We start from the raw sequence: 57,671 nt of genomic DNA, 5'->3' as shown, positions 1-57,671 counted from the left end.
CTCTAATTTATGGGAGTTAAGATATGCAAAGGGATATATCTTTATTCCCTTTAACTTTAAAACCTCCACCAATGCCCTTGTATTTGAACAATCCCCCTCAACTACGCCTACAACCTCATCTATTCCTTCCTTTATACAAACACCATAGAGCCCCTTAATCCAAGCACACATACTCTTTGGGAAACCGTCCTTTTCTGCTATATCAATATACTCAATATAATTATTTGATGTAACAAATATGTTGTTTAAGTCGATAACCTTATATCCTGCCGCAATTAATACCTCCTGTGGTACTGTTGTTGTTATACCAATTCTTTTCATAATTCACCTCCAAAAAATCAAAAAAGGGGCTACCAGCCCCTTAAAAGCTACAGATTTGTAGCTAAAGCCCGTAGTTTTGTTTAAGGACAGGATGGTTTCGAACTGTCCTATTTAGTTTTAAATTATAATAAAGTATTGAATAAAAAAACATATATATGCTATAATAGTAATAGGAGAGAGAAACGATTAGGAGAAAATAATGGGTTTTATTTCATTAGCTGCTTTTTATTAGCAGCTTTTTTCTTTATATTATACATATATATCGTTTTGTTGGTGTATTTTTTGTCTTTTTATTAACTCTATAGAAAATAACGTTAAAATTTTAAACTTTATATAATCATAATTAGCTAAACTACATATTGGTATAAACAACAAAACGAATGTAAAAACTATCAAAATAACATTATCCAATTTTGCTTCCCTCCCTTCATCTTTAGTATGGCATTTTTAACGTTTCTCTCTCCAGAGTAGAGAGGGAAGCAAAACCCATCATTTTCTTACCAAAGCCATACCTGCTATAAATTTTTGATTTAGTAACAAGTAATATTATAATACAAAAATATATTTTTTAAAATATAAAAAGCATATCTTCTAAATTTTACTATTCTGTAATCAATAAATATATATTTTTTAACCTCATTTATTGTATAATAAAAATATACAAAGATTGGAGGGATAATATGAAAAGGATTGAAAAAATTATTTGTATTGCTATATCGAGTGTTTTAATATTGTCTTCTTTTGCATCCTGCTCAAAATCTAATAAACCTACAGATACAACACCTAAAGATAACACCAAACTTACAGTTAAAGATTATTTCCCCTTTAAAGAAAACGTTTTTATGAAATATCAAGGTATTGGTAATGAATATGCCGAGCACGAAACCTATGTAGACTACATTGAAGGAGATAGGATACAAATAAGAGATGTCAACCCTGGAACTACGCTATCAAAGGTGTATGAAATAAAGAATGGAGAATTAAGATTAATATCTTCAAGAGAAGAATACTACTATAAGGAAAATCTGCTTTCATCTACGAATTCAAACTATGACATTCTATTGAAGGAGCCCATAGAAAAGGGAACAACTTGGACAACAAAGGATGGATTAAAAAGATATATCTCAAATACAGAGGCAAAAATAACTACACCAAGTGGAGAATATACAGCTATAGAAGTTACCACAGAAGGAAACGACTATAAAATATTCGACTACTATGTAAAAAATGTTGGTCTTGTAAAAACAGTTTATAAAAGCGGAGATGTATCAATAGAGAGCAATCTTGAAAAGATAACTTACAATGTACCATATGTCCAAACAATAAAATTCTATTATCCAGATTTCAATAATGAAAAACTTGCCTTTAAAGCTGAAAAGGTTTCACTCTATACAAATGAAAATGTTAATACCACAATAGAAAAATTTTTAAAAAATCCTCCAAAGGAAGATTTAAATAAGGTATTTGGGCCGAATACAAAAATAAACAAACTTTACTTTAACAACAGTCAAAACAAGGTATATGTAGATGTTAACAGTAAATTCATCGAGGAGATGAATGCAGGTTCCTCATTAGAATCAATGATACTGCAAAGCCTTGTAAATACACTTGGTGATTACTATAATGTTGATAAAGTTTATATTTCAGTTGATGGAAAGCCCTATGAATCAGGACATATAGCAATAACAGAAAATGAGGTTTTCTATGTAGATTATAAAAACATATACGAGATAAAGTAAGAGAGGCATCTATGATGCCTCTCTTTGAGATTGTTAACAAAACTACTTGTTAGCTAAATTATGAAAAAGCCCTATGAATGGATTTCAATGGGCTCTTTAGTGAGCTTTAGCAATTCTTAGCTTTTCGACTTTGAAAAAGTCCGTAATTCGGCACAGGACGTGCCGAGCCGAGCGGCCATCAGGACGATGGCATCGCGAGGGTAGGACTTTTCAAACAAAGAAAAGCTTAGAATTGATTAGCGAAATGAACGAATGCCCAAGAAATCATTCATAGGGCTAATTAAAAGATAACTTTTTCAATAACCTGAAGAGAGGCATCTATGATGCCTCTCTTTGGTTTATCATCAACTTATTTAGCTTTTCTGGATAATTTGTTATAATCCCATCTACCCCAATACTCATCAAATACTTCATATAATTTGTATCATTTACCGTAAAGGTATTTATCATTATGCCTTCCTTTTTAATTTGACCTACAACATCCTTTCCAAGAGAATAGAAATAGGGATGAAGTGCATCTGCACCTACATATTTTGCATACTTTTCTGGACAATATAGGTTTTCCATATATAATAACCCTGTTTTTATTTCACTTGAGAGCTTCTTTACCCTTACAACAGAATAATGATTAAAACTTGATATAATAACATTTTTCTGCATACCATAACGATAAATTAGGTCTAAAAGTTTCTCCTCTATCCCCTCATACTCAATTATAGTATTTTTAATTTCAAAATTTACAACCACCTTTTTCCCCTTAACAAGAAGCAACAATTCCTCAACAGATGGAACCTTTTCGTTTAGATACTCCTTAGAAAACCAAGAACCTGCATCTAACTTTTTTATTTCAGAAAAGGTATAATCCTTTACAAAACCTATTCCATCTGTAGTTCTATTTACCATCTCATCGTGCATTAAAACAAGTATTCCATCCTTAGTCATTTGAACATCAGTCTCTATTCCATTTGCTCCAAACTCAAGTGCCTTTTCAAAGGCAAGTATTGTATTCTCTGGATAACGACCACTTGCACCCCTATGAGCAAAATTAATCAAGAAACCCACCCCCTTATTTTGTAATTATTCTTCATAAAAATTAAAATTCCTCTATTTGCAGATTAAAAATTAGTAAATAAAAGCTCCATATATGAAATAATCATCTATGCTAATTGTTAACAAAACTGTTTGTTAGCTAAAGTATTAAAAAGCCCCGTGAAAGGATTTAAAAAGGCTCTTTCATAAGCTTTAGCAATTCTTAGCTTTTCGACTTTGGAAAAGTCCGTAATTCGGCACAGGACGTGCCGAGCCGAGCGGCCATCAGGACGATGGCATCGCGAGGGTAGGACTTTTCAAACAAAGAAAAGCTTAGAACTGATTAGCGAAATGAAGGAATGCCTTAAAATCCTTTATGGGGCTAATCGATATATAACTTTTTTCAACAGCTTGATAGATGAAATAATTATCTATAGAGCATATATCTTTATATATCATTTCTTAAAATGTCATCATAGTTCTCCCTTTTTACAATTAATCTGTCTTTTCCATTATTAACCATAACAACCGGAGATCTTGGAATTCTATTGTAATTGCTTGCCATAGAATAGTTGTAGGCACCTGTACTCAAAACTGCAAGTATATCCCCCTTTTCTAATTTAGGAAGACTTATATCCCTTATCAAAATATCCCCTGATTCACAGCACTTACCACATATGGTTACAACCTCTTTGTCATCAATATTTAATTTATTTGCAACAACTGCAGTATATTTTGCAGAATAAAGGGCTGTTCTTATATTATCAGTCATACCACCATCAACACTAACATATTTTCTAACTCCTTTAATATCTTTTATTGCACCTACCTTATACAAAGTAACTCCAGCTTCTCCTACTATCCATCTTCCTGGTTCTATAAAAACAGTTGGTTTTTTAAGATTATATTTATTAAAAAACTCATCTACTGCTTCGTGGATTACATCCGTAAAAAAGCTAATTGGTAATCGCTTATCCTCCTCATTGTAAAATATACCAAATCCGCCTCCACAATTTATTTCATCAATTTCATAGCCAAATAAATTCTTAATATCCCCTACAAACTTTGCAAGTATTTCAACTTCAAGCCTATATATATTATTTTGATGTAGCTGTGAACCTATATGGGCATGCACACCCCTTAAATTTAAACCTTCTGAATTTAATATCCTCTTTACAGCATATAATGCACTTTCATCGTGCATTGGGAAACCAAATTTTGAATCCACCTGACCTGTTCTAATAAATTCGTGGGTATGGCCATCTATACCAGGAGTTACCCTTATTTGAACATCTATTGTTTTTTTATTTTCTTTTAAAATATCCTCTAAAATGTCTATTTCATTAAAGTTATCTATCACAATTCTTCCTACACCATACTCAACTGCCATACTAAGCTCTTCATAGGTTTTATTATTTCCGTGGAAGATTACATTTTCCATAGGAAAATCTACAGATTTTGCAGTATAGAGTTCTCCGCCTGAAACAACATCAAGCCATAACCCCTCTCTTTTTATTATTCGACACATCTCTTTGTTTAAAAAGGCTTTGCTTGCATAGGCTGCAACTCCATTATATTTTAAAATGTGATTTTGTTTTATATCCCTTATTCTCTCTAATATCTCCTCCTCATTCATAACATAAAGAGGAGTACCATATTTTTTAACCAAATAATCACATCTTACATCAGATATTTTAAGCATACCATCCTCTGCCATCGTTAATCCTCTATACCCAAACATTTTCATCCCTCCAAATTTTTCAAAATCAAATTGATTTTATAAAGTCACTATATCCCATCAATTCAGCCATATGTAAAACACTTTTAAATTATAATTATTTCCCTCTTCTCTAAATTTCGAAATTAAATGATATTATTTACATTAGGTTTTCACATTTTTTTATATTTCCCGGGAAATCGTGTGATTATAACTTATAATATACAATATTCGATATTTTGTATGTAAAATCCTCCTTAAAACTTCTTATAAGAATTATACATAATTTTTAAGATTTTAGCCAATTATATTTTTAAATAAAAATATTAGAGGTGTTGAATATGGAGCATCTCAGCAAAAACATTTACCAAAACATAAATAAAATTATATCCTATATGCCTAATTCCTCAACATTGGTAAAACGAGAAATACTTATAAATAAAAAAACAAAATGTTTTATACTCTATGTAACTAACCTTTGTAATCGCAAATCCATTGAACTACATATTATAAGTCCCCTATTAAACAAAGTAAAGGAAGACATAGAAACAATAGATAGCCCTGCAGAATATATAATGCAAAACTATATATCTGTAAGTGAAGCTACAATAATAAAACACCTTAACAATATAACTGTAGAACTCCTGCGTGGAAAATGTCTGATATTGATAGATAAAACAAATCAAGCAATACTTTGCGATACCTCCGATATACCTCATAGAAACATACAGGAATCCAATATAGAAAAAACTTTAAGAGGCGGTCGTGAATGCTTTGTGGAAAACATAGAAATAAACTTAGCCCTCATTCAAAATAAAGTAAAATCAAATAAACTAAGGATAGAAAGGATGATTCTTGGAACTGAAAACAATACTGATGCCGCAATAATTTATTTAGATGGAGTAATCGATCCTGTTGTACTTGATACTATTAAATTTAAATTAAATAGAATAAAAAAGCTCCCATATATTCTCTGTACAGGTTATATAGAGCAGCTTATTGAGGATTTCCCCTATGGTTTTTTCCCTCAACTTAAAAATACTGAAAAACCCGATAAGGTCGTATCTGACCTATTTCAGGGAAAGGCTGCGATTTTAATATCTGGTGCACCCTATGCCTTAATTGCACCAGCAGTGTTTATCGAATTTTTTCAGGGATTTGAAGATTATTCTCAACGAATTTTAACTTCTGTATTTGTTAGACTTACAAGGATTTTATCTGCAATGCTTGTTCTTTTGGCAACACCTATATATCTTTGTGTTTTATCCTATACATCACAAATTGTCCCAATAAAGCTAATTAAGGTTATATATAACTCGAGGCTTGGAATACCTCTTCCGCCCTTCTTAGAAATTTTAACTATGGAGATTGCTGTCGAACTTCTCCGTGAAGGTGGACTAAGACTCCCAACTCCAATCGGTCAAACCCTTGGTATAGTTGGAGGTATTGTAATAGGAGAAGCTGCAACAAAGGCAGGATTAGTAAGTCCAACAACTTTAGTTGTTGTTTCTACAACCGTTATAGCCTCCTTCTTAATTCCTAATTACGAAATGGCACTATCTATTAGATTTCTTAGGTTTCCAATGCTAATATTAGCTCATATGTTTGGCCTTTTAGGTGTAATACTTGGATTTTACCTTATAGTAATAATAATTATTAATATGAACTCCTTTGGAATACCTTATTTTGCTCCCTTTGCACCACTTAATTACTCTGACCTTAAAGATACCGTAATTAGGTTCCCATTAGATAAAATACTTAGAAAACCTAAAAGTTTAAAAATAAAGAAGGGTAAAATATGAGTAAAGTAATTGAAAATACAATTACCAAAAGACAGTATATATTTATTTTAATCAGTGCTGTTGTTGGAATTGGTATTCTCTCTGCTCCAAACTCAATTTGCCAAAAGGCAGAACAGAGTGGATGGATTTCTATGTTTATAGGATGCATATATCCTTTGACAATAACCTACTGTGCCTATTTATCCTATAAAAATTTAGGTTTTATTGACTTTTATACCCTAAACGAAAGGATATATGGTAAATTTTTTACTAAAATTATATTTATATTTTTTATGTTAACTCTAACCATTTATGCATCTTCTGTTTTGTCAGGATTTTTTAATGTTTTAAGTAAGGAAATTTCTTTTTTCCTTCCACCTTCAATGATTGTTACAGTAGTTTCTTTAACAATTGTTTTTACAGCAAGTTTTGGGCTTCAATCATTAGGAAGGCTATCTGAAATTGTATTTTATTTTTCTTCCATACTTTTTCTTTTTCCTCTCTTTACAATTAAAAAAGGAGATATAACTAATATTCTCCCCCTTATATCATCTTTTGAAAAAATTTTATCATCTATACCTGCCTCCTTTTACTCCTATGCAGGTATAGAAATTTCATTCTTTATATTACCTTATGTTGTTAGCAAAAAAACTATAAAAAACGCAGGTTTTATATCTTCCATAATTATAGCACTGATATATACTTCTTTAACTTTTTTAACCATTTACTACCTTGGGTTTGAACTTACAACCAAAATATATTATCCTGTGCTTTTTATAATGGAGACTATAGAAATTAGCATAATATCTGATTTTAAAATAGTATTCATCTTCCTTTGGAGTGGTATTATTTTAAAGATTTTGGCCTGTGATTACTTTGTTATTGCCCATACCTTTTCAAGACTTACACACATACCCTATAAAAAAAGCTGCCTTATTACTTGGCCCTTTGTTATGATGTTTACAGTTTTTATGATACCTGAACACGGAAGAAACGTATTCCTTGAAAATACAATACCGTATATTGTATATACTATGCTTTTATATTCTATTATAACGGCTATACTATCTAAACTAAAGGTGATGAAGGGTGTATGAAAAGAAATGTATTTATAATTTTATTAATTCTATTAACGACCTTTACGGGATGTTACGAAATGGAACCCATTGAAAATTTATCTGTAATGATTGGAATTGGGTATGATATTGATAAAGATTCAGATAAAAAAATTGTTGATCCTATTGAGATGTTTGTATTTAAAGGTGATGGAGAAGTTGAAAGGCTTATTTCTCCTGGAGTTGCTGAAACTATCTACAATACAGTAAATGATAGGCAAACAATAATGAGCAAAAAGTTTTTGGTAGGAACAGAAAAGCTGTATCTTATTAGTAGAGAAAGGGCAGAATATGGAATAGAGGATTTACTTGAAACATTAGTTAGAGATGAGGGAAGAAATGAAATAGCCTATGTAACCATTACAGAAGGTGATACCAAACACTTTTTCAATATGGTTCCTATAGACAACACAAGTATGTCTGAGGCAATTTCAGGTATATTAAAATTTTCTAATCTCGCAAATTTTTTCCCAAAAGAAGTAACCATAAAAGAACTTTTGTTTATGTATCATCAAACAGGTAGAAGAATAATACTTCCATATATAGTTGATGATAAGAGGAAGCCTAAAATTGCTGGGATTTGTGTATTTGATGGTGCTAAACTAAAACATATTATTCCATTAGAGGAAGCCTTTTATATAAATATGATAAGAAGTAGAAAAAGCGATGGATATATAAGCATAATAAAGGATAACAATCCTAAAATATGTTATACCATTAAAGCAAAAAATTATGTAAACGTAGAAGTTGATTATGATGATAAGCTTATTTATACAATAAACATAACATTAAAGGGCAACTTAAAAACCGATACTATACATAACACTGCAATTACCGCAAAGGAAGCAAAGGAGATTGAAAGGACCTTTGAGGAATATATTACAGAGCAACTTAATAAAACAATCGAAAAGGTACAAAATAAGTATAAAATAGACTGTTTTGATATTACAAAATATGCTGCTGCAAAGTTAGGTAAGCACAGCCCCCTTTTAACAGATGAAGAATTTCAAAGGGCTCAAATAAATGTAAAGGTAAAGGTTATACTTGTTGACTTAGGAAGAAGTATGAAGTAGATATTCCCTTATTATTTCATTTTCCTGTATGTGTGCTTTGTCAATTTCCTCTACAATCCTCCCCATATTCATAAATATTATCCTATCACATAGTCTTATTGCTTGATAGATGTTATGTGTTACAACAACAATACATCTATCATCTTTTTTGCTGTTTAAAATAGCCTCTTCTATTATTCTTGTATTTTTAGGATCTATACTTGCTGTTGGTTCGTCAAACAGCATAAGCCCCTTACTTTGAGCAATTACCCTTGCAATTGCAACCCTCTGCATTTCTCCTCCAGATAAACTTGTGGCATTTCTTTTTAATAGATTTTCTAATTTTAACATCTTAACTATTTCACTTAATTTATCTAAACTTGTATTTGCCCACTTTATACTCATTTTTATATTATCTTCAACAGAACAGTTAAAAAGATAGGGTTTTTGTGATAAGACAGATATATTGTTATAAATTTTATTTTTATCTTCACAAAACTCCACTTTACCCTCATATCCCTTTAAATTACCGCTTAATATCCTCAAAAGTGTACTTTTACCTGAACCATTTGGACCTAATATTCCATATATATTACCATTTTTTAAGGATAAATTTTTTATATTTAAATAAAATCCATCCTTTTTATAAACTAAATCCTTTATTAAAACCTCCATTATTTTAACTCTCCCTATTTAAATTTGATATTAATAGGTTAACTAAAAATGATATGCATAAAAGTATTATACCTACTGCAATTGCCTCTTCAAAATTACCCATATTTGTTTGTAGAACTATATAAGTAGTCATAACTCGGGTTTTGTGCTCTATATTACCCCCAACCAACATAACTGCACCAACTTCTGATACAGCTCTTGAAAACCCTAAAAATACAGTTGCTATAATATTAAACTTAAGCTCTCTAAAAAGCAAGATATACCTACTTATTTTATCGGCATTTAAATTATTAAGTTCCTCCAATATTATACTTCCTTTGGTATTTATAATATTTATAGCGGTGCCTGCAATTAATGGAACTATAATTATTATTTGAGCTATAATCATAGCATTTGGCGTAAAGAGAAGTCCTAAACTTCCAAGAGGTCCCCTTTTTGAAAAGAGAATATATACTAAAAGCCCTGCAACAACAGGTGGAATAGCCATAAATGTATTTATTATTCCCTTTAAGCCTTTATTAAATTTAAAATCTTCAATTGTAATAAATAGTGATAAAAAAATCCCCATAACACTTGATATAATTGTTGACATAAAAGAAACATAAAGAGATAGTAGAACTATCTCAATTATGTTTCTATCAAAACCTAATATCAAATTAAAGGCACCTACAATTCCCTGCCAAATAGACCTCAATAAAAACAACTCCTTCTTTTACTTTTTGGCATTAGGTATAAATAAACTCTGTCCAAACTTTTCTTTTCCAAACTCACCAATTAGCCTCTGTGTCTTTTCTGATAAAATCCATTCTACAAAACACTGTGCCCCATCCTTGTTTATTCTGCTGTTTTTGTTTGGATTGACAGCTATAACTCCATATTGATTTTTCAAATCCTCTTTTCCTTCTACTAATACCTCTAAATCTAATTTTTCCTTTAATGTAAGATATGTTGCCCTATCCGATATCGTATAGGCTCCCTTCTCACTTGCCATTAAAAGAGTTTCTGCCATCCCTTTTCCTACCTTTACATACCAATCACCCTGAGGATTTATCCCTATTTTTTCCCAAAGCCTCTTTTCAAACTTATGAGTACCTGATTCGTCACCTCTTGAAACAAACTCTGCCTTTGCACTATAGATTTTTTTAAGTGCATCTTTTGCAGTAGAAATTCCTTTAATCTGTGCTCTATCATCCTTTGGTCCTAATATTACAAAATCATTATACATAACATCAAAACGTTCAATACCGTATCCTTCCCTCACAAACTTCTCTTCATCTTCCTTTGAATGAACTAGAAGCACATCGGCATTACCATCCATACCAAGTCTAATTGCTTGTCCTGTACCTACTGCAACCACATTAACTTTATAACCATATTCTTTTTCAAACTCTGGTAGTATGTAATCTAAAAGACCTGAATCACGAGTACTTGTTGTGGTTGCTAATATAATCTCCCTATTATTAACTTGTTTTCCGCAGGATATAGTAATCAATAAAATTAAAAATATAAAAAATAATGATAAACGTCTTTTCAATATATACAACTCCTTTCCTATATGGGAGGCATATTCGTTTCCAAATATACCCTATCGGCTGTCATCCATAGCAAAGCCTTAGGATGTTCAGCTCGAAGCTGTACCTATTATATCATTCTCCTATTATTTTAACAAGAACACGTTTTTTTCTCATACCATCAAATTCACCATAGAAAACCTGCTCCCAAGGCCCTAAGTCTAATTTACCATCAGTTATTGCAACAACTACCTCTCTACCCATTATAGTTCTTTTCAAATGTGCATCTGCATTATCCTCAAATCCATTGTGTTTATACTGGCTATAGGGTTTTTCTGGTGCAAGCTTTTCCAGCCAAACCTCAAAGTCGTGATGTAATCCTGATTCATCGTCATTTATAAAAACACTTGCTGTAATATGCATTGCATTACAGAGAAGAAGCCCCTCCTTTATACCGCTTTCTCTAACACAATCCTGAAGAGTATGTGTTATGTTGACAAAACCTCTTCTTCTTGGTATTTCAAACCAAAGTTCTTTTCTGTAACTCTTCACAATAACCCCTCCTTTTTAATTCTATATATTCTATTTTACTAAATTTACAAAGTTTAAAATACCCCATTAATGGATTTTATAATTGTTTATAGATACAAAAAATAAATACTTACCAAAAATCCATTAATAGGGCGTGAACTCAATATTAAAATTTATTACTGTTTTAATGAACCCGTCATACCTTGTACAAAATAGTTTTGCAATGTAAAGAAAATTATAATCATAGGTAATGTTGCAATTACTATTGCCAGCATTATTGCTCCATACTCAGGAAAATATGCCGACGACATAGATGAAATTAAAAGCGTCATCGTCTTTTGCTTGTCGCTTTGAAGTATTATAAGTGGCCAAAGGTAAGCATTCCAACTTGTCATAAATGAATAAATAGCAGCTGCTGCATAGGTTGATTTCATAGATGGCACCACAATAGAAGTAAATATTTTAAACTCACCTGCTCCATCTACTCTTGCAGCTTGTATTATTTCCTTTGGAAAGCTCTTAAAGCTTTGTCTAAAGAAGAATATTATAAATACCGATGCTAAAGATGTAAGAATTAATCCTCTGTGGGTATTTAAAAGATTAAGCTTAACTATTAACCTAAATAGAGGTATCATTAAGGCTGCAAAGGGAACCATCATTGATAAAAGTATAATGGCATAGGTTTTTTCCCTTGCTTTAGAGGGGTAAAATTCAAATCCATAGGCTGCCATTGAAGATATAGCTAAGGAACCAAGAACTGTTAATGTAGATATCTTTATTGAATTAAAGAAGATTCTTTTTACATCATAATTACTAAATAATACCTTTGCATTATGAAAAAATTGATTCCCAAAGGTCATTTTTCCCTTTATAACATCTACAGCTGAATTTGTCATACCTACAATCATCCAATAAAATGGAAAAACAGAAATAAGGAACATTAAAATTAAAAACAGATATATAATTATCCTTGATAATCTTATTTTTTTCATTCTTTATCACCTGCCACTTTAAACTGAATAAAACTTAATATTGCGACTATGAAAACTATGACATATGCAATTGTTGCCGCATAACCAAAGTTTGGCATATACTTAAAACACAAGTTGTAGATATAAACCGATAATGTAAGTAAAGAATTACCTGGTCCAGTAGTTGCACCTGTTACGCCACCCTGTGAAAGATTCATAGGTTCATCAAATAGTTGAAGCGTACCTATTGTAGACATTATAGTTGTAAAAACAATTATTGGTTTTAACATTGGAATTGTTATGTGGAAAAATTGTTGCATTTTACTTGCACCATCAATTTCGGCTGCTTCATATAACTCATCTGGAACACTCTGAAGTCCAGATAGATAGAAAACCATATTATAACCTGTCCAACGCCAAGTCATTGCAATTATAACAGTTACCTTTGCCCAAAATGGATCCATAAGCCAAGGAATTGGCTGTTTTATTATATGCAGCCTCATAAGGCTTAAGTTTATAAATCCATCTACACTAAACATCATTTTAAATAGGATAGTATAGGCTACAAGAGAGGTTACTGCTGGTAAAAATATACCTGTTCTAAATAAACCTCTAAATTTTATAGTCTTATCATTTAGAATTGCAGCCAAAATTAAAGCTAATAATAACATTATAGGCACCTGTATAATTAGAAATATAAATGTATTTTTTAGGGCTTTAATAAACATTTCATCTTTAATTAACTTTGTATAATTCCCTAATCCAACAAACTTTTGTACTATACCCTTTGACGACATAGTAGATAAAATCAAGGAATAGATAATAGGATAGAACATAAATACTGCTAATAAAATTACTGCTATAGATATAAATAACCATCCATATCTATCAAGGGATCTTTCGTAGGATTTTGTTGCTTTTCTAAGTTGCATTAATAACACCTCGCTTTTAACATAAACAGCAATAGAAGTCGCCCACTTCTGTAAGTGGGTGATGAATGTTGCTAAAATATATAAAAAATGCTACAATTATTACAACCAAAACCAAGCTAAAATTAGCCATGTAAATGGTATATCTGGGGAAGGAACAGCCCTTTGAGCGTGGGATAACTTGCTCCGCTTTGAGTATTGACCACGAAGCCACTACTTCTATAAGTGGGGGTAGTTCACAAAGAGGAATAATACATATAATTTGCATTATTCCTCTTTTCAATTTAATATTTACTTACCTATTTGATTTTTTAATTGTTCTTCTGCCTTCTTTAATGCCTCTTCTACTGTAATCTTTCCTGAATAAACATCTGGCATATTAGCCATAATTGCAGCATCTGCTTCATATGTGTAAAGACCAAAATCAACTGAAGGTATATTCTTCATCCAATTTGATAGGTCAGCAAATACCTTTTGTCCTCCGAAGAATTCGTCCGCCTTTGAATATGCATCTCCTGTTGCTGCAGGTAAATATGAACCCATTGCTCCTCTTTCTACTAATATCTTTTGATAGAAATCGTTATCTGAAGCATAAATCTTATTTAAGAAATCTATAGCTATATCTTTTCCCTTAGTTCCTTCTAATACATACCAGCTTGAACCTCCAAGATTTGAAGCATTAACTGAACCAGTAACATTTAGTCTTGGGGTTGGTGCAACCGCCCATTTTCCTGATTGACTTGCTTCTGCCTTTATTGAACCTATTATCCAAACTCCTGTTACAACTGCTGCTGATTCTCCTTTGTTAAATGCAGCAACCCACTCATTCCATCCACTTGTCTTTTTAATTATATCTGCATCAACAATTGCCTTATATGTCTTTACAGCTTCCTTTAGTGCCTCATTGTTGGCTATATTTACATTACCATTCTTGTCAAAATACCATTGTCCTGCAGATTGAAGCATTATTCTCATTAATCCACCATCGTCTAATCCAAAACCTAACATTGCCTTTCCTGTTTTCTTCTTTACGTCCTTTCCTATTTCAATAAACTTGTCCCAAGTAATATTATTTAAATCTTCTGGTTTATATCCTGCCTGCTCTAAAATATCCTTTCTGTAGAAGAAACCTGAAACACCTGAATCAAATGGTACTCCATAAACCTTACCATCTACTGTCATAAGACCTACTTTGTAGTTTGCAAATTTGCTATGATCTATTTTTCCTGTCAAATCTGCAAAGGCTCCTGGATATGATTTTAGATATTTTTGAGCATTATAATCCTCTATTAAAACTATATCTGGAAGTCCATCCTTAACACCTGATGCAAGCATTGTATGTAGTTTCTGTTCAAGGTCTGCCTTTGCCATATCAACTATTTCAATTTCTACCTTAGGATTATCCTTTGTGTATCTTGCTTTAGCTTCATTCATAATTGCAATGTTGAAGTTTGGATCCCAAGCCCAGATTGTTATTTTTCCTGATTTTTCTGCTGGCTTATTATCTTGTCCACTTGTTTGTTGTGTCTTTGAACATCCTGCAAAAATAGAAATAAAGAGACTTAGAATTAATAAGATTGACAAACTTTTCCTTTTCAATTTCTTCTCCCCCTCTTTTAATGAGTTTAGAAAACCTTTTCTGTTTTTATTTTATTATATGTATTTGAATTTTACAACAATATTTTGAAATTTCTTAATTTTTTTATTAAAAAAAGTATGTCTTTTTCGTATAAAAAGGGCTGTGAAACTTACTTCACAGCCCTTCAACTTTACTTTACAACAAAAATTGCAACTTCTCCGTGCTTTAACACTACATCCTTCTCTTCTTTATCTGCCTTCCTAAAATCTTTAAATATTGTCTTTAATGAAACTATACTAAATCCAAGTGCCTTTTCTATATCTTCCTTTGAAAGCTTTACTGAATCCTCAAAATCTAAGTTACCTATAACAAGCAGTACTTCATCATTTACTTTGTATGCAGTTGCAAGTATATTCTCTCTATCAAATCTACATTTTACATAATTATTAATATCTGTAATATGATCTAAATACTCTTTTCTTATATTTGCTACATCTTCTAATATATTTAGTATTTCATCATTTTCACTGTTTTCCCAATGTAATGCATACTTATCAAAGAAGGCAAGCTTTCCGTATAATGGGTCATTCTTATCAAGTAAAAATCTATTTTCTTCCTTAGCATCAAGTCCTAAATTCATAGGTTGTTTTTCTAATATTTCAAAACCTGAAGTTATGAAAGGAACTCCATTTGGTAAAAATGCATTCATTACTGCTACAAATTTAGAGAACTTCTTTCCACCAAGTCTTGAAGCTGCTCTTGGTGTATCTGGAGTTTCCGCTGCTGCAAATATTGGAGCCTTTAGGTTTTCCATATCCTCTACAAGCTTATTAAACTTACCCTTATAGAATCTTGGTTCTTCTGCCCAAGCTGTTCCTATTATCATATTATAATTTGCTTCTCTTGCTGCTTTGTCTCCCTTATTGTCTAATACCTCTGCAATAAAGCAGAAATCCTCATCAAACTCTCTTGGATTTTTTAGAATCATCTCTTCTAATTCCTTTGGTAGTGCGTGTCCCATATCAATACGAGCACCATCTATACCATACTTTCTTTGATAGCTTGGTATAATGTCTGCAATTCTTTCCCAAAGTTCTAAATTCTTTTGCTTTCCTTGGAATAAGTTAGACTTTATTATATCAAATAATATATATGGTGGCTGATTTTCATCTACATACTTTGCAGACTCCTCAGGGTTATCTAAATATAATCTTAGGAAGGTAACATCTGTCCAAGGTGGTTGTGGGTCGTTTATACAGTCTGAGAAAGCTGGAGCAGTAGTTATTCCAAACTCCTGTTGTATTAAATCAAAGAAATCTAAACTTTTGTCCTTTAAACATCTTTCCTTAATGCTATTCCACTTCTTTTCATCTATAACATTTGGAGCAGGGCAGAACTTTTTAATATGATTTTTTACACTTTCACTTGCATAAACCTTCGGTAGATTTTCTACAGATGGCTTATCCCCAGCCTTTATTCCTTCTACATAAGGTGGTGCATATGTGTCAAGCTCATCTATCTTTACCCAGTAGAACCATTCTGGATGTTCAAATATAAGGTCACTATCCCTCGCTGAAGTTCTTGGTATTATATCAATCATTATTCTTATGCCTAATATATGACAAGCCTCTACTAATGCTTTAAACTCTTCATCTATTGAGATATCTTCACCTAACATTGGATCCTTTAAAGTTGGATCAAGCTCAAAAAAGTTCTTAACTGCATATGGGGAACCCATCTCACCCTTTTTATATCTCATACTGTTTTTGGATATAGGTAGTAGATATATTGCATCTATTCCCATTCTCTTAAGATGTGGTAGAAGTGCTATTGTCTTTAGGAAAGTCCCTGTGTCCTTAAGTCCAAATCTGTTATTTAGCTCAAGATTTCCACTTCCATCGTGGTCATAGGCACTTGATGTTCTTATTTGCATACCATAAACATTAGCCTTCTTTATCCAGTCTCCACCTATGTATCCGTCCCATTTTTTTGTCTCTACTAATTTAGATAGCGGATTGCTATAATTTTTTTCTTTGTTGTAATATGGTAGTATTGTATTTTTAATACATTCACTGTAGAATTCATAAGGATTTACTGATATTGTTCCCTTATTTTCTTTTAAACCTTTGTATCCAAATGAATTCCAAATAGCAGGCACTTTAAAGTCAATCTCTTTTCCCTTGTCTATGTTTTCTTCAAGCCTATTTAATATTTTTAATAAACTGCTCATAATATGCCTCCTTATAATTGTTCAAACGATTGCACTACTATATTATAAAATATTTTGACTTATAAAACAACACATTTATGTGAAAAATTTAAAATTTTTAAGAATGAGCCACTATAATTTTATGCTGTTTTATTATGTAATAATTTCTATATTGTTGTAGCAAATTAAATACTTTCAGGTTCTTTTGTAAAAATTTTTCTCTAATTTTTAATACCAATTAAATGATAAAAATGATATAATTTAAATTGTGGTAAAGGGGGTATTATATGAAACTAAAGAAAATAGCCTTAGGGTTATCTTTATTTTTAATTTTTAGTACAAGCCTATCCTATGCAACTCCAATAGAAGAAAAGAAACAGTTAGAACAAAAACTTCAAGAAACAAAAAAAGAATATAATGATGTTTTAGAGGAAATAGGTGAAATAGAATCTAAAATAGAGGAAATAGATGCAGAGGCCTATGAAGTTAGCCTTGAAATAAAAAAGAATGAAGATGAGATTAAGAAAATTAATAATGAAATATTACAAAGACAACAAGAAATTGAAAAGGCTCAACTGGAATTTGAAAATAGAAAAAAGACAGCTGATGAAAGAATTAAAAATATGTATATGAATGGTTCGGAAAATTATATAGAGTTAATACTTGGTTTTACCAGCCTTAGCGATTTACTTTCAAGAATTGAAATGGTAAAAACAGTAATACAGTTTGACCTAAATGCACTTGATGAAATCAACAGGGGAATACAAGAATTAAACAATAAAAAGAAAGAACTTGAACTATCTAAAGCAAAGATTGAAGAACTAAAATATCAAAACGAAGAAAAATTAAAGGATATAAACCAAAAGAAAATGGAACAGCAACAATTAATATCACAGCTTGAGTCTAAAAAGAAGCAGTACGCAGAGCAAATGAAAAAATATCAGGCAAAAATATATCAATTATACAATCAAATAAATGGAAAAACAAATAAATCTACATCAACCTCAAGAGGAAATATTTCAGCCTCCTCCAACGAAATAGTATCATTTGCGTTAAATTTCTTAGGTACTCCATATGTATGGGGTGGAAATACTCCATCGGGATTTGACTGTTCTGGCTACGTTAAATATGTATATGCTCATTTTGGTATTAATCTTCCAAGAAGAGCGTCAGAACAGGCAACAGTTGGACAAACTGTTAGTCTTGATGATGCCCAGCCAGGAGATTTAGTATTCTTTTATAGCCCAATTAGTCACGTTGGAATTTACTTAGGAGATGGAATGTTTGTACACGCTCCAAGAACCGGTGACGTCGTAAAAATTTCACCACTTAAAGGAAGAAAATTAACACTAATAAAGCGTATAAGATAAGCCATAGGTAAATTCCTATGGCTTATTTCGTTGATACATACTGCTAACACTTCCAAGTAAATCGTGTATAAAATTTGAACCTCTACTAATTAAAATACCTGTTAAAATTGCCCCTAAATATTTAATAGTAAGAGGCCTTCCTAAGTATGAAAAAATGTCAACATTTGCAGCAATAGCTATTAAAATACCTACAGCTGTTGCACCTATTCTATCATAATTAATTTTATCCTTAGTTTTTATAAGCTTTAATGTTTCCCATATAGCTTCAGTAAACAGTGCCAACATAATTATATCCTGCATAGAAACACCAAAAATATTGCTCTTCTTAAAATATATTATGTAAGCTACAATTTTATAACAAATGAAATATGAAATTTTTATTGACTCATCCTTCATTTTGTGTTATTTTAATATGGAAAGTAACTCCATATTCCCTCATTCCCCATATCCGGATTTATTCCGGATTTATTTTTTTATTCAATCATTATTGCTAAACGTATATGACAGTTCCTACTTAAAAAACCCTATAAAAGAGTTTTGTTTATTACTACAAAATCCAAATTGTTGACAAACCCATTTGTTAACTAAAGTATAAGAAAAGCCCCATGAAAGGATTTCAATGGGTTCTTTCATAAGCTTTAGCAATTCTTAGGTTTTCGACTCTGAAAAAGTCCGTAATTCGGCACAGGACGTGCCGAGCCGAGCGGCCATCAGGACGATGGCATCGCGAGGGTAGGACTTTTTCAAACAAAGAAAAGCTTAGAATTGATTAGCAAAATGAACCGATGCCCAAGAAATCCTTAATGGGGCTAATCAATATATAACTTTTTCAACAGCCTGGATTTCGTTTATTACTACAAAATCCTTTTATGGTACTACACTATATATTACTTTTTTCGTGCCTAAGTGATAAATACAGTAATCTATACTATTACATCCACAATTGTTATATTAGTTTGTTTTGATAAATCAATTTCAATAGGTTGAATTGAATTACCCTTCTCATCATAAATAATTCTAACTACTGGTTTATCCGGCAATCCCTTATTGTGTCCAACCACAAATCCTTCAATTCCATTTGACAACCTTACACATACACCTAAGGGATATATTGAAAAATTATTTTTAAATATCTTTACAAGTTCTACATCAAAGAAGGTACCACTTCCACCTAATATAAACTCATAGGCTTCATTTGCTAAAAATCCCTTTCTATATACTCTATCACTTATAATCGCATCATAAACATCACTTATACAGCCTATCCTTGCAAACATTGAAATATTTTCTCCCTTTAATTTGTTCGGATAGCCTGAACCATCAAATCTTTCGTGATGTTCAAGAACAACCAATCTTCCTCGTTCATTGATATATCTTATATTCTTTACTATGTCATATCCATAGATGGTATGCTTCTTCATTATCTCAAATTCTTCTTCTGTTAGTTTTCCCTTTTTATTTAATATCTCTGTTGGTATTTTTGTCTTTCCAATATCGTGAAGAAGTGCTCCCATACCTAAATCTAAAAGCATATTCCTTGTATAATTAAGGTTTACTCCAAAGAATAGTGCCAATACACAGGTATTTAAGGAATGAATAAAGGTATAGTTATCAAAGGTTTTAAGCTCCATTAAATAGGTTGAATTTATATCCTTGTTCTCAAGCAAATACTCTACAATATTCAAAATAGTGTCCATTGTGTTTCTTACTTCATTTACATTATTGTATTGAAGCTTAGAAAAAACCGTTGAAACTGATTTTACAGCTTGAGACTTCAATTGTAAAAACTCAGCATCCTGCCCCTTTAGGTCGTCTAAGTGTGCATCCTTTATATACAAAAACTCTACACCTATACTTTTTAATCTTTTTATATAGGTATCTGTTAATATAACTCCCTCTCTTAATAAAATTGCACCATCTGCTCCAAGTATACTTTGTGCAAGCTCATCTCCTGGTTTTACTCTTTCTATGTTAACAAGTCTCATTAATCTACACCTCATAGCAAAATTTGACACATTTTTATTTTAATTTTTTTTACAATTAAAATCAATATTAAAATATAAAAATTTTGTCAAATCAATAGAAAAATGATAATACTTTTATCCTTTCTATGATGCTTCATTTGTTAAAATTAAATCTTTTATCTGTCTTGGTTCAAATTTTGGTACTTCATATTTCTTAATAAACTCCAATGTAGCTTCAAAATCCTTTAATAAATCCAAATTATTTTCTATTAGTTCTCGTTTTAATAATTCATTGAAATAATTTATATAAGAAAAATAATCCTTTCTTTCCTTTGAAAATTCGCTATAACCCTGTTTACAAAGTTCTATTACTTCTCTACATAGATAAAGATTGCAGGGATGTGGGCGAAGTCTATAATCTATTTTGCACCCATTTTCTTGCCAAAATGGACACAACCTAAAAAATAGTTTTTTATCAAAATCAATATCTTCATCTATATTCATATTATTAAATCCATACTCATCAAAGTAACCTCTAACCTCTAAATAGAAACTACTTATATATACATTCTCCAATGTTTTTAGTCCCTTTATAAAATCCTCTCTTCCCATCGATAGGATATTTTTAATATCCATTAATGTGTATTTAGGATAATACCAACAGCATCCCCTATTTTTATTTATAAATGATTTAGATTCTATAAACCCTTCACATTTTCCACATAGGCTGCATCTAAACAGAGGTATATTATCTTCAAAATGATATGTTAACATAGAACCCCTCCTCAAAAATACTTAATTTTAACAAAAAACAAAAGCACTTTTGAGATTTACCCAATAAATTAAATGATTTTTCATAATTTTTAATTATTTTAAAAATTGATTATATTTGTTAAAATTGGTTATAATATTAATGTAATGCAGGTATAGCTCAATGGCAGAGCTCCAGCTTCCCAAGCTGGCTATGCGGGTTCGATTCCCGTTACCTGCTCCATTTTATTTTTTGAGCTCTGCCACAACTATAAGCCTCTGTTTATTACTATATAGAGGATGACAAGTTATAAGTGTGACAAGTGACTTACCCTTAGTTGGATTCAAAACCTCCACCTTATCGGGAGTTACAATCTTCTTTTCAATTACATTAAAATAAAATTCACCATCTTTAGTTTTTATCTTTATTTCGTCTCCAACTTCAAGCTCATCAAGCCTATGAAAAAATCCTCCTGTATAATGAGCTCTGTGTCCTGCAATGCAGTAATTACTACTATCTGCTCCTAAGGGTCCTGTTCCTTCAATATGTCCTGCGGCATTTCTTAAACTTTCCTCTGTGGCACCCTCTACAATAGGTATTATTAAATCAATTTTAGGTATTTCAAGTACCCCAATAGGATTTTTGGCATTATACCTATTATCCTTCTTTGCATTATTTTTTTCCAAATCATTTGCAGCTATAGAACTTTTTACTCCCAAAGCAGTTTCAATCAGAGCCTGTCTTTCTTTATAGGCTATATAGTTTATAACCCCTGTAAAAATTAATATTGAAATACCTAATGTAATTAAAAAAATTCCAAACTTTTTCATCTGCTTCCCCCTTAGAATATGCTTAAATCAAGTTCCCTTGAAAGCTCCTCCAAAACCTTTAATCCTGCTATGCTATTTCCCTTTTTATTTAAAGCAGGACCAAATACACCTATTCCCATTCTGTTTGGAACAGCAGCAAGTATACCCCCACCAACTCCACTTTTACCAGGTATTCCAACCTTTACTGCAAATTCACCTGACTCATCATACATTCCACAAGTAACCATTATAGTTTTTACTATTCTTGCATAATGGGCCGGAATTATTCTTTCTCCACTCCAGGGTAAAAGTCCATTATTTGCAAGCATTGCTGCTATTCGTGCAATATCTTTGCAGGTAACCTCCATAGAACACTGCATAAAATATGCATCCAATATATCTTCAACATCACCATCTATAACACCTGTACTTTTCATATAATAGGCAAGGGCTCTGTTTCTATGCCCCGTCTCCTTTTCCGACTTAAAAACATCATAGTTTATATTTATATCCTTATTTCCTGTTATTCTTCTTGTAAACTTTAATATCCTTTCAATCTTTTTCTCACTACTTTCACCATAGATTAATGAAGTTGTTGCAATTGCTCCTGAATTTATCATTGGATTTAATGGCTTTTGTGGATTTCTTGTTTCAAGTGAACTTATTGAATTAAATGTATCTGCAGTAGGTTCCATATCTATCTTTTCAAAAACCTTTTCAGGTCCATTATCCAAAAGAGCAAGCATTAATGTTACAACCTTTGATATACTCTGCATTGTAAACTTTACATTATAATCTCCCTCACCATACTCTTCACCATCTAATGTCACCACATATATTCCTAAGTGATTTTTATCTGCCTTAGATAGTTCAGGGATATAGGTAGCTACTTCACCCTCTTTAGTATATTTCCTGTTGTGATTGATAATTGATGAAAGTAAAATCTGCATACTCATTCCTCCATATCGCCTCAATTTTATATATCATATATGTCGCTGCAAGTAAATCTGCACATCCTCCAGGACTTATATTCCTTTCTTTAAATTTTCTATCCAAATTTTCAATATAATCTACTCCCTCTTTTGTTGCCATTCCTCCAAGTTCTAATGCAATTTTAGAATGTTTTTTTACAAAATTTAATCCCTCAATTGAAGTACGATGCACAACCGTTGTATCATCAACTACTGTCATAAGAGAAAGTAGAGTATTAACAAGCGTATCATTAATACTTAACCTTTTATTATATTTTTCAAATGTTGGAAGTGCATAATCTATAATTGACTTAAGTCCTCCCTCAACTTCACCACGAATACCAGTCAAACCATATTTTTTATAAATTCTCTGTCCGTTTGTCATTCCCTTTTTTTCATCGTAATTATTAAGTTCTCTCTCCACAATCCCCTCTGTAATTTCACTAACTATTTTAGATATAGAGGCTCTATTTACAGCTTTTTTTTCACGAAACAAAACTCCACATCCTGCACATATAACACCAAGCAAAAAAATTAATCCTTTATGCGTATTTACACCATCAGTTGCATAAAACATATCCTTTTCGGCTATAAGTCCAATTGGTCTTAGTTTATCTAAAACATTTTCACTATATATGATACCTGTATTTATAAATTCAGAAAAATAGGGTGCAATAGAAGATGCACTCTTTATAAAGGTTACATAACTCATATCCTTATGTGAACCATTAGAAAAGGGCGTTACAAGCCCTGGTTTGGGATGTGTTGAAACTTCAAGCAAAGTTGCCTCTAATGCAATCTGAGATATTTTCTTTATAAATGTATCTCTATTTGTCATACCTGTCTCCATATTCCTTTATCATTGTATTAACTTTTTCTAAAACCTCTTCTACACTATGTCTCTTTTTAACTATACACTCCCTTACAGCATTTCCACATACAATACATTTTCTTTCCTGTATATTAAAATCACCTCTACTTAAAGGCACCCCATCTTTATTATATATATCGACATCAAATATTCTTCCTAAAGGATGTTCAGTCTCAATTTTTATACTTCTTTTTTTAACTTCTATTATTGGTAAATCTATTATTAAAAGCAGGCTGTCTCCATCACAGCCTGATAATTTTTTTTCAACTTTAATCTTTCCATCAAACTCTTTATAAATTTCCTGTCTTAATATACTAAAAGCCATTTTAGCACATTCAGTATTTTTGTTTTTACCAGGATAATTAATTTTGGCACAAAGAACTGTTCCTAAATTTAATTCTATTAATTTTAATGTCTCCTCATATCTTCTTTCTCTATCCTCTAAAATCCCTATCAATGTGGTAAATCTCTCCTTTTTATATTCTCTATTATCCTTTTACCCTCTTCTGTTTTTAGAAAGTCATAGGTTATCTGTGGTACTAATTTTTCTACTTCATTAAGTTTATCTTCCTTCAATATGCTTCTAACGATTGATGCACTAACTGCCCTTCCGTCCTTTATTAGTCTTTCTACTAAGCAGACTTCTACTCCATAATTTGGTAATATATTCAGCATAGTTTTATTATATTCATTTGTTACATCACAGTAGGGTTCTGTACCTACATATCTCCTATTAATATTAAAGACCTTTGCAATATACATACCAAAAATAGTTGCATCAAGTTTAGTATATATGCTTAATTTATCATCCTTTTTTCTTAAAAAATACGATGGAAATGTATTGGATGAAATAATATATCTTCCACCCTTTATAACAGTAACATTTTTTAAATGCCTACATCCAAGCTTCACTAAGTTAAATCTTATATCCGTTGGGAAGGCTGATCTGTCCTCCTCAACTACAAATACAATAACCTCTTGATTTTCCTTTGCTGCTCTTTCAATTAAATAAAGATGACCAAGTGTAAAAGGATTACAGTTCACAACAAGAGCAGCCCTTTTTTTACTTACATCAATTCCACTTGTCTTTAGCATATTCAAAAGATACCTATTAACATCTGATGTACCCCCCTCAAGAAGCACAACAGAATCAGCCCTTGCAACCTCTTTAAAGCCTAAGGACTTAAAAATTTGTACATTTTTTTCTAACGTAAAAACAAAATACTCATATATTCCCTTATCAAACATTCTGTTTTGTATTTTTGTGATAAGAGAGGAGGCAAGCCCCTCCCCCCTGTATTCTTCCTTTATTCCAAAACATTTAATTACATTTTTTGAATAGGAACAGGTTCCTATAATCTCTCCATCTTCAAAACAACATAAAGTTTCATCAACATCCTTCTCAAGTTCCAATCCAATGCCCTTTAAAAATTCATCTGCCAAATATTTTTCAAAATCCATCAAAAATCTAAATTCCATAATATCATTCCTTTACTTTTCTAACTACATCTATTACAGTACCATCTCTGTATTCCACAACAGCCACAATCTTGTCATTAAACTCTATCTTTTCTGGAGTTCCCACCATATTTTCCGCAAGTTCTTTAAGTTCTTCTATTGTCATTATTGGTAAATTTGTTTCCTTTAATTTTTCTAATAAATCCTGTCTTCTTGGATTTACTGCTATTCCTCTTTCGGTTACTATTACATCGACAGTTTCTCCTGGAGTTGTAACTGTTGTAACCTTATCAACTACAATTGGAAGTCTTCCCTTTAAGAGCTTTGTAACAACTATTGCAAGCTTTGAACCTGCAGCAGTATCACTATGTCCTCCTGAACCTCCCATTATAACTCCATCAGAACCCGTTGTTACATTAACATTAAAATTTACATCTATTTCAGTTGCACCAAGTATCATTACGTCCAATCTGTTGACAACTGCTCCCTTATTGTGTGGATTTCCATAAAGTGATGCAGACATACCTTGGTGTGCAACATTTCTTCTGTAGGACTCCACCGCCTTTAAGTCAAAACATTGAACGTCAAATAATGCCTCAAATAAGCCTTCTTCAAACATATCTACTATATAGCCTGTAATTCCACCTGCTGCAAAGCTACCCTTTATACCTTTTTTCTTCATTACATCCCTTACATACTTTGCAACAGCAAGTGATATACCACCTGCACCAGTTTGGAATGAAAAGCCATCCTTTAGAAGCCCTGAAGCTTCAATAACCTCAGTTGCCATCTTTGCTATCTTAAGTCCAACTGGGTCCTTTGTTATCTTTGTTGTTCCTGAAACTATTCCTTTAGGATCACCTATTGAATCCACCTTAACTATATAATCTACATATTCTTGGCTTATTTCTATAGGACAAGCAGGGTAAGCAACTAAGTTATCTGTTATTGCAACAACCCTTCCTGCATACATTGCATCTGGTATTGCATATCCTAAACTTCCACAGGCTGAAGGCCCATAAACACCGTTTATATTACCATATTCATCGCAGGTTGGAGCTGCAATAAAGGCTATATCTATCTTTAAATCGCCTGATTCTATTGCCCTTGCTCTTCCTCCGTGGGTATGCATAATTGCAGGATATTTTAAAAGTCCCCTTGATACTGCCTCTGCAACAGGTCCAGACATATAATTTGCATATATACCTGTAACCACTCCATTTTTAATATGTTCAACAAGTGGTGCGTGAACAGGGAATATGGAACTTGCCGCAACCCTTATGTCCTTTATCCCCATCTTTGCTATTTCATCCATCACCATATTAAGAACATAGTCACCGTTTCTTAAATGATGATGGAAGGAAACTGTCATACCGTCCTTTATTTCACATTTTATTAGTGCCTCTTTTATTGATTCAACAAGTTTTACATCAGAAGGTGCAACACATTTAACAGAGACTTGTTTTTTGCTCTTTATACCAAGATTGTTGAAGGCTCCACTAAAGGGCTTAACCTCTCCATAGCCTTCTATGTACTCTGGTAAAACTCTTCCCAAAATATTTTCCATAAAATCACTCCCTTATGATACCTGCAAGTTTAGCTTTTAGTATAATGTTTTCTGCCCTTTGAATTATTGGTGCATCTACCATCTTTCCATCAAGTGAGAAAACACCCTTACCTTCCTTTAGTGCCTCTTCCTTAGCCTTTAAAACCCTCTTTGCATACATTATCTCTTCCATAGAAGGTGAGAATACCTCGTGTATATAATCAATCTGTCTTGGGTTTATTGCTGCTTTTCCCGTCATACCTATTGCCTTTGCCCTCTTTGTATCTTCTATTAAACCTTCAACATCATTTACATCTGCAAAGGGAGTATCTATTGCATCTATCTTATACGCTTTACATATTGAAGCTACCCTATTTCTTGCATAGAATATTTCATTTCCCTCTCTTGTTCTTTTTATTCCCATATCCGCTGTTAAATCCTCTGCACCAAGAAGAACTCCTATATTTCTCTTTGATGCAAGAATTGTTTCTCTTATGTTTTCAAGTCCAATTGCAGTCTCTACAAGAGGTAAAAGCTTAATTGAACCTAATTTAAATCCCTCTTCTCTTTCTATTATAGAGAGAATTTCATCAATCTCTTCAATATCATCACTTGTAGCCTTTGGTACTAATATTGCATCGGGTTTTACCCTTGCAATAACATTTAAATCATCATATCCAAAATCACTTTGAATAGAATTTATTCTAACAACCACTTCACATCCTGAAAAGTCGAGAGTTGATAGAGCATTTCTAACAAGCATTCTTGCTGCATCCTTTTCATCTATTGAGACAGCATCCTCTAAATCCAATATAACGCTATCTGCTCCAAGTATCGAAGCATTTTGTATCATACCAGGATTATTCCCTGGCATAAAAAGCATTGTTCTTCTTAGTTTCATTCTTAACACCTCGCTACATTGCTCTTCTTATTGCAGTTTCAACTCGTGCCTTAATCGTATAATCAAGGGCCCCTCTATCCTTTGCAATAATTTTAGCATTTTCAACATTAAGCTCCTTTAAGGTTTCCTCTATTACTTCCCTTATCCTTTTACCAAATTGTTTAATAACTATGCTCTCAAGCTCTATTTCATTTCCATTTTCATTAGGAAAAACCATAACAAATATGTCGTTTGATTCTAAACTTCCTGCCTTTGCTGGATTATTAATCTTCATACTATCACCTACTCAATAGATTTTTTATATTCCTGCTGTCCTATTTCATAGTAATTATTTCCCTCTGCATCAATAACAACTATTAAAGGTAAATCCTCAACATATAGCCTTCTTATAGCCTCTGCTCCTAAGTCTTCGTAGGCTACAAGCTCTGATTCCTTTACACATTTTGCAGTTAATGCTGCAGCTCCACCTATTGCTGCAAAATAAACTGCTCTATTCTTCTTCATTGATTCTACTACCTCTAAACTTCTTTTTCCCTTACCTATCATCCCCTTTAATCCCTTGTCTAAAAGAGCAGGGGTATATGGATCCATTCTATAGCTTGTAGTTGGTCCTGCTGAACCTATTGGCATACCCTCCTTTGCTGGAGTTGGCCCAACATAATAAATTATTTGCCCCTCTACATCAAAGGGCAAGTCTTCTCCCTTTTCAATAAGTTCAACAAGTCTTTTATGTGCTGCATCACGTGCAGTATAAATATATCCTGTCAGAAGTACACTATCCCCAGCTTTTAAATTTTCTATACATTCATTTGTTAATGGCGTTGTAATTTTCTTTTGCATTTTACCCCTCCTAAATAATGGCCTCTTTATGTCTTGTAGCGTGACAGTTTATATTAACAGCAACTGGTAGGCCAGCAATATGAGTTGCATAAACTTCAATATTTACACCAAGACAAGTTGTTAATCCTCCAAATCCCTGTGGCCCTATTCCAAGCTTATTTATCTCATCCAAAATTTCCTTTTCTAACTTTGCATAATAGGGATTTTTATTTTCCTCATCTATACTTCTTAAAAGTGCCTTTTTAGCAAGAAAAGCTGCCTTTTCAAAAGTTCCTCCTATTCCTATTCCAACTACAATAGGTGGACAAGGATTAGGCCCTGCTTCCTTAACTGTCTCAAGCACAAACCTTTTAACACCTTCAACACCATCAGCTGGCTTTAACATTTTTAGTCTACTCATATTTTCGCTTCCAAATCCCTTTGGTGCAACTGTAATCTTTATCTTGTCTCCTGGGACTATGTTGTAGTGTACTATAGCTGGAGTATTATCCTTTGTGTTTACTCTATCAAGCGGATCCTTTACAACAGACTTTCTTAGATATCCTTCAATATATCCCTGCCTTACACCTTCATTTATTGCATCTTCTATATTTCCACCAACTATGTGTACATCCTGACCTATTTCCATAAAAACAACCGCCATACCCGTATCTTGGCACATTGGCATTTGTTCCTTCTCTGCTATCTCACTGTTATTTATTAATATATCGAGTATTTCTTTTCCAAGCTTTGAAGTTTCCTTCTCTTTAAATTCATAAAATTTATTTTTTATATCATCACCTAAATAATAATTTGCATCCATACATAGTTTCTTTATTATCTCTGTTATTTTTGAAACGTGAACCTCTCTCATATTACTCCTCCTAAATGTTTAATAGGGCTACTCTCAAAACCATCTATTTGTAAGTTTTGGTGCCACGAACTACCGTGACACCAAAACTAAAAACAATGCCATTAACATTTTAAAAATCGTTTTGAGATTGCCCTTTATATTACTTTGTTATTGCCGCTTCTCTTTTTAAATTAATTCTTTCTCTTGCCTTTGCTAAAGTTATTACTCTATTCATTTCGTTGTACACTATCATAAATCCTTCGTCAACACCCATACCTGGTTTTGCAAGACATTGATCAGCACCACAAGCTATTGCAATATTTGTACAGATTTGTGCTGAACGATCTGTTTCATTACAAGTTCCACCACAGTAAGCTCCAACACCGTGTTTCTTACAATATAAGATTGATTCAACTATGTTGTTTATACCACCTAAGTCTGGAGTTTTTATTTGAATCATATCTGCAGCTTCTTCATCTACAAATAGTTTAATATCCTCCCAAGTATTACACCACTCATCTGCCACAAGTTCAACACCTATATTTCTCTTTTTTAATTCTTGTCTTAGTTCCTTTAACGCCTTAAGTTGTCCTTCTCTGTTTTCAACATCCATTGGTCCTTCTATTCTTAATTTAAATGGAGCTGCTACCTTTTCAAGTTCTCCAAGGTATTCTGCCATCTTTTGCGTATCGTTATTGAAGGCAATACCTATTGTTCCATAAACGTCTATGTGTAGAACTGGTGTATATCCTTCTTCTGCTCTTAAATGCTTTATTCTATCTCTTAACCAAGCTACATACTCCTTTAGAAGTTCTCCATTTCTTCCAAGCTTTTCATCAACATTGTTTATAAGGCCGTGTGGAAGAACATCTGCACCCTTTATAATCATCTTATCTACATTATTGTATCTGTCATCACCTGATTGAGTAAATATTGGAACTCTCTTCATTTCTCCCTTTATGTTGTATTCTTCCTTTATAACCTCTGCCATTGTTAACTTTCTTACCTTTGATACTGCATCAAGTATTGCTTGTGTTACACCATATCTTATTGCAGTATGAAGTCTCTTTCCGTTAACCTCCATTGAGTCTATTTCTTCTGCAAGTTCTTTAAATCTTGTTACTTCTCTGCCTATTAACTTTGGAGCTATTTCCTTTTCAATAACTGGTATAAAATCCTCTGCTAAGAATAATGGGTCTCTTCCACCTGCACCTGAGTATTGAACAGCTGCACAGTCTCCATATGCAATTTGACCATCCTCAAGTATTAACATTACTGAAATTGATTCTCCTGCTTGTCTTATCTTCTTAAATCCTTCTGTTACTGGTTCTCCAACATAAGTAAATCCATCGTGTTTTGCTCCCTTTTTGATTGCTCTTTGGTCATCAAAGAAGAATCCTGTTCTACCTGCTGAACAAATTACATCTATTATTCTCATATTAATCTCCCCCTAATTATCTCATATTTTCTGGTCTTCCAACTAATACACCTTTACCTACTGCAAATATATCATCAACTGCCATTTGGAAGCTTACTGGTCTTCCTTCGTACTTTGCTCTTTCCTCAAGAAGTTGTCTATTAAAGTCCTTTATTTCCTTTGTAAATGGTATATTACCAAACTCTAAGAATCTTACTGCACCATTATTATCTCTGGCTGGAATAATTTGGCCTGCATTGTACTTACTTGGAGCAAATGGTATATCTAAAACTCCTGCTTCAAAGGCCTTAACTGTTCCTACTGCCAAGTCACCATTTCCAAGTTCAAATACCTTATCAAGTATGCACTTAGTTTCTGCCTTTATAAGCTCAATTTCTGCCTTTAATTCCTTTGATTCTGGTAGTCTTTGACCTCTTAATAGGTTTAATGTTTGCTTTGTAGCCTTGATTCCTGCTGCATTTGCTTCCTTTGTTGGTATACCAACAGCCTCGTGTGGAGTCTTTACTATAACCTTTGTTGCTCCTGCAAGTGCTGCTATTGCTGAACCCCAAGAAATTACACCAAATGCCTTTGATTCATCGTGTGGGAATCCACCCATCCATTGATGGAATACTGTTGTTAAATAAACATCATATCCATACATCTTGAAATATTCTTCTGCCTGTTCAACAAGTGCTCTTATTGCCGCAACATCTTGTATTAAGTTACCGCATTGTCCATACCCAAGAGTTAGGTTCTTTACGCCCTGCTCTGCTGCAAGAAGTCCTTCTATTATAGCTACAGCATTTGATATACTTGGTGGAACTAAAGTACCTGTTAGTGGGCCAAATGGTTCACGGTTTAATTCTATTCCCATTTCTTCATACATACCAACTAATCTATCACAGTATTGCCAGTCTCTTATTGTCTTTTCAACTGAAACACTCTTTGCGTATGGTATGTTGTAGGAAATTCCTCCCCCTTCGTTTGAAGTCCAACCTGATGCGTGTATTATTTCTGAAAGTAGTCTTGCATCTGGTGTACCGTGTCTTGCTTGAAGTGGTAAATCTACTGCCTCATAAACCTTTCTACAACCTTCTATACCATAGTTAACTGCTGGGAATCCATTTAACATTGAACGTCCAGCCTTTTTACTTTCCTCTATACCAACTTCACATTCATTGTATCTATTTTGTCTTGTATAGCTGTCTATTGTTGATGGAAGAAGGTCTGCTTCTCCTTCATTTTGTAGATATCTTAATAAGTTTATGTGGTCTTCTACTAATGCAACACCTGCTCTTGGTTGTGCCAAAGTTATTCCATTTTCCTTTGCATATCTTAATTTTTTGCTGAAATGTTTATGGTCTGGAACCTTTTTCAAATATTCTGCTGCTTCTTCTAAGTTAAGATTAGCACCAGTTGGCCATTGTCTTAAAACTTCCTCTCTTTGTTTAAAAAACTCATCGTGTGTAAGTTTTTTATTTCTTAGTTCCATAAGTTTTCCTCCTTAAGCCCTTACAATATATTTTTTCATTATTCTAACTGCCATATCTGGATATTCTTCTGCTAAAAGCCCCATAGCAGATAATATGTAGGTCTTATCGACTAAGATAACTGGATTGGTTGGTTTTAGATAGTTTGGACTTTCCATCGAAAAAAGCCCTGCCTTTAAAATCTTTTCTGGATTTCTGCTGTGCACTAAAACTCCACCAGTTCCTATTAAATACTTTACATTTAACAGGTCTTTACCAACTTGTGAATAGATAATTCCCATTGGAGTGTAAACACTTTCAACTGTACCTACGTGTCTTTCCATAGCAATTTCAGTTGCTACCATACCAAGTGCCTCATCAAATTCATATTCCTCTTCAGTCTGTGGAATTATATTTACATTTTGTTGTAAAAATTTACATCTTTCCTCCACATCATATGGTGTATTAGGTGCAAACTTTTTAATTCTTCTTGTTCCTGCAGCTTCAAACAGCGATACTGCACTTACCCTCATTCCCAGGTCACCTTCAACAGTTCTTTTTGCATAGGGTTCTTGAAGTCCCCTTAATGTAACTCCAGGCTTTGATGGATCTCCCTTTGCAATTGAGTGAACATCCGTTGTTGCACCACCTATATCAACAATTATAAGTTCACCTATTCCTTCTTCCTTGTCACTACCATCTGCTAATATCTTTGCTGCCTTAAGAACTGCTGCTGGTGTTGGCATTAATATTCCATTAATAAAGTTTTCGGCATTTTTCATTCCCTTTGCTTCTACTATCTTCTGCATAAAAATGCTTCTTATAACTTCTCTTGCTGGTTCAACATTTATTGTATTTAGCTTTGGCATTACATTTTCAGTAATTTTATAAAAAAGACCTGCATTATTGAATATTTCCTCAATCTCATCATTTGCATTTTTATTGCCTGCCACTACGATTGGAACATCTTTAATATGCTCTGCCAAAAGTTTTGCATTGTGTATTATACAATCCTTGTTACCTCCATCTGTTCCACCTGCAAGTAGAATGATATCTGGTTTTTTGGATTTTATTTCTTCTATTTCGTGTTTATTCAATTCATAGCTATAAACTCCAAGTATTCTTGCCCCTGCACCAAGAGCAGCTCTCTTTGCTGCCTCTGCTGTTAGTTCAGGTACGAGTCCAATTGCAACCATCTTAAGCCCGCCTGCTGCACTTGAACAAGCAAGCTTTTTAACAAAGTTAACTTTTCTTTCACCTATATTTTTCATTAACTTCTCATAGGCCTTATTAAAACCTATCATTATATCGGTATTTACCGTTGTTAAATCCTTTGCTGTTGCAAGTATCTCTTCATTTTCAATATCAACAGCAGTAAGCTTGGTATATGTGCTACCAAAGTCAATTAATAAAATAGCATCCATATAATCACCTTCAAATTATTCTTCTAACCCCAAATCCTTTTTAAGATCCTTAATTGATAGTTTTATATCTGTTCCTGGTGGATATGCTCTGTTAAATCCCATATCTAAAAATCTCTTTTCAACTTCCTTCCAATCTTGCTTTCCTACAACAAGATTTCCACCAACATAAAGGATTATATCCTTAAGACCAGCCTCGTTGCATTTTTCTCTAAAGCCTCTACAGTCAATTTCTCCGTGTCCATAAAGGGATGAAACTAAAATTGCATCTGCATTTGTTTCAATTGCTGCGTTTATAAAGTCTTCTTGTGGGCTTAAAACTCCAATGTTTACTACGTTGAAGCCTTCTTCCTTTAAAGCGTGTTCGATAATCTTGTTACCTACAGCGTGGCAGTCAGCACCAATTACTCCTATAACTACAGTCTTTCCATTTTGCATAAAAATCCTCCCTCATTCTTTATATTTTTTTAAGTTCTACCATTTTTGAAATAACAGCCTTTACGCTGCCTTGGTCTAAGTTATAATCAAAACTTATAATTTCCCTCTTATCTCCTACTATTGCCTTTACTTCTTTACGTCTACCGGGGGAAACTATTACTACATCTGATGTGTTTATTATGTTTTTTATTTCATTTAGTTCTCGGCTGGTAGTAGCAATAATATCCACGTCAAGCCCTGCTGACTTTAGTGCACTTTGAACCTTGAACTGAAATTCATTAGATATGCACACAAGTCCAAATTTTGTCCCCTTTGGATATTTTGCAATTTTTACAATTGTCTCAAGGCAAGGTGTTATCGCAACACCTAAAACCTCTTTATTTAAATCTGATGTCAACTCTTTAACCTCATTCACGTGATTAAAGGTTGCTATTATAACCTGTACTCCATTTAGTATTTTTTGCACTTCTTCGTTTCTTTCTTCTAAGTCCTTTATTGTAAGAGGAATTATATTAAGGCCTGTTGCCTTTGATAGCTGCTTTGCAAAATCCTTAGCCTGTTCAATGTTGCATTCTATAAAAATAGCACTTATATTTTTTAATATATCCTGCTTCTCCTTTACTCTGTTTATAACAAGTGCAATGAATTCATCATAGGATAATCCCATTTCAAGGGATTCCTCAAGTGCTATATCTATAATCTTTAATAATTTGTCATTTATACTGTGCCTTTTCCAAGTTTTGGCCTCTTCTGCTACAAAGGTTCCTTTTCCTTGATACGAAACAATTACTCCCTCTTGTTCAAGAAGCTTATATGCAGAACTTATTGTGTTTCTACTTGTATTTAACATTGAAGCCAATTCCCTCTCGGTTGGCATCTTGGTACCAACCTTTAAGGTGCCATTTTTAATCTGTTCCATTATTTGATTTTTAACTTGTATATATAGTGGAATTCCACTCTTTTTATCTATTACTATGTTCATTTGAAACACCTCTTAAAGCATTTGGATTATTGGATTAATCCATTAGGTCCATTTTTATTTTAACATGTAACAATTATTTTAACTAACTTAATTTTCTGTCAAATTTTAATGTATTTTGGCAAATATATAGTTTATAGTCAATTAAATATATTTTTTATCGTTTTTATTTAATTTTTATACCAGTTTATAATAACCAGTATAAAAAAGGGCTGTATCTTTTATATTGCCATAGATACAGCCCTTTTTATTCCTTCTATTCTTTTGTTTCTCTCTCTTATTTCCTTCTCCAATTTTTCCTCTTCCTTTAAGCATTCTCTTATAAATTCCTCTTGAGAAACTGTTGTAATGTTAACATCAATACTATTTTTAGTGTAATATTGTCCTATTATATTAATCTTAACTGGAATTTTATCTACTAATATTAAAAGATTCTTTTCCCATACCCTCTTTAATTCCTTATAATCTTCTTTAATTACCTCAACCCTATTAAAATCCCCTTCTATATGTCGACAAATTGTGTCAATTAATAGATTATAATAAAAAAGTCCATTTAGTGCCTTTGGTATAGAAGTCTTTAATATTTCTCTATGAAGAAGTATACTTCTCTCGCTATCTGTTAAGCTAATAAACTCTACATCCTCAAATTTTACTATTATTTTGCCCCTTTTAGACCCTACATATTGATGATTCATTAGATCTACTATGAACTCTTGTCCATAGAATAAACTATTTTTATTTGTGACCCTAACCTTCAAAATAACACCCCCTGTTTAAACAATAGAACAATTATATCAACTTATATCATTAAATTCAAATGTAATTCCTTCTATTATCGTAAACTTTATCAAAAGTTCTTTTGCAACTTTATTTTCGAATTCTGTCATTATATTCTCCCCTTACCCCTAATTCATTTTTAATAATATCGGTTATATTTCTGCCATTACCAAAGCATTGTGTAATACAAATAAAAAGAAATACAATATATCACTAAATAACTATATAAAACAGACTTTTAAATAAATTTAAATACTATAATTGAATTATTATGGTTTTTTATATTGCATATTTCATAATATTTTGTATATAATTGAACTATAAATTATTATTTTAAGGGGGATTGGTAAAATGAAAAAAACTTCTCTGGCTAAAAAAATATTATATGCTCTTATTTTAGGACTCATATTTGGAATTTTAGCCAACAACTTTTTCCCAGAAGCTCTAAATTCCACATTATCAAAGTGGATTTTAGTTCCTGTAGGTAATATATTTTTAAGAGGAATTAAATTAATAGTTGTGCCATTAGTATTATTTTCTCTTATCGTTGGTACAGCAAGCCTTGGTGATATTAGAAAGCTTGGTAGAATTGGTGGTAAAATCATAGTATATTATTTAGCTACAACAGCTTTGGCAGTGACAATTGCCCTAATACTTGCAAATATAACTAAACCAGGTGTAGGGCTTAATCTTACATCATCAACTGAATTTAAAGCAAATCAAGCACCATTTATAATGGACATATTTGTTAATATGATTCCAACCAATCCATTTGAATCCCTTGTAAAGGGTGAAATGCTTCAAATAATTGTATTTTCAATACTATTTGGAATATGTATAACACTTGTTGGCGAAAAAGCAAAGGGACTTTTAAGTTTAATTGAGCAGGCAAATGAAGTATGTCTAAAGCTAATTGGAGTAGTTATGCTATTTGCTCCATTAGGCGTATTTGCACTCATTTCTAACGTACTTATGTCACAGGGTATGAAGGTTTTAATTCCTCTTTTAAAATATGGATTTACTGTACTATTTGCACTTTTAATACAGCTAATACTTGTATATGGTTCACTTTTAAAGGTATTAGGTAGAGTAAACCCAATTAACTTCTTTAAAAAGTTCTGGACTGTAATGGTTGTAGCCTTTAGTACATCAAGCAGTAATGCAACCATCCCTGTAAACTTAAAAACCTGTGAAGAAAAGCTTGGAATACCAGAATCAATTGCAAGCTTTACAATTCCACTTGGTGCAACAATAAATATGGACGGTACTGCAATAATGCAGGGTGTTGCAACGGTATTTATAGCACAGTTGTTTGGTAAAAATCTAACTATTACTCAACTTATTATTGTAGTTTTAACTGCCACTCTTGCATCAATAGGAACTGCAGGTGTTCCTGGTGCCGGAATAGTAATGCTTACAATGGTTCTTCAACAGGTAGGATTACCAGTTGAGGGTATAGCATTAATTCTTCCTATAGATAGAATACTCGATATGTGTAGAACAGTTGTAAATGTAACAGGAGATGCTGTTGGAACAACAATTGTAGCAAATTCTGAGAAGGAACTAAATTTGAATACCTATAATAGTATAAATGTATAATTTATGATTAAAAAAGTGCCATAAATGCTATTTATGGCACTTTTTTGTTTATTTTGTTTTCTATAATACACTAACTATGAATATATATCTGAAAACTCAACCTCTATCTTTTCTACATTCATATTATGTTCAAATACCTCTGTCTCACCTACAGTATCTATTGTTTTTATAGGGATTGCAAAGCTAAACGTACTCCCCTCTCCCTCTACACTTTCAACCTCCACAAAACCTCCGTGAAGTTCAGTTAAACTCTTTACAAGAGATAGTCCTATACCACTTCCACATTTTTTACAATTATTTTCAATCTGCCTGTATCTATCAAAGATAGTCTCTATCTTTTCCTTTGGTATACCACATCCAGTGTCTTTAACGCTAACTTTAACATATTCATTTAAAGTCTTTACATAAACAATTATATTTCCTCCCTGAGGTGTAAACTTTATAGCATTTGATAATAGATTAAGAACTATTCTTTCAATCTTATCTGGATCGCAGGCAACAATCACTTCCTCCTCATCTGTATCAAAAATAATATCTATGCCTTGAGTCTTAGCATAATCAACAACAGACTGTACAATGTTTTCAACAATATTAACTATGTTGTAGTTGTTTAAATTTAGGTTTAAAAAATTAGCATCTATCTTTGTAGCGTCTATTAGGTTATTTATGAGCCTTAAAAGCCTTAGGCAGTTCTGCTTCATTATCTGCATATATTTATTAGCCGATGTATCTTGGTTAATATAATTTAGCATCTGCATTGAGGCTAATATAACATTAAGAGGTGTCCTAAGTTCGTGGGCTAAATTTGCATAAAACTCAGACCTGTTTTGTTCATTTTTATATAGATTATCTATGATAGATTTCATATCATCCGCTATATTTTTGTTTGTACTGCTAAGCATTAAACATAAACATAAATTTTTATTAAAATATGATAGTGGATGAAATAAAAGTGTTACTTCTTCATCATCTAAACTTTTGACTTTTACTCTTTTGTAGGACGGAATTCTCTTGTTTATTGAATTATAAAAAGTTTTATTTAGTTCATTAACATCTATATCTTCCACTAAGCTCAAAAGATTTTTATAGTCTATATCATATCCAACTATATTTTTAAATGAAATATTGGATTTAACTACTTGACCATTATTATCTAATAACATTAAAGGTAAGTGGATATTGTCTAAGGCTGATGTTAAAAGTTCTGCTTCATTTTGGGAAAGACTAATATGATTTTTGGTGTGATTGTTATGAAAATATGTATACATAATTGGAAGTGCTAAATTTAAAATTATCAAATCGTATCTTATTCCAGTTTGAAGTGTATTTATAGCAAAATATAGAGAAAATACAACTGCATTTATTATAAGATATGTAGAATTAAAAGTGTGCAATAAAATAATATAAAACAAATTTAAAATATACACAAATACATCTAATTTAACTCCCCAACCTATTTTTATTAAACCTAAAACAATTATTAAGTTTATTAATGGTTTTAGTAATTTTTCCATTTTATTTGCCTTATTTTTCATATAACACAATAAACCTTCCACAAAAATCCCCCCATATTTACTATATTATACATAAAATCAAAAATTCCTTCTTTTTAATTAAAAAATTAAAATATTTAAATGCAACAATAAAGAGAGATTTTTGTCTTCAGTAAAAAAGGCATAAGAGGTACATCCTCTTATGCCACCTGAGTGCTTTGTTTAATTTTTTCTAACCTTTGAGATATCTTCTCTAATCTATACTTTAGTAATATCGATACTATAATAGAAGCAATCATAAATGCTATTAAAACCACTACATCTCCTCTTAATACACCATAATCTATACCAGAGATAATCTCTCTAAGTGCCGATGTAGCATAGGTCATTGGAAGATATGGGTTTATTTTTACAAAGAAATTTGGAACAAGTTCAAGTGGGAATGTTCCTGCACAGGAAGTAAGTTGTAGCATTAAAAGTACAAGTGATAGGAACCTTCCTGCATCTCCAAATATCATTATTAATGCTTCTATTACTGATATAAACACAAAGGATAATAATATATTAAATCCATAGAATAGTACCAAGCTCTTAACTTCTAAGTTTAAAACGTGTATTAAAATAAAGCTTGATGCTACTGCCTGTAATATTCCAAGGAATGCAAATGTAATAAACTTACCAAATATTATAGCAGCTGGGTGTCCTTTAAATTCATCATCAACTTCACCAGAAACTATAAAGAACATTATAAGTGCTCCAACCCAAAGTGATAGTGGGATAAAATAAGGAGCAAAACCTGTACCATAGTCAGGAACGTGATTGATTGGCTGTTCATTTAGTCTTACTGGTTCAGACATAAATTTTGACATATCCTCTGATGAGAACTTCAATTTATTATTTATCTTATCATATCCTTCAGTTAATCCATCCTTTAATTCTAAAGTCCCATCAGCTAATTTATTTAATCCATCATTTAATCTTAGTGAACCATCATACAATCTATCTGTTCCACTATTTAATGAAACTAAACCATCATTTAACTTTGATGAACCATCATAAAGTTTTGCTGCTCCATCCTTTAGTGAAACTGTACCATTGTTAAGTTCTAATGAACCTAAATAAAGTTTGTTTAAGCCTTCACTTAGCTCTCCTGTTTTGCTCTCTGCCACATTTAATCCATCTCTTATCTTTTCTGCTCCTATCTTAAGCTCTGCAACTCCATTTGAAAGCTTTGCAACTCCTTCATTAGATGAAAGCTGTGCAACTTGCCCTAAGCCCATTTTTAATGATAACGCACCATTTTTTGCTTCATTTAAACCATTTAGTAATGCTGTAAGTCCTTGAGCTGAGCTTCTATTTGCTTCTGCAAACCTTTGTGTTCCTTCTGCTACTTGTTTTGTACCTTCCTTTAAAGTTGCAGTTGCTTGCACTAATGTATCCACAGCAACAGCCGATTCCTTAAGAGGTTTTGATAAATTTTGCTTTAGATTCTTTTCTTGAATTGCTGATAATACTAATTTTGCTTCATCTACCTTACCTGCATCTAAAAGTGCCTTTGCTGAATCTATCGCATTTGATACTTCATCTATACCTTGGGCTGCACTATTTAACTTTGTACCCATATTAAGTGCACTTACTTGTTCATTTAAATTTTTAGCACCATCTGCAACCTGATTTGCACCATTTGCAAGTTTATCTACATCTTTTTGTCCATCCTCAATTAGTGCCTTAAACTGTGAAACTCTGTTGACTATTTCATTTAATCCCGCTTCAAGTTTTATTGAGCCTTCATAAAGCATTTGAATTCCAGATTTAGCATTTAAAAGATTTGGTGCAAATACCGACATACCTTGAACTACCTTATCAAGTCCCTCTACTAAACTTGTCTGTCCACCCTTTAATGCAGTCAAACCATCCTTTAAATTTTTCGAACCATCACTTGCTGTTTTTAAACCATCTGAGAGCTTCCTAGAACCATCATTTAACTTTTCTGCACCATTGTTTAAAATACCTAAACCATCCTTCAATTGTTTTGAACCATCATTTAGCTTAACAATTCCATTCTTTGCCATCTTTAATCCATCTGACAGTTCCTTTGAACCATCCCTTAATTTTATTGCTCCATCATTAAGCTCTACACTACCGTCCTTTGCCTCTGAAAGTCCATCCTTAACCTCGTATAGGCTGTCAATTACAACCTTTGAAGCTTCTTCTGTAATTGATTTTGCAATTTCGTCCTTAAGTTCAAGCATTACTCTTGAGGACACCTGTGCTGCCAAGAAATTTTTCTTTTCATTAGGTATATAGATAAGCTCTGCTTTATCTATTTTTCCCTCTGACGCATCAGTTATCCTCTTTGAGAAGTCCTCTGGGATTATAACAGCTGAATAGTATCCTTTATTATTTAGCCCATCCATAGCTCTGTTATAATCTACAAATTCCCATTTTATTTTTGTGTTATCCTTCAGCTCATCTATTATATCATCGCCGTAATTTACTCTTTCTCCATCCTTTGTACTTCCCTTATCTAAATTTACCACCGCAACTGGCATCTTATCAAGTTTACTGTAAGGATCCCAGAAGGCATATAAGTATAAGAAGCTATAAAGAAGAGGCATTAAGGATACAACAATCACCGCTACCCGATTAAATCTGTTAGTAAACAAATTTTTTAAATCCTTCTTTGCAATTTTAAGTGCTCTCATTTTTTCACCTCCCTAATTATACTGGTCAGTATAATAATACATCTTTTATACTGACCAGTCAATATATTTTTATACTAATTAGTTTAAAATTTTATGTATTTTTTGTTAATACATTTTTTTACATAAAAAAAGAGGTAAACTAAAGTTTACCTCTTATCAGGCTGTTGAAAAAGTTATATATTAATTAGCCCCATGAAGGATTTCTTAGGCATTCGTTCTACGGCTTAAGCAATTCTAAGCTTTTCTTTGTTTGAAAAAGTCCTACCCTCGCGATGCCATCGTCCTGATGGCCGCTCGGCTCGGCACGTCCTGTGCCGAATTACGGACTTTTCCAAAGTCGAAAAGCTAAGAATTTCTAAAGCTCATGAAAGAGCCTTTTGAAATCCTTTCATGGGGCTTTTTCAAAATTCAGCTAACAAGTAGGTTTGTCAACAATCTAAAAGAGATATACATAAGTTTATCTCTTCCCTATACCTCTCATTATAAATTCAATAGTCTCCTCAATTATATCATTTGCATTCTTATCCTTATGTATTAAGCTATATACTACAGTTGAAGCCATTATTCCAAAGAAGTTATATACCTTAACCTTTATATCAGTTCCATCTATCAATCCTGCATCTGCAGCCTCCTGTAAATAACCCTCAATAAGATTAAAATATCTATTCAATATCTCTCTTAATTGATTTTGTCTATCTTCATCTCCCCACATTTGGCTTAATATAGTCTTAAAAAACTCTATATATTTTATTACTAAATCTAATTGAACTTTACATACCATTCTTAATTTTTCAATGGGATTTTCTAAGTGTTTTGTCTTATCAATTATTTCTTCCTCCATCATTTTTAGACCTTCATCTATTATAAACTTAAAAATATCCTCCTTGCTTTTAAAGTGATAATAGAGGGTTCCTTTAGCAACACCTGCTGTTTCAGCAATCTCATCCATTGTAGATTTATGATAACCCTTTTGTGAAAAGGCCTTTATTGCTGCCTCAAAAATTATCTTTTTTGTCTTATTCATATCATCACCTCTTCCTTAGTAGTACAAGTTAATTATTACATATTTTTTGTATTTAGACAAGATAGTCTAAAAATTTTTATTATTCTAATTGTTATTTATTTATTGTCTTCTAAATATATTTTATTAGATAGCATTTTGGAGGCGTTAAATTGTATTTATTTGTATTAAAAATAATACTTTTATTAACACTTAATTTTAATAACATATATCAAATTAGTACAAAATGTATTGAAGAATATATAGTAAATAATCAAAATTATAAATTCAATTTAGACCAAATTTATGATTATAGGGAAGATAAATTTTACATAAATATTCATTATGTAAAGCTGAATAATAGACAGATAGCTTCGTCTTCTACTCTCCCATTAATAACAATCAAAAAAGAAAAGCATAATAGCCATTCTAAAGTAATATACCTAACCTTTGATGACGGCCCAAGCAAACTAACCCTTGATATACTTAAAGTTTTAGATGAACATAAAGTTAAAGCTACATTTTTTGTTGTTGGAAATAAAGTTAAACAATATCCTGAAATAACTAAGGAGATACGCGAAAAGGGACATATATTAGCACTCCACTCCTACTCCCACGACTATAAAAAAATATACAGTGATTATGAAAGCTTCATAAATGAAATGGAATATACACAAAATCTAATATATGATGTTACAAAATATAAATCATACATAATTAGATTCCCGGGGGGAAGCTATAAAAGGCTTAATATGGAATTTTATAATTTATTAAAGGAAAAAAATTATAGAATATACGATTGGAACATCTCCTGTGGAGATGGAATAGGTAAAAATAAAGATGTTGAAACCATATATAAAAATGCAACAGATTATGGAACTCATTCAAGAATAATACTTCTTATGCACTGTAGACAAAGTGACAATGCAACACTATGTGCCCTTCCTAAAATAATTGAGTTTTATAAAAAAGAAGGCTTTAAGTTTGAAACATTAGATAAATGTGAAGAAGATTATATTTTCCCATTCAAGTAGGTTTCCACCTACTTTTTTTGTAACCAAAATTCAATTTAATACATAGATTATTATTAGAAATACATTAATTCGACAAGGAAGAAGGTGAATATATGGATATATCAAATTTATTATCCTGCTGTCCAACAGGTCAACCAACAAATACTAATACTTGGGCATGGTTTTTAATACTTTTAATAATATTAGGGTATGGAAATCAGGGATATGGATGCTCGTGCAGAAGGTGCAGAAGAAAACATCATCACTGTGATAACTTCTTTGGAGGAGATTCCCTATTTGCTCTACTAATATTAGCATTGATATTCCTGCTTTCCAAATCCCCATGCACCACTACCACAACAACTTGTTAATATCCTATAGGTAAAGGGGGGTTTGCTATGTCAAAGAAATGTTGTGGTCTCAACAATATGTGCAGCTTAATAATCCTACTTCTTATCCTATTACAATTTGGCAGAAGAGGACCTGGCTGCCATAATGACAGTCCAGTAGATTGCATCGGAGGAAATACTACAATTGACAACAGCGTTCTATTCGTAATTGTACTCTACTATCTAATTTGCTGCGGCTGTGGCAAGAAGTAATTAAATGCTGCTAATATTAGAAGCATATGGGGATGGGAATCCATCCCCATACATAGAAATTTAAGGAAGTGATTAGATGGGTCACCACAAAAAACACCATAAACATAAGCACCACAACCAAGACTTAAATAATCAACTTGATTTAAATAATGTTGATATGTCACAAATTCAAAACATAATGCAAAACATTGATATGAATCAATTAAGTGCAATGTTATCTAATCTAAACCTACCACAAGGGCAAAGCAATATCAATTTACCACAAAATAATCTAACCTATCCACAAAACAACGTAATTGCCGTATTATCTGCTCTTAAACCCTTCCTACCAGAGCATAGGTCAATGATAATTGATAGAATAATTGAGAGTTTGTCAAACATACCATTTTAGAAAAAAAGCCTTAAACAAAATTTTGTTTAAGGCTTTTTTTCTAAAATAGCAATGCAATACCTACATTATTAAGTATTTTTATCGCTACAAGTACTATTGATGATGTGAAGTTAGTTATAAAGTGGTTTAGAACTGCCGCTTTATATCCATATTTTTCATAAAATATACAATTAACAACCCCAAGAGAAAAAGTAGCAATTGAACTTACTAAATTAAAGTGTAATAGCATAAAAAGAGTACTTGAAATAAGTACAGCTATTGTTTTTCCATATTTTCTACTAAAATTATGATAAATAATATGTCTAAAAATAAATTCTTCAACATAAGGAGCAAATAAATTGATTACAAACATCAAAAATACCAACTTAATCCAACTTGAAGTTTGAATCATATCAACGATTGTCTGTTGTTTTGGTTCAATTCCAATCTTTACTAAAAATATTGCAAAAAGTGCAGTAATAAGCATTGTAATAAATTTAAGAGCAAAACTAAATAAAATTATCTCAAACTTTTTATCCCCTAAGGGTTTTATAAGCTTATTTTCTTCTTTGTTACCCCTTTTTTTCTCCTTCTGTAAAATTAAAAGCACTAATACAAAAGGAAAAAGATTTTGTGTAAATAAAGACAATACAACATAAAAAATAAAAATTATAACTACATATTTCTTTTTTGTTCTATTTAAAATTTGTCTTCTAAAAACCATCCAAGGTATTAATATTATTATAAAAAAAATAATCAATTCCTTTATTAAATCTAAAAAACTTATCATAGTTTTATCCCCCAAAACCAATAAATTCATATAAGATTAATTATCTAAAAGGTGCTATAATTATAGCACCTTTTAAGTTTATTCAATTATACTACATTCATTTTTAATTATATCCCATAATTCGTCCTTACCTCTTTTAGTTTCTGATGAAAAGAGTACAAATCTTTCTTCCTCCGTTAATTTAAGAGATTTTTTTATGAGTGGTACCTGCTTCATTAGCTGATTATTGCTTAATTTATCAGACTTAGTAGCTACAACCACTACCTTTTTTCCAGTCTGCCTCATCCACTCAAGCATTAACTTATCATCCTGCGTAGGTTCGTGCCTTATATCAACAAGCAATATGACCAATCTCAACTCATCTCTTCCATTTAAATACCCCTCAATCATTGCACCCCATTTTTTCTTCTCTTCTTTAGAAACTTGGGCATATCCATAACCTGGAAGGTCAACCAAAAATAATGCATCATTTATATTATAAAAGTTAATTGTTCTTGTCTTACCAGGCTTACTACTGGTTCTTGCTAATGCTTTTCTATTAACAAGTGCATTAATTAGGGAAGACTTCCCAACATTTGACCTTCCTGCAAAGGCAACCTCTGGGTATCCTTTAGTTGGATATTGAGATTTTAGTGCCGCAACACATTCAATCTCTGCTTTTCTTATTATCATAAATTACCTCCTTAGTGCAATTTCCAGCACTTCTTCTACTCTTTCAACGAATTTAAATTCAATTTTTTTCTTTATGTTTTCAGGTATCTTTTCTATATCTTTTTTATTATCCATAGGTAAAATAACTGTTCTTATTCCTGCTCTATAGGCAGCAAGTGCCTTTTCCTTAACCCCTCCTATAGGTAAAACACGTCCTGTTAACGTAATCTCCCCTGTCATTGCGACATCGCTTCTTACTGGTGTCTTAGATAGAGCAGATACCATTGCTGTTATCATAGTAACGCCTGCTGATGGTCCATCCTTTGGAACAGCACCCTCTGGTACGTGAATATGTACGTCCATATTTTTATAAAAATCTTCATCTATATTAAATTGCTTAGCGTTTGCTCTGACAAAGCTATAACCGGCTCTTGCTGATTCCTTCATTACATCGCCTAATTTTCCTGTTAGTTCAAGCTTACCAGTACCAGCCATTGGAATTACCTCAACAGGAAGAGTGTCCCCACCATATGCTGTCCAGGCTAATCCCATAACAACACCTATTTGATCCTTCTTGTTCATCTCTTCGTATTTATATCTTGGAGCTCCAAGATATTTTGCTAAGTTTTGCTGAGTTATCTTTATCTTCTTTTCTCCATTTTCTAAAATTTCAATAGCTGCTCTTCTGCAGATTGTACCTATTTTTCTCTCAAGGTTTCTGACACCTGATTCTCTTGTATATAGATTAATAACATCCTTTATTGCCTTGTCACTAAAGCTAATAATATCCTCTTTAATACCATTTTCTTTTACTTGTCTTGGAATTAAATAATCCTTACAAATATGTATTTTTTCTTCATCTGTATAACCAGATATTTCAATTACTTCCATTCTATCTAAAAGTGGTCTTGGAATTGTATCTAACGTATTTGCTGTTGTTATAAATAAAACCTTCGATAAATCAAATGGGAGTTCTATGTAATGATCTCTAAAGCTATGATTTTGTTCTGCATCTAAAACCTCAAGCAATGCATCTGCTGGATCTCCCTTAAAGTCTGAACTCATCTTGTCTATCTCATCAAGTAAGAACACAGGATTCTTTGAACCTACCTGCTTCATACCGTTTATTATTCTTCCAGGCATTGCTCCTATATATGTTCTTCTATGTCCTCTAATTTCAGCCTCATCCCTTACACCACCTAAGGACATCCTAACAAACTTTCGTCCAAGTGAATTTGCGATTGACCTTGCAATAGATGTTTTACCTACCCCAGGAGGACCAACTAAACATAATATAGGCCCCTTCATACTCTTATTTAACCTTGTTACTGCAATATATTCAAGTATTCTCTTTTTAACATCTTCAAGTCCAAAGTGTTCCTTTTCTAATACTTCCCTAACCTTCTTAATATCTTCTACATCCTTTGTTTCTTTACTCCAAGGTAGGTTTACAACCCAATCTAAATAGGTTCTTATAACACCTGTTTCCGGTGATTGTGAGCCTAACTTTTCCATTCTTGATAGTTCATATAATGCCTTATCCTTTGCTTCCTTTGGCATTTTTGCCTTATCTATCTTCTTCTTATAGTCCTCTATCTCTGCTTGTATACCATCTCTATCTCCTAATTCCTCTTGAATTGCCTTTAGTTGCTCTCTTAGATAGTATTCCTTCTGCATCTTATCTATTTTTTTCTTAACCTTTGCACTTATCTTTCTTTCAATTTTTAATATCTCTATCTCTCTTGCTAAAATCTCAAGAAGCTTAGTTAATCTCTCCTTTGGTTCTATTGCCTCTAAAAGTTCCTGTCTATTTTCCTGTTTTATAATTAAATATGATGTTATAACATCTGAAAGTTTACTTGCGTCATCTATATCAATAACTGTTTCTATAACATCTTCAGGAATTGTTGGGTTTAATGATATGTACTCCTCAAACTCATCTAAAACTTGCCTCATAAGTGCTTCTATTTCAACACTTAAATTTACCTTCTTTTCTTCAAACACAACAGCCTTTGCCTCAAAATAAGGTTCAGTTTGGGTAAATTCTAAAACTTCTGCTCTATTTATACCCTCAACAAGAACTCTAATATTATCTCCTGGAAGCTTTAGTATTTGTTTTATTTTTGATATTGTTCCAATTTTGTATATATCATCAAAGTTTGGATCTTCAACCTTTAAATCCCTCTGTGTAACAAGTAAAATTGTTTGATCATTAACCATAGCCTCTTCTAATGCAGCAATAGACTTTTGTCTTCCTACATCAAAATGAAGAACCATATGTGGAAATATAGTCAATCCTCTAAGCGGTATAAGAGGTAATTTAACTTCTGTCATATAATCAACTCCTTTCAAGGCCGTTTCAATTAATATATTATAACCTATAACATACAATTTTTTCAACTTTTCTTTTACTCTACAAAATTAAAGGTATGCTAGTATATGCATACCTTTATATTATTATTTTTATAAATTACTAGCTGTCAATATACCTATATCAGATATTTCTTTATCGATAATAACTCGTTTGTTTTCATATATTATTGCATTTTCTATAACTTCTCTTATATGCTCAACTGGAACTATCTCTATATCATATTCTTTAAAACTGTCCTGATAATTGTCCTTTGGTATTAATACCTTTTTTACGCCTGCTCTCTTTGCTGCTTCAATTTTTGCAAGTATACCTCCAACTGGCTTTACAAGCCCTCTTATTGAAATTTCGCCTGTCATTGCCACTTCGTTATTAATTGGCAATTTAGTAATTGCACTATATATTGCTGTTGTTATTGTAACTCCTGCTGAAGGTCCATCTACCGGCATTCCACCTGGAAAATTAACGTGAATATCATATTGACGCGTATCAATATTAAAACATTTTCTTAAAACAGTCAATACATTTTCAACTGAACCCTTAGATGTGCTTTTTCTCTTATATTTTTTGCCGTAGGATCCTGTCTCCTCCTCATCTATTATTCCATTTACAATAAGTTTTCCACATAGTCCCTCCTGTTTTATGGCAACTGCCTCTACCTCAAGAAGTGTACCCATATTAGGTCCATAAACTGCAAGACCATTAGCAAGGCCTATTTGTGCCTCAACCTCTATTTTTTTATCTGGTCTTGGTGAATAATTCCCGCTTTCGATTACCCATTCAACATCCTGAGCAGTAATGTCTTTTCTCTTTTCATTGATTGCTATTCCACCTGCAATTTGAATTATATTAACCGCCTCTCTTCCATTTGTAGCATACTTACTTACAAGTTTTGCAGCATCCTTTGATATTTCAAATCCACCTTTTTTTGCTGCGTTCATTGATATCTTTTCAATTTCATCCTGTGTTAATGCTCTAAAGAATATTTCGACACAACGGGAACGAATTGCTGGAGGAATATCCTCTGGATTTTTAGTAGTAGCACCAACAAGTCTAAAATCTGCTGGAAGGCCATTTTCGAATATGTCTCGTATATGCACAGGTATGTTGGGGTCTTCTGATGAATAATAAACACTTTCAAGATATACCTTTCTATCCTCTAAAACCTTTAGAAGTTTATTCATTTGTACTGGATGCAGTTCTCCTATTTCATCTAAAAACAAAATACCACCGTGTGCCTTTGTAACTGCACCAGGCTTTGGTTGAGGAATACCTGCAACACCAAGAGGTCCTGCTCCTTGATATATTGGATCGTGAACAGAACCAATTAATGGATCTGCTATACCTCTATCATCAAATCTTACTGTTGTTGCATCTACCTCAACAAATTTTGCATCCTGCTTGAAGGGAGATAGAGGGTTCTTTTTTGCTTCCTCAAGCACAAGCCTTGCTGCTGCTGTCTTTCCTACTCCTGGAGGACCATATATTATAACGTGTTGTGGATTTGGGCCACAAAGTGCTGCCTTAAGTGCCTTTATTCCTCTATCTTGACCTACAATATCCTCAAAGGTTGTTGGCCTTGTTTTCTCAGAAAGTGGCTCTGTTAAGCTCGTTGTTCTCATTTTATAGAGCTTTTCGAGTTCCTTTTTACTCTCCTTCTCGATATATATTTTGCTGCTCTGTTGATTTTTTAGAGCATTGTAAAAATAGAGTCCTATTATAGCTGTAAAAATTAAATTAACAATAACCAGCAGCTGTGAAGCATATGCCATATTATCCCCTCCTTTGTTTAAATATAGTATGTGTTTATAATTTCTTTTTATTCAAAAAAAAGAAAAGTGGCTAAAATTAGCCACTTCAAGAAACTATCTCATTTTTTAATTTATTTTTTTTAGAAGTAGTTTTTTTTGCCTTTTTTAAATTTTCTCCAACTATTAAAGTAGGTGGTTGCTTCTTTTCAATCGTGTCAAGAGTAACTATACACTTTGCAACATCATCCCTTGAAGGAATGTCAAACATTATATCTAACATAATTTCCTCTATTATAGCTCTTAATCCTCTTGCACCTGTTTTTCTCTTTATAGCTTCATCTGCTATCTTATAAAGAGCCTCTTTTTCAAACTCAAGCTCAACACCATCTAATTCTAAAAGCTTTTGATATTGCTTTATTAGAGCATTCTTTGGTTCTGTTAGTATTCTAATTAACGCTTCCTTATCAAGTTGATCTAATGTAACCACAATAGGTACTCTACCAACAAACTCTGGTATCATACCAAACTTTAATAGATCCTCAGGAAGAATATTCTTAAGAAGTTCTCCTACATTCTTTTCCTGCTTGCTTTTTATTTCTGCACCAAATCCCATTGAATTAGTGTGAAGTCTCTTTTCGATAATCTTTTCTATTCCGTCAAATGCACCGCCACAGATGAATAATATGTTAGTAGTATCTATCTGTAGAAATTCTTGGTGAGGATGTTTTCTTCCTCCCTGTGGTGGAACGTTTGCAACTGTTCCTTCTAATATTTTAAGTAGTGCCTGTTGTACTCCTTCACCAGAAACATCCCTTGTTATTGAAGGATTATCAGACTTTCTTGCAATTTTATCTATTTCATCTATATAGATGATACCCTTTTCAGCTCTTTCTATATCATAGTCTGCATTTTGTATTAGCTTTAAAAGTATATTTTCAACGTCTTCGCCAACATATCCTGCTTCTGTTAAAGTTGTAGCATCTGCTATTGCAAATGGTACATTTAAAAGCTTTGCAAGTGTTTGAGCAAGAAGTGTTTTACCTGAACCTGTTGGCCCTAATAAAAGTATGTTGCTCTTTTGAAGCTCAATGTCTTTGTTTTTTATCTTAGGCATATTTATTCTTTTGTAGTGATTATACACAGCAACCGATAAAGCTTTTTTTGCTTCTTCTTGACCTATAACATATTGGTCAAGGTATTCCTTTATCTCCCTTGGTTTTGGTAGGTCTGTGTATTCAACCTCCTGCTCTTCAAATAACTCTTCTTCTATTATTTCTGAGCAGAGATCTATACATTCATCACAAATATAAACTCCTGGACCTGCTATTAACCTTTTTACCTGTTCCTGTGTTTTACCACAAAAGGAACATTTAAGTTGTTTCTTGTCATCTATTTTTGGCATTGTTACACCTCGCATTACTTACTCTTCTTTATTATAACATCGTCTATAATGCCATATGCCTTTGCTTCCTCTGCTGTCATAAAATAATCTCTTTCTGTATCTTGTTCTATCTTTTCAATAGGTTGCCCTGTTCTTTGGCTTAAAATTTCATTTAATCTCTTCTTTATTCTTAAGATATGTTCTGCGTGAATTTTTATGTCTGTTGCCTGACCACGTGCACCACCAAGTGGTTGATGTATCATAATTTCACTGTTTGGAAGTGCAAATCTCTTTCCCTTTGCACCTGCTGCAAGTAGGAATGCACCCATTGATGCTGCCATACCAACACATATAGTTGAAACATCTGGTTTTATATACTGCATTGTATCATAAATAGCCATACCTGATGTTATTTGGCCACCAGGACTGTTTATGTACAAGTATATATCCTTATCTGGATCCTCAGCCTCTAAAAATAGTAGTTGTGCAACAACTAAACTTGCAGTTTGATCATTTATTTCATCAGATAAGAAGATAATTCTTTCTTTTAAAAGCCTTGAATAAATATCGTATGATCTTTCACCCCTACTGGTTTGTTCAACAACAATTGGTACCAAACTCATATTCATAACCTCCTTTTAATGAAGGCTAGCGTATGCTAGCCTTTTATATATTATTCTGTAACTTTGCTATTGTTAACAAGAAACTCAACAACTTTGTTGTTAACTATTTCTTCTTCAATCATATATCTTTCAGTCATTAAAATTGCTTGTTTCATCTTTTCAACGTCATCCTTTGAGTACATCTTAGCTATTTCTTCTGCTCTATTTTCAACCTCTTCATCTGTAGCAGTTATGTTTTCTGCCTTTGCTATAGCTTCTACAACAAGATTTATTTTTACTCTCTTCTTTGCTACTTCCTTGAAGTCATTTCTTAATGCTTCCATTGTAATTCCAAGCATTTCTACATAGCTGTTAATATCCATTCCTTGATATCTTAATCTGTAATCTAAATCCTTTATCATATAGTCTATTTCGTGTTCTACCATAACTTCTGGTATTTCAACTTCACAAGCATCTACTGCCTTAGTTAAAACTTCTTCTTCTAAATCTCTCTTTGCTCTTTCTTCGTTTTCCTTTTGTAGTTTAGCCTTTATATCATTCTTTAATTCATCAAGTGTATTAAATTCAGATACTTCACTTGCAAAATCATCATCAAGTTCTGGAAGTTGCTTTACCTTTATTTCCTTTATAGTAACCTTAAATAGTGCTGGTTTTCCCTTTAGTTCTTCAGCGTGGTAGTCTTCTGGGAATGTAACATTTACATCAACTGTTTCTCCAACCTTTGCACCAACAAGTTGGTCTTCAAAGCCTGGAATAAATGTTCCTGAACCTATTGTTAAATTGTAGTTATCAGCCTTTCCTCCTGGGAATGCAACACCATCTACAAATCCTTCAAAGTCGATAACTGCTATATCGCCATTTTCAACTGTTCCTTCTTCCTTTGTTATTAGTCTTGCATTTCTTTCTCTTAAAGCATTTAGTTCTGCCTCTATATCAGCATCTGTTACAGGATATTCAATTTTCTTAACTTCTATTCCTTTATAATCTCCAAGTTTAACTTCTGGCTTTACAACAACTTCTGCAGTATATACGAAATCTTCTCCCTTGCCAATCTTTACAACATCTATTTCTGGTCTATCTACAGGTTCAATGTTATTTTCCTTTATTGCTACTGGATAAGTTTCGTCTAATATGTAATTGATTGCATCTTCATAGAAAACGCCTTCTCCATAGTACTTTTCTATAACTGCCTTTGGAGCCTTTCCTTTTCTAAATCCTGGTATATTGAATTTTGATGCATTCTTTCTGTATGACTTTTCTACTGCTTCATTAAATTTTTCACTTGAAACTGTTATTTCAAGCTTAACCTTATTATTTTCTAATCTTTCTACCTTTGTATTCATTTTACTTCCTCCTATTCAACTTTTTGTTCTTCCTGTTGCTATATATAAACAGCCTTTTATTACAGTTTAACATTGTAATAATAACACAATTAAAAAATAAGTTCAATAGTATCACAGAATTATTTGACCTTTAGAAAACCTCGCAATAACTTTATCCTTTGGTAATTTTACATTTTCTTCACTTAATACCTCTTCCTCTGCACTATTTAAAAGGTTCTCGTCATAATATTTAGAGGCATTGAACACTCTAAACCCTATACATTTTCCATTTTTATCAACTATATCAACCATATCAAGTATCAAGGATGCTGCTTCATCGAAGTCGAAATCTCTTTTAATCTCGCTAGTATCTTCTGAGTAGGAGGCACAAACTTCTGAATCCTCCATTTCAAAGTATAAACTAACTATGTCGTGCATTCTGTCATAATAAACCTTCAAAATATCACCCACAATACAAAATATATTATCCCTTTACATTATATCCCATAATACATAAAAATTAAACAATTTAATTTATTTTTTTGTCCATAAATTATATCCATCTGTTTCAAATATAATGTCTCCTACTTCATCAGTTCTAAAGTATTTAATCCCTATCTTATTTAAAAGGGATATGGTTTCTCTATGGGGATGCCCATAACTATTATCCTTACCTACTGATATTACGGCATATTTAGGATTTACCTTTTTAATAAATTGTACCGATGAAGAGGATGAACTGCCGTGATGCCCTAATTTTATAACATCAGCCCCTACTTCATATCCTTTTTTTAGTATTTCTCCTTCAGATAGCTTTTCAGCATCGCCCATAAATAAAAATGCCCTGCTTTTATATTTTACTCTTACTACTACAGAATAGTTGTTTAATTCTTCATAATAATTTTCATTAGGAGCTAATAGTTCAAACTCTACACCATCTACATCAAATTTAATGCCTGCCTTTGCTGGTTTTATTTTAATGTTTTTCTTTTTTATTTCTTCCATCATACTTATGAAAGTTTTAGTATTTGTCGTAACCTTAGGCATATATATATTATTAATATTATAGTTCTTTATAACATCGTCCATATTACCTATATGGTCTTCGTGGGGATGTGTAGAAATTAGCACCTCTATATCCTTAACTTTATTTTTATCTAATTTGTTTAAGAAACTTTCTCTTACACTATTTGAACCTGAATCAATTAATATATTTTTTCTATTAGGTGTCTGAATTAAAATAGAATCACCTTGACCAACATCTAAAACTATAACCTTAAGATACTTTTCTATGTTATTTGATGGTTCAATATTTGATTCTATGCAGCCTGTAAAAAACAAAGTAAATATAATTATAAGACAACTTAAAATTCTTTTCACAGTTATACCTCCAAGTTTTTCATATATTCAAAGCTTTTCTTTATTTCGTCAAAGTCTCCATAATTATCCCTATAAACCTCAATAATATACTGACAGTCTTTATTTAAATTTTGTGTTTTATTAATTACTTCTTTAAAATCAAACCCACCATAGCCAGGTAGCAAACAATCACAAAATTCGTTTGAATCAGATATGTGTACATTTACAATCCTATTTTCATATACATTTAAATACTCGTCTATATTTCTACCACTTCTTATAGCTTGCTTAACATCTAAAGTAAAATAGAGCTCTTCCTTCATATTTTCCTTAACAGCTTGTATAAACTTAGGATCATTTCCCATACACCAAGAAACATTTTCCCAAGCTATATATACATCATATTTCAAAGCTATTTTACATAAGTTATCCATAACCTCTGCTGTCCACTTTATATCCTTAATCTGTTTATTGTTTCTTTGGCCGTGAAATATATAATATTTTGCTCCAAGCTTTTTTGCCGCTCTGCAGGCTAATTCAAACTTTTCCTCCATCTCTTCCCTTCTTCTATTATAGGCATCAAATAGGAAAGGTTCATAGGATGCAGGAAATGGATGTACTGTGTTTATACTTAAGTTATATTTTTTAATGTTTTCATCTATCTTTAAAAGTATTTCTCCTGTCATCTCAGTTGCTGATTCAAAAAACACCTCACATAGTTTAAATCCTATGCTACTTATAATTTTTAATGTGTCTTCTGTCAATACTTCTGGATAAAAACAAGCTGTTGAAATACCAAAGTTCATAAATTCCTCCTAAAAAATTTATCATTTAAATGTATAATTCCCAAATTTAAAGGTAATATTAATTAATGTGATGAATAAGTTAAAAAGGCAATCCCAATCTCCTGTTTGTTAACTCCTGTTTCGTTCTGTTATAATGCTGCCAAAACCAATCAAAGGGGTTGCCTTTTTTACATCACAAAAACATTAAATAATCATTAAAAATCCTCTATATCTATAGAGGACTTTTATTTATATTTACTTTATCTCCTTTAATTTATACTTCCCCTTTTCTAAAACAAAAGTTTTACCATCTGAAATTATTCTTAAACCTTCATTTTCATCAAATCCATCGTATTTTATATTATTAATATCATAGGATAATTCACCTAATCTTACTAATCTTGTACCATTATAATTAGCATACCATATAAATATTCCTCTTTTAGTCAAATTATACGGAAGCTTTGTTAAAAATACTACTTTGCCATCAGACGTAAAATGTGGCTTTTCTGCCCATATATAATCCTTCTGCCTCTGTAGGACCTTATCCTTTTCAAATGTATATTTAGATGTTTTTAAAGTTTTTAGAGTTATGTCTTCATATGTTCCATCTATTGAATATACGATTATATTTTGGTTTTCTTTATCATCAAATACAACCTTTGTTCCATCCTTTAAAATATCAAAGTCAACATTAACTCCTTCTGATTTTACCTCAACAAATTTTTTTACACCATTTTCATCTCTATATACAACTTTAAACTGCCTCTGTGAATTAGATATATATATATATTCCTTTAATGTTTCATCTACCTTGTTTTCATTATTTGGAGTATCCTTTATCTCTTCTTTTTTATTTTCTCTATTTATATTCTCATCTTGTTTTATATCCTTTTGCTGCTTCTTTAAAAAACTAAACTTATCAGCAATATTTATGTTAATACCTCTTTTATTAAATTGATACTTTGTATAAAAGAAGGCTGCAAAAATTATTATTAATATAATTAATGTTATATTGATTCTTCTTCTTCTCATCTGTTCCTCATAATTTTTACTAAAGATACTTGGTCTTCCCAAAGTTATCTCCTCCCTTAAATTGTTCCATCATATGCTATTATACCCTAACTTTCAAATAAAAAAAAGCACAAAAAAGCCTTCTTTGAAGAAGGCTTCTTGGTGGGCCATCGGGGACTCGAACCCAGGACACCCTGATTAAGAGTCAGGTGCTCTACCAACTGAGCTAATGGCCCATATTCTGTATTCTTACTGGTGCGCCCAGTAGGACTCGAACCTACGACCTCCAGATTCGAAGTCTGTAACTCTATCCAACTGAGCTATGGGCGCACGAACTTGCGCCATAGATAATATGGTGCGCCTTGAGAGATTCGAACTCCCGACACACGGCTTAGAAGGCCGTTGCTCTATCCAACTGAGCTAAAGGCGCATATCNTGGAGCGGGTGATGGGAATCGAACCCACACAACCAGCTTGGAAGGCTGGGACTCTACCATTGAGCTACACCCGCAAATTTTGGAGCGGGAAACGGGACTCGAACCCGCGGCATTCACCTTGGCAAGGTGACGCTCTACCAACTGAGCTATTCCCGCATATAAAATTGGTGGCCAGAGCCGGAATCGAACCAGCGACACGGGGATTTTCAGTCCCCTGCTCTACCTACTGAGCTATCTGGCCAAGATGGTGCGGGCGGAGGGACTTGAACCCCCACGCACTGGGCACTAGATCCTAAGTCTAGCGCGTCTGCCAATTCCGCCACGCCCGCATATTATGGTGGGCCATCGGGGACTCGAACCCAGGACACCCTGATTAAGAGTCAGGTGCTCTACCAACTGAGCTAATGGCCCATATATATTAGCCTTACGG

The 57,671-nt window shown here is 32.4% G+C and carries 53 protein-coding genes, 9 tRNA genes, 1 pseudogene and 1 riboswitch (1 of these 64 running past the window's edge); of the genes and pseudogenes, 10 read left to right on the top strand and 53 right to left on the bottom strand.

What is annotated here, in order from left to right; translation table 11 throughout:
- Both A3M9_RS13005 and A3M9_RS14575 read right to left on the bottom strand, forming a co-directional pair.
- Window positions 1-321, bottom strand: a pseudogene (locus A3M9_RS13005) (2-hydroxyacyl-CoA dehydratase family protein); it reaches 678 nt to the left of the window's first position.
- 249 nt (window positions 322-570) lie between these two features.
- On the bottom strand, window positions 571-732 hold the full coding sequence (locus tag A3M9_RS14575) for a hypothetical protein (protein ID WP_156897859.1): 162 nt from the start codon (window positions 730-732) through the stop codon (window positions 571-573).
- Window positions 733-1,001: 269 nt separating this feature from the next.
- Between A3M9_RS14575 and A3M9_RS0102245 the strand changes: the two genes are divergently transcribed.
- Window positions 1,002-2,060 (top strand): GerMN domain-containing protein, encoded by a 1,059-nt coding sequence (locus A3M9_RS0102245; RefSeq protein WP_027307757.1) that lies wholly within the window; start codon window positions 1,002-1,004, stop codon window positions 2,058-2,060.
- Between the two features lie 318 nt (window positions 2,061-2,378).
- Here A3M9_RS0102245 and A3M9_RS0102240 read toward each other — a convergent pair whose 3' ends face one another.
- Entirely contained in the window at window positions 2,379-3,113 is a 735-nt protein-coding gene (locus tag A3M9_RS0102240; protein ID WP_370882840.1) for a glycerophosphodiester phosphodiesterase, read from the bottom strand.
- A gap of 424 nt (window positions 3,114-3,537) precedes the next feature.
- Complete coding sequence (gene lysA, locus A3M9_RS0102235) at window positions 3,538-4,830, bottom strand: diaminopimelate decarboxylase (RefSeq protein ID WP_027307755.1); 1,293 nt, start codon at window positions 4,828-4,830, stop codon at window positions 3,538-3,540.
- A 317-nt stretch (window positions 4,831-5,147) separates the two neighbouring features.
- Here lysA and A3M9_RS13000 point away from each other — a divergent pair, with 317 nt between their 5' ends.
- From A3M9_RS13000 to A3M9_RS0102220, 3 genes are read left to right on the top strand one after another with little or no spacing between them, the layout of a single operon-like run.
- Window positions 5,148-6,608, top strand: a complete 1,461-nt coding sequence (locus A3M9_RS13000) for a spore germination protein (protein ID WP_051350555.1) — start codon at window positions 5,148-5,150, stop codon at window positions 6,606-6,608.
- Window positions 6,605-7,684 carry an endospore germination permease gene (locus tag A3M9_RS0102225; RefSeq protein WP_027307754.1) on the top strand — a complete coding sequence of 360 codons (1,080 nt, stop codon included), beginning with the start codon at window positions 6,605-6,607 and terminating at the stop codon, window positions 7,682-7,684. Before A3M9_RS13000 ends, A3M9_RS0102225 begins: the two co-directional genes overlap by 4 nt.
- Entirely contained in the window at window positions 7,681-8,775 is a 1,095-nt protein-coding gene (locus A3M9_RS0102220; protein WP_084424574.1) for a Ger(x)C family spore germination protein, read from the top strand. The genes A3M9_RS0102225 and A3M9_RS0102220 overlap by 4 nt, the downstream gene beginning before the upstream one ends.
- Here the strand turns inward: A3M9_RS0102220 and A3M9_RS0102215 are convergent.
- The 8 genes from A3M9_RS0102215 to A3M9_RS12995 all read right to left on the bottom strand — a co-directional run bounded on the left by A3M9_RS0102215 (window position 8,755) and on the right by A3M9_RS12995 (window position 17,180).
- Window positions 8,755-9,429, bottom strand: a complete 675-nt coding sequence (locus A3M9_RS0102215) for an ATP-binding cassette domain-containing protein (RefSeq protein WP_027307752.1) — start codon at window positions 9,427-9,429, stop codon at window positions 8,755-8,757. The two genes, A3M9_RS0102220 and A3M9_RS0102215, sit on opposite strands and share 21 nt — an antisense overlap.
- Before the next feature lie 4 nt (window positions 9,430-9,433).
- A complete protein-coding gene (locus A3M9_RS0102210; RefSeq protein WP_156897857.1) occupies window positions 9,434-10,123 on the bottom strand; it encodes an ABC transporter permease in 690 nt (229 codons plus the stop codon).
- An 18-nt stretch (window positions 10,124-10,141) separates the two neighbouring features.
- The gene (locus A3M9_RS0102205) at window positions 10,142-10,963 is read right to left on the bottom strand and encodes a substrate-binding domain-containing protein (protein ID WP_084424572.1); all 822 of its coding nucleotides are present in this window, start codon (window positions 10,961-10,963) and stop codon (window positions 10,142-10,144) included.
- Window positions 10,957-11,073: riboswitch (molybdenum cofactor riboswitch) on the bottom strand. Its footprint overlaps the gene before it by 7 nt.
- A gap of 2 nt (window positions 11,074-11,075) precedes the next feature.
- Window positions 11,076-11,492 carry a secondary thiamine-phosphate synthase enzyme YjbQ gene (locus tag A3M9_RS0102200; RefSeq protein WP_027307749.1) on the bottom strand — a complete coding sequence of 139 codons (417 nt, stop codon included), beginning with the start codon at window positions 11,490-11,492 and terminating at the stop codon, window positions 11,076-11,078.
- Between the two features lie 155 nt (window positions 11,493-11,647).
- Window positions 11,648-12,463, bottom strand: a complete 816-nt coding sequence (locus A3M9_RS0102195) for a carbohydrate ABC transporter permease (RefSeq protein ID WP_027307748.1) — start codon at window positions 12,461-12,463, stop codon at window positions 11,648-11,650.
- Complete coding sequence (locus tag A3M9_RS0102190) at window positions 12,460-13,374, bottom strand: carbohydrate ABC transporter permease (RefSeq protein ID WP_027307747.1); 915 nt, start codon at window positions 13,372-13,374, stop codon at window positions 12,460-12,462. The genes A3M9_RS0102195 and A3M9_RS0102190 overlap by 4 nt, the downstream gene beginning before the upstream one ends.
- A 288-nt stretch (window positions 13,375-13,662) precedes the next feature.
- Window positions 13,663-14,970: an ABC transporter substrate-binding protein gene (locus tag A3M9_RS0102185; protein ID WP_027307746.1), complete on the bottom strand. Its 1,308-nt coding sequence runs from the start codon at window positions 14,968-14,970 to the stop codon at window positions 13,663-13,665.
- A gap of 170 nt (window positions 14,971-15,140) precedes the next feature.
- Window positions 15,141-17,180 (bottom strand): alpha-amylase family glycosyl hydrolase, encoded by a 2,040-nt coding sequence (locus A3M9_RS12995; protein WP_051350554.1) that lies wholly within the window; start codon window positions 17,178-17,180, stop codon window positions 15,141-15,143.
- A gap of 266 nt (window positions 17,181-17,446) precedes the next feature.
- On the opposite strand from A3M9_RS12995, the gene A3M9_RS14060 reads away from it, so the two are divergent.
- A complete protein-coding gene (locus A3M9_RS14060; RefSeq protein ID WP_051350553.1) occupies window positions 17,447-18,529 on the top strand; it encodes an NlpC/P60 family protein in 1,083 nt (360 codons plus the stop codon).
- Between the two features lie 15 nt (window positions 18,530-18,544).
- Here A3M9_RS14060 and A3M9_RS0102170 read toward each other — a convergent pair whose 3' ends face one another.
- The 3 genes from A3M9_RS0102170 to A3M9_RS0102160 form a co-directional block, all read right to left on the bottom strand.
- Entirely contained in the window at window positions 18,545-18,829 is a 285-nt protein-coding gene (locus tag A3M9_RS0102170) for a hypothetical protein (RefSeq protein ID WP_027307745.1), read from the bottom strand.
- 623 nt (window positions 18,830-19,452) lie between these two features.
- The gene (locus A3M9_RS0102165) at window positions 19,453-20,514 is read right to left on the bottom strand and encodes an HD-GYP domain-containing protein (protein WP_027307744.1); all 1,062 of its coding nucleotides are present in this window, start codon (window positions 20,512-20,514) and stop codon (window positions 19,453-19,455) included.
- A gap of 123 nt (window positions 20,515-20,637) precedes the next feature.
- Window positions 20,638-21,267 carry a hypothetical protein gene (locus tag A3M9_RS0102160; RefSeq protein ID WP_027307743.1) on the bottom strand — a complete coding sequence of 210 codons (630 nt, stop codon included), beginning with the start codon at window positions 21,265-21,267 and terminating at the stop codon, window positions 20,638-20,640.
- Window positions 21,268-21,413: 146 nt separating this feature from the next.
- On the opposite strand from A3M9_RS0102160, the gene A3M9_RS0102155 reads away from it, so the two are divergent.
- Window positions 21,414-21,487: transfer RNA gene (locus tag A3M9_RS0102155), tRNA-Gly, on the top strand.
- A gap of 2 nt (window positions 21,488-21,489) precedes the next feature.
- On the opposite strand, the gene A3M9_RS12985 is transcribed toward A3M9_RS0102155, so the two are convergent.
- The 16 genes from A3M9_RS12985 to A3M9_RS0102075 all read right to left on the bottom strand — a co-directional run bounded on the left by A3M9_RS12985 (window position 21,490) and on the right by A3M9_RS0102075 (window position 35,957).
- Window positions 21,490-22,074, bottom strand: coding sequence for a class D sortase (locus tag A3M9_RS12985; protein ID WP_051350552.1), 585 nt, complete (start codon window positions 22,072-22,074; stop codon window positions 21,490-21,492).
- A gap of 11 nt (window positions 22,075-22,085) precedes the next feature.
- On the bottom strand, window positions 22,086-23,003 hold the full coding sequence (gene glsA / locus A3M9_RS0102145) for a glutaminase A (RefSeq protein WP_027307742.1): 918 nt from the start codon (window positions 23,001-23,003) through the stop codon (window positions 22,086-22,088).
- Window positions 22,954-23,862 carry a triphosphoribosyl-dephospho-CoA synthase CitG gene (gene citG, locus A3M9_RS12980; RefSeq protein WP_051350551.1) on the bottom strand — a complete coding sequence of 303 codons (909 nt, stop codon included), beginning with the start codon at window positions 23,860-23,862 and terminating at the stop codon, window positions 22,954-22,956. Before citG ends, glsA begins: the two co-directional genes overlap by 50 nt.
- Window positions 23,852-24,352 carry a citrate lyase holo-[acyl-carrier protein] synthase gene (gene citX, locus A3M9_RS0102135; RefSeq protein WP_027307741.1) on the bottom strand — a complete coding sequence of 167 codons (501 nt, stop codon included), beginning with the start codon at window positions 24,350-24,352 and terminating at the stop codon, window positions 23,852-23,854. The genes citG and citX overlap by 11 nt, the downstream gene beginning before the upstream one ends.
- A complete protein-coding gene (gene citC, locus A3M9_RS0102130; protein WP_035165672.1) occupies window positions 24,349-25,374 on the bottom strand; it encodes a [citrate (pro-3S)-lyase] ligase in 1,026 nt (341 codons plus the stop codon). The genes citX and citC overlap by 4 nt, the downstream gene beginning before the upstream one ends.
- A gap of 4 nt (window positions 25,375-25,378) precedes the next feature.
- Window positions 25,379-26,920 carry a citrate lyase subunit alpha gene (citF, locus tag A3M9_RS0102125; protein ID WP_027307739.1) on the bottom strand — a complete coding sequence of 514 codons (1,542 nt, stop codon included), beginning with the start codon at window positions 26,918-26,920 and terminating at the stop codon, window positions 25,379-25,381.
- Window positions 26,921-26,924: 4 nt separating this feature from the next.
- A complete protein-coding gene (locus A3M9_RS0102120) occupies window positions 26,925-27,800 on the bottom strand; it encodes a CoA ester lyase (protein ID WP_035165671.1) in 876 nt (291 codons plus the stop codon).
- A 13-nt stretch (window positions 27,801-27,813) separates the two neighbouring features.
- Window positions 27,814-28,074 carry a citrate lyase acyl carrier protein gene (citD, locus tag A3M9_RS0102115; protein WP_027307737.1) on the bottom strand — a complete coding sequence of 87 codons (261 nt, stop codon included), beginning with the start codon at window positions 28,072-28,074 and terminating at the stop codon, window positions 27,814-27,816.
- Between the two features lie 8 nt (window positions 28,075-28,082).
- Window positions 28,083-28,640 carry a Fe-S-containing hydro-lyase gene (locus A3M9_RS0102110; RefSeq protein ID WP_027307736.1) on the bottom strand — a complete coding sequence of 186 codons (558 nt, stop codon included), beginning with the start codon at window positions 28,638-28,640 and terminating at the stop codon, window positions 28,083-28,085.
- A gap of 10 nt (window positions 28,641-28,650) precedes the next feature.
- Window positions 28,651-29,493, bottom strand: a complete 843-nt coding sequence (locus A3M9_RS0102105; protein ID WP_027307735.1) for a fumarate hydratase — start codon at window positions 29,491-29,493, stop codon at window positions 28,651-28,653.
- Between the two features lie 139 nt (window positions 29,494-29,632).
- Window positions 29,633-30,910, bottom strand: coding sequence for a methylaspartate ammonia-lyase (locus A3M9_RS0102100; RefSeq protein WP_027307734.1), 1,278 nt, complete (start codon window positions 30,908-30,910; stop codon window positions 29,633-29,635).
- A gap of 16 nt (window positions 30,911-30,926) precedes the next feature.
- Window positions 30,927-32,384, bottom strand: coding sequence for a methylaspartate mutase subunit E (locus A3M9_RS0102095; protein WP_027307733.1), 1,458 nt, complete (start codon window positions 32,382-32,384; stop codon window positions 30,927-30,929).
- Window positions 32,385-32,396: 12 nt separating this feature from the next.
- Window positions 32,397-33,785: a methylaspartate mutase accessory protein GlmL gene (gene glmL, locus A3M9_RS0102090; protein ID WP_027307732.1), complete on the bottom strand. Its 1,389-nt coding sequence runs from the start codon at window positions 33,783-33,785 to the stop codon at window positions 32,397-32,399.
- A 15-nt stretch (window positions 33,786-33,800) separates the two neighbouring features.
- Window positions 33,801-34,220, bottom strand: a complete 420-nt coding sequence (glmS, locus tag A3M9_RS0102085) for a methylaspartate mutase subunit S (RefSeq protein ID WP_035165669.1) — start codon at window positions 34,218-34,220, stop codon at window positions 33,801-33,803.
- A gap of 19 nt (window positions 34,221-34,239) precedes the next feature.
- On the bottom strand, window positions 34,240-35,202 hold the full coding sequence (locus A3M9_RS0102080) for a GntR family transcriptional regulator (protein WP_035165668.1): 963 nt from the start codon (window positions 35,200-35,202) through the stop codon (window positions 34,240-34,242).
- A 218-nt stretch (window positions 35,203-35,420) separates the two neighbouring features.
- The gene (locus tag A3M9_RS0102075) at window positions 35,421-35,957 is read right to left on the bottom strand and encodes a hypothetical protein (RefSeq protein ID WP_027307729.1); all 537 of its coding nucleotides are present in this window, start codon (window positions 35,955-35,957) and stop codon (window positions 35,421-35,423) included.
- Window positions 35,958-36,327: 370 nt separating this feature from the next.
- Between A3M9_RS0102075 and A3M9_RS0102065 the strand changes: the two genes are divergently transcribed.
- Window positions 36,328-37,575: a dicarboxylate/amino acid:cation symporter gene (locus tag A3M9_RS0102065; protein WP_035165667.1), complete on the top strand. Its 1,248-nt coding sequence runs from the start codon at window positions 36,328-36,330 to the stop codon at window positions 37,573-37,575.
- A gap of 74 nt (window positions 37,576-37,649) precedes the next feature.
- Here A3M9_RS0102065 and A3M9_RS12975 read toward each other — a convergent pair whose 3' ends face one another.
- From A3M9_RS12975 to A3M9_RS0102050, 3 genes are all read right to left on the bottom strand, one after another.
- Complete coding sequence (locus A3M9_RS12975; RefSeq protein WP_051350550.1) at window positions 37,650-39,131, bottom strand: PAS domain-containing sensor histidine kinase; 1,482 nt, start codon at window positions 39,129-39,131, stop codon at window positions 37,650-37,652.
- A gap of 137 nt (window positions 39,132-39,268) precedes the next feature.
- On the bottom strand, window positions 39,269-41,773 hold the full coding sequence (locus tag A3M9_RS0102055; protein WP_027307727.1) for a YhgE/Pip domain-containing protein: 2,505 nt from the start codon (window positions 41,771-41,773) through the stop codon (window positions 39,269-39,271).
- A 457-nt stretch (window positions 41,774-42,230) separates the two neighbouring features.
- Entirely contained in the window at window positions 42,231-42,797 is a 567-nt protein-coding gene (locus A3M9_RS0102050; protein WP_027307726.1) for a TetR/AcrR family transcriptional regulator, read from the bottom strand.
- Between the two features lie 149 nt (window positions 42,798-42,946).
- On the opposite strand from A3M9_RS0102050, the gene A3M9_RS12970 reads away from it, so the two are divergent.
- The 3 genes from A3M9_RS12970 (at window position 42,947) to A3M9_RS14055 (ending at window position 44,779) form a co-directional block, all read left to right on the top strand.
- Entirely contained in the window at window positions 42,947-43,807 is an 861-nt protein-coding gene (locus tag A3M9_RS12970) for a polysaccharide deacetylase family protein (RefSeq protein WP_051350549.1), read from the top strand.
- A gap of 92 nt (window positions 43,808-43,899) precedes the next feature.
- Window positions 43,900-44,157 carry a hypothetical protein gene (locus tag A3M9_RS14570; protein WP_143290248.1) on the top strand — a complete coding sequence of 86 codons (258 nt, stop codon included), beginning with the start codon at window positions 43,900-43,902 and terminating at the stop codon, window positions 44,155-44,157.
- Window positions 44,158-44,464: 307 nt separating this feature from the next.
- Complete coding sequence (locus A3M9_RS14055; protein ID WP_027307725.1) at window positions 44,465-44,779, top strand: hypothetical protein; 315 nt, start codon at window positions 44,465-44,467, stop codon at window positions 44,777-44,779.
- Between the two features lie 40 nt (window positions 44,780-44,819).
- On the opposite strand, the gene A3M9_RS0102035 is transcribed toward A3M9_RS14055, so the two are convergent.
- The 19 genes from A3M9_RS0102035 to A3M9_RS0101945 form a co-directional block, all read right to left on the bottom strand.
- Window positions 44,820-45,548 carry a CPBP family intramembrane glutamic endopeptidase gene (locus A3M9_RS0102035; RefSeq protein ID WP_027307724.1) on the bottom strand — a complete coding sequence of 243 codons (729 nt, stop codon included), beginning with the start codon at window positions 45,546-45,548 and terminating at the stop codon, window positions 44,820-44,822.
- A gap of 78 nt (window positions 45,549-45,626) precedes the next feature.
- Window positions 45,627-46,220 (bottom strand): ribosome biogenesis GTP-binding protein YihA/YsxC, encoded by a 594-nt coding sequence (yihA, locus tag A3M9_RS0102030; protein WP_027307723.1) that lies wholly within the window; start codon window positions 46,218-46,220, stop codon window positions 45,627-45,629.
- A gap of 3 nt (window positions 46,221-46,223) precedes the next feature.
- Window positions 46,224-48,533: an endopeptidase La gene (gene lon / locus A3M9_RS0102025; protein ID WP_027307722.1), complete on the bottom strand. Its 2,310-nt coding sequence runs from the start codon at window positions 48,531-48,533 to the stop codon at window positions 46,224-46,226.
- A 129-nt stretch (window positions 48,534-48,662) separates the two neighbouring features.
- Entirely contained in the window at window positions 48,663-50,342 is a 1,680-nt protein-coding gene (gene lonB, locus A3M9_RS0102020; RefSeq protein ID WP_027307721.1) for an ATP-dependent protease LonB, read from the bottom strand.
- Between the two features lie 85 nt (window positions 50,343-50,427).
- Window positions 50,428-51,723: an ATP-dependent Clp protease ATP-binding subunit ClpX gene (gene clpX / locus A3M9_RS0102015; RefSeq protein ID WP_027307720.1), complete on the bottom strand. Its 1,296-nt coding sequence runs from the start codon at window positions 51,721-51,723 to the stop codon at window positions 50,428-50,430.
- Between the two features lie 14 nt (window positions 51,724-51,737).
- Window positions 51,738-52,325: an ATP-dependent Clp endopeptidase proteolytic subunit ClpP gene (gene clpP / locus A3M9_RS0102010; RefSeq protein ID WP_027307719.1), complete on the bottom strand. Its 588-nt coding sequence runs from the start codon at window positions 52,323-52,325 to the stop codon at window positions 51,738-51,740.
- A gap of 50 nt (window positions 52,326-52,375) precedes the next feature.
- A complete protein-coding gene (gene tig / locus A3M9_RS0102005) occupies window positions 52,376-53,668 on the bottom strand; it encodes a trigger factor (RefSeq protein WP_027307718.1) in 1,293 nt (430 codons plus the stop codon).
- Between the two features lie 111 nt (window positions 53,669-53,779).
- Complete coding sequence (locus A3M9_RS0102000) at window positions 53,780-54,106, bottom strand: hypothetical protein (protein WP_027307717.1); 327 nt, start codon at window positions 54,104-54,106, stop codon at window positions 53,780-53,782.
- A gap of 75 nt (window positions 54,107-54,181) precedes the next feature.
- Complete coding sequence (locus A3M9_RS0101995) at window positions 54,182-55,027, bottom strand: ComEC/Rec2 family competence protein (protein WP_051350548.1); 846 nt, start codon at window positions 55,025-55,027, stop codon at window positions 54,182-54,184.
- Between the two features lie 2 nt (window positions 55,028-55,029).
- Window positions 55,030-55,812, bottom strand: a complete 783-nt coding sequence (locus A3M9_RS0101990) for a sugar phosphate isomerase/epimerase (RefSeq protein ID WP_027307715.1) — start codon at window positions 55,810-55,812, stop codon at window positions 55,030-55,032.
- A 234-nt stretch (window positions 55,813-56,046) separates the two neighbouring features.
- On the bottom strand, window positions 56,047-56,868 hold the full coding sequence (locus A3M9_RS0101985) for a hypothetical protein (protein WP_027307714.1): 822 nt from the start codon (window positions 56,866-56,868) through the stop codon (window positions 56,047-56,049).
- 97 nt (window positions 56,869-56,965) lie between these two features.
- A tRNA-Lys gene (locus A3M9_RS0101980) sits at window positions 56,966-57,041 on the bottom strand.
- A gap of 17 nt (window positions 57,042-57,058) precedes the next feature.
- A tRNA-Arg gene (locus A3M9_RS0101975) sits at window positions 57,059-57,135 on the bottom strand.
- Window positions 57,136-57,158: 23 nt separating this feature from the next.
- Window positions 57,159-57,235: transfer RNA gene (locus A3M9_RS0101970), tRNA-Arg, on the bottom strand.
- 6 nt (window positions 57,236-57,241) lie between these two features.
- A tRNA-Gly gene (locus tag A3M9_RS0101965) sits at window positions 57,242-57,315 on the bottom strand.
- Between the two features lie 6 nt (window positions 57,316-57,321).
- Window positions 57,322-57,397 (bottom strand) — tRNA-Gly (locus A3M9_RS0101960).
- Between the two features lie 9 nt (window positions 57,398-57,406).
- Window positions 57,407-57,482 (bottom strand) — tRNA-Phe (locus tag A3M9_RS0101955).
- Between the two features lie 4 nt (window positions 57,483-57,486).
- A tRNA-Leu gene (locus A3M9_RS0101950) sits at window positions 57,487-57,570 on the bottom strand.
- 6 nt (window positions 57,571-57,576) lie between these two features.
- Window positions 57,577-57,652 (bottom strand) — tRNA-Lys (locus A3M9_RS0101945).
- Window positions 57,653-57,671: the final 19 nt, after the last annotated feature.

Origin of the sequence: Caloramator sp. ALD01 (assembly GCF_000472625.1) — a bacterium.
In the GTDB taxonomy this organism is placed as follows: Bacteria; Bacillota; Clostridia; order Clostridiales; family Caloramatoraceae; genus Thermobrachium; species Thermobrachium proteoclasticum.
The sequence above is the reverse complement of the archived record's forward strand: the minus strand, read 5'-3'. Positions and strand labels throughout refer to the sequence as shown.

Excerpts from the sequence above, each read along its gene's own strand:
- A3M9_RS0102245 (WP_027307757.1), top strand. The coding sequence starts at position 1,002 with ATGAAAAGGATTGAAAAAATTATTTGTATTGCTATATCGAGTGTTTTA.
- lysA (WP_027307755.1), bottom strand. The coding sequence starts at position 4,830 with ATGTTTGGGTATAGAGGATTAACGATGGCAGAGGATGGTATGCTTAAA.
- A3M9_RS13000 (WP_051350555.1), top strand. The coding sequence starts at position 5,148 with ATGGAGCATCTCAGCAAAAACATTTACCAAAACATAAATAAAATTATA.
- A3M9_RS0102225 (WP_027307754.1), top strand. The coding sequence starts at position 6,605 with ATGAGTAAAGTAATTGAAAATACAATTACCAAAAGACAGTATATATTT.
- A3M9_RS0102220 (WP_084424574.1), top strand. The coding sequence starts at position 7,681 with ATGAAAAGAAATGTATTTATAATTTTATTAATTCTATTAACGACCTTT.
- A3M9_RS0102215 (WP_027307752.1), bottom strand. The coding sequence starts at position 9,429 with ATGGAGGTTTTAATAAAGGATTTAGTTTATAAAAAGGATGGATTTTAT.
- A3M9_RS0102195 (WP_027307748.1), bottom strand. The coding sequence starts at position 12,463 with ATGAAAAAAATAAGATTATCAAGGATAATTATATATCTGTTTTTAATT.
- A3M9_RS0102190 (WP_027307747.1), bottom strand. The coding sequence starts at position 13,374 with ATGCAACTTAGAAAAGCAACAAAATCCTACGAAAGATCCCTTGATAGA.
- A3M9_RS12995 (WP_051350554.1), bottom strand. The coding sequence starts at position 17,180 with ATGAGCAGTTTATTAAAAATATTAAATAGGCTTGAAGAAAACATAGAC.
- A3M9_RS14060 (WP_051350553.1), top strand. The coding sequence starts at position 17,447 with ATGAAACTAAAGAAAATAGCCTTAGGGTTATCTTTATTTTTAATTTTT.
- A3M9_RS0102170 (WP_027307745.1), bottom strand. The coding sequence starts at position 18,829 with ATGCAGGATATAATTATGTTGGCACTGTTTACTGAAGCTATATGGGAA.
- A3M9_RS0102165 (WP_027307744.1), bottom strand. The coding sequence starts at position 20,514 with ATGAGACTTGTTAACATAGAAAGAGTAAAACCAGGAGATGAGCTTGCA.
- A3M9_RS0102160 (WP_027307743.1), bottom strand. The coding sequence starts at position 21,267 with ATGTTAACATATCATTTTGAAGATAATATACCTCTGTTTAGATGCAGC.
- A3M9_RS12985 (WP_051350552.1), bottom strand. The coding sequence starts at position 22,074 with ATGAAAAAGTTTGGAATTTTTTTAATTACATTAGGTATTTCAATATTA.
- glsA (WP_027307742.1), bottom strand. The coding sequence starts at position 23,003 with ATGCAGATTTTACTTTCATCAATTATCAATCACAACAGGAAATATACT.
- citG (WP_051350551.1), bottom strand. The coding sequence starts at position 23,862 with ATGACAAATAGAGATACATTTATAAAGAAAATATCTCAGATTGCATTA.
- citC (WP_035165672.1), bottom strand. The coding sequence starts at position 25,374 with ATGGAATTTAGATTTTTGATGGATTTTGAAAAATATTTGGCAGATGAA.
- citF (WP_027307739.1), bottom strand. The coding sequence starts at position 26,920 with ATGGAAAATATTTTGGGAAGAGTTTTACCAGAGTACATAGAAGGCTAT.
- A3M9_RS0102120 (WP_035165671.1), bottom strand. The coding sequence starts at position 27,800 with ATGAAACTAAGAAGAACAATGCTTTTTATGCCAGGGAATAATCCTGGT.
- citD (WP_027307737.1), bottom strand. The coding sequence starts at position 28,074 with ATGAAGATTAATAATCCAGCAAAGGCAGGAAGTTTAGAATCAAACGAC.
- A3M9_RS0102110 (WP_027307736.1), bottom strand. The coding sequence starts at position 28,640 with ATGCAAAAGAAAATTACAACGCCATTAACAAATGAATGTATAGAAAAT.
- A3M9_RS0102105 (WP_027307735.1), bottom strand. The coding sequence starts at position 29,493 with ATGAGAGAGGTTCACGTTTCAAAAATAACAGAGATAATAAAGAAACTA.
- A3M9_RS0102100 (WP_027307734.1), bottom strand. The coding sequence starts at position 30,910 with ATGAGAATAATAGATGTAATTTGTTCAGCAGGTAGAACAGGATTCTTC.
- A3M9_RS0102095 (WP_027307733.1), bottom strand. The coding sequence starts at position 32,384 with ATGGAACTAAGAAATAAAAAACTTACACACGATGAGTTTTTTAAACAA.
- glmL (WP_027307732.1), bottom strand. The coding sequence starts at position 33,785 with ATGGATGCTATTTTATTAATTGACTTTGGTAGCACATATACCAAGCTT.
- glmS (WP_035165669.1), bottom strand. The coding sequence starts at position 34,220 with ATGCAAAATGGAAAGACTGTAGTTATAGGAGTAATTGGTGCTGACTGC.
- A3M9_RS0102080 (WP_035165668.1), bottom strand. The coding sequence starts at position 35,202 with ATGAACATAGTAATAGATAAAAAGAGTGGAATTCCACTATATATACAA.
- A3M9_RS0102065 (WP_035165667.1), top strand. The coding sequence starts at position 36,328 with ATGAAAAAAACTTCTCTGGCTAAAAAAATATTATATGCTCTTATTTTA.
- A3M9_RS0102055 (WP_027307727.1), bottom strand. The coding sequence starts at position 41,773 with ATGAGAGCACTTAAAATTGCAAAGAAGGATTTAAAAAATTTGTTTACT.
- A3M9_RS0102050 (WP_027307726.1), bottom strand. The coding sequence starts at position 42,797 with ATGAATAAGACAAAAAAGATAATTTTTGAGGCAGCAATAAAGGCCTTT.
- A3M9_RS14570 (WP_143290248.1), top strand. The coding sequence starts at position 43,900 with ATGGATATATCAAATTTATTATCCTGCTGTCCAACAGGTCAACCAACA.
- A3M9_RS14055 (WP_027307725.1), top strand. The coding sequence starts at position 44,465 with ATGGGTCACCACAAAAAACACCATAAACATAAGCACCACAACCAAGAC.
- A3M9_RS0102035 (WP_027307724.1), bottom strand. The coding sequence starts at position 45,548 with ATGATAAGTTTTTTAGATTTAATAAAGGAATTGATTATTTTTTTTATA.
- yihA (WP_027307723.1), bottom strand. The coding sequence starts at position 46,220 with ATGATAATAAGAAAAGCAGAGATTGAATGTGTTGCGGCACTAAAATCT.
- lon (WP_027307722.1), bottom strand. The coding sequence starts at position 48,533 with ATGACAGAAGTTAAATTACCTCTTATACCGCTTAGAGGATTGACTATA.
- lonB (WP_027307721.1), bottom strand. The coding sequence starts at position 50,342 with ATGGCATATGCTTCACAGCTGCTGGTTATTGTTAATTTAATTTTTACA.
- clpX (WP_027307720.1), bottom strand. The coding sequence starts at position 51,723 with ATGCCAAAAATAGATGACAAGAAACAACTTAAATGTTCCTTTTGTGGT.
- clpP (WP_027307719.1), bottom strand. The coding sequence starts at position 52,325 with ATGAGTTTGGTACCAATTGTTGTTGAACAAACCAGTAGGGGTGAAAGA.
- tig (WP_027307718.1), bottom strand. The coding sequence starts at position 53,668 with ATGAATACAAAGGTAGAAAGATTAGAAAATAATAAGGTTAAGCTTGAA.
- A3M9_RS0101990 (WP_027307715.1), bottom strand. The coding sequence starts at position 55,812 with ATGAACTTTGGTATTTCAACAGCTTGTTTTTATCCAGAAGTATTGACA.